The sequence below is a fragment of the Bacillus tuaregi genome (assembly GCF_900104575.1).
Classification (GTDB): Bacteria; Bacillota; Bacilli; order Bacillales; family Cytobacillaceae; genus Bacillus_BD; species Bacillus_BD tuaregi.
In genome coordinates, this window is the sequence record NZ_LT629731.1 from 1,328,180 (window position 1) to 1,385,850 (window position 57,671).

General features: G+C 40.1%; 50 protein-coding genes and 1 riboswitch (2 of these 51 running past the window's edge). Of the genes, 44 read left to right on the forward strand and 6 right to left on the reverse strand.

What is annotated here, in order from left to right; all coding sequences use genetic code 11:
• From BQ5321_RS08595 to BQ5321_RS08715, 25 genes are all read left to right on the forward strand, one after another.
• Positions 1–684, forward strand: the 3' end of a protein-coding gene (locus BQ5321_RS08595; RefSeq protein ID WP_234978372.1) for a thiamine pyrophosphate-binding protein. 1,008 nt of this gene lie to the left of the window's left edge; the window shows 684 of its 1,692 coding nt (coding positions 1,009–1,692); its start codon lies off the left edge, out of view; the stop codon is at positions 682–684.
• A gap of 16 nt (positions 685–700) precedes the next feature.
• Positions 701–1,102, forward strand: a complete 402-nt coding sequence (locus BQ5321_RS08600) for a carboxymuconolactone decarboxylase family protein (RefSeq protein ID WP_071394106.1) — start codon at positions 701–703, stop codon at positions 1,100–1,102.
• 181 nt (positions 1,103–1,283) lie between these two features.
• Positions 1,284–2,375 (forward strand): tartrate dehydrogenase, encoded by a 1,092-nt coding sequence (locus BQ5321_RS08605; RefSeq protein WP_071394107.1) that lies wholly within the window; start codon positions 1,284–1,286, stop codon positions 2,373–2,375.
• 88 nt (positions 2,376–2,463) lie between these two features.
• Positions 2,464–3,024, forward strand: coding sequence for a DNA-3-methyladenine glycosylase I (locus BQ5321_RS08610; RefSeq protein ID WP_071394108.1), 561 nt, complete (start codon positions 2,464–2,466; stop codon positions 3,022–3,024).
• Between the two features lie 643 nt (positions 3,025–3,667).
• The gene (locus BQ5321_RS08615) at positions 3,668–5,836 is read left to right on the forward strand and encodes an MASE3 domain-containing protein (RefSeq protein ID WP_139187773.1); all 2,169 of its coding nucleotides are present in this window, start codon (positions 3,668–3,670) and stop codon (positions 5,834–5,836) included.
• Between the two features lie 392 nt (positions 5,837–6,228).
• Positions 6,229–7,350 (forward strand): ferritin family protein, encoded by a 1,122-nt coding sequence (locus tag BQ5321_RS08620; protein WP_071394110.1) that lies wholly within the window; start codon positions 6,229–6,231, stop codon positions 7,348–7,350.
• A gap of 18 nt (positions 7,351–7,368) precedes the next feature.
• Positions 7,369–7,665 (forward strand): MmoB/DmpM family protein, encoded by a 297-nt coding sequence (locus BQ5321_RS08625; RefSeq protein WP_071394111.1) that lies wholly within the window; start codon positions 7,369–7,371, stop codon positions 7,663–7,665.
• 14 nt (positions 7,666–7,679) lie between these two features.
• Positions 7,680–9,182 carry a YHS domain-containing protein gene (locus tag BQ5321_RS08630; protein WP_071394112.1) on the forward strand — a complete coding sequence of 501 codons (1,503 nt, stop codon included), beginning with the start codon at positions 7,680–7,682 and terminating at the stop codon, positions 9,180–9,182.
• A gap of 20 nt (positions 9,183–9,202) precedes the next feature.
• The gene (locus tag BQ5321_RS08635; RefSeq protein WP_071394113.1) at positions 9,203–9,481 is read left to right on the forward strand and encodes a hypothetical protein; all 279 of its coding nucleotides are present in this window, start codon (positions 9,203–9,205) and stop codon (positions 9,479–9,481) included.
• Between the two features lie 96 nt (positions 9,482–9,577).
• Positions 9,578–10,603, forward strand: a complete 1,026-nt coding sequence (locus BQ5321_RS08640; RefSeq protein ID WP_071394114.1) for an NADH:ubiquinone reductase (Na(+)-transporting) subunit F — start codon at positions 9,578–9,580, stop codon at positions 10,601–10,603.
• A gap of 215 nt (positions 10,604–10,818) precedes the next feature.
• Entirely contained in the window at positions 10,819–11,733 is a 915-nt protein-coding gene (locus BQ5321_RS08645) for a catechol 2,3-dioxygenase (RefSeq protein WP_071394115.1), read from the forward strand.
• A 48-nt stretch (positions 11,734–11,781) separates the two neighbouring features.
• Entirely contained in the window at positions 11,782–12,120 is a 339-nt protein-coding gene (locus BQ5321_RS08650; protein ID WP_071394116.1) for a 2Fe-2S iron-sulfur cluster-binding protein, read from the forward strand.
• A gap of 177 nt (positions 12,121–12,297) precedes the next feature.
• Positions 12,298–14,139 (forward strand): XylR N-terminal domain-containing protein, encoded by a 1,842-nt coding sequence (locus tag BQ5321_RS08655; protein ID WP_071394117.1) that lies wholly within the window; start codon positions 12,298–12,300, stop codon positions 14,137–14,139.
• Positions 14,140–14,391: 252 nt separating this feature from the next.
• The gene (locus BQ5321_RS08660) at positions 14,392–15,348 is read left to right on the forward strand and encodes a calcium/sodium antiporter (RefSeq protein ID WP_071394118.1); all 957 of its coding nucleotides are present in this window, start codon (positions 14,392–14,394) and stop codon (positions 15,346–15,348) included.
• A 375-nt stretch (positions 15,349–15,723) separates the two neighbouring features.
• Positions 15,724–16,707, forward strand: a complete 984-nt coding sequence (gene asnA, locus BQ5321_RS08665) for an aspartate--ammonia ligase (RefSeq protein ID WP_222705866.1) — start codon at positions 15,724–15,726, stop codon at positions 16,705–16,707.
• 145 nt (positions 16,708–16,852) lie between these two features.
• Positions 16,853–17,800 (forward strand): D-2-hydroxyacid dehydrogenase, encoded by a 948-nt coding sequence (locus BQ5321_RS08670; RefSeq protein WP_071394120.1) that lies wholly within the window; start codon positions 16,853–16,855, stop codon positions 17,798–17,800.
• Positions 17,801–18,109: 309 nt separating this feature from the next.
• Positions 18,110–20,047 (forward strand): TRAP transporter permease, encoded by a 1,938-nt coding sequence (locus tag BQ5321_RS08675; RefSeq protein ID WP_084786700.1) that lies wholly within the window; start codon positions 18,110–18,112, stop codon positions 20,045–20,047.
• 65 nt (positions 20,048–20,112) lie between these two features.
• Entirely contained in the window at positions 20,113–21,120 is a 1,008-nt protein-coding gene (locus BQ5321_RS08680) for a TAXI family TRAP transporter solute-binding subunit (RefSeq protein ID WP_071394121.1), read from the forward strand.
• Positions 21,121–21,292: 172 nt separating this feature from the next.
• Positions 21,293–22,231, forward strand: coding sequence for a DMT family transporter (locus BQ5321_RS08685; protein ID WP_071396830.1), 939 nt, complete (start codon positions 21,293–21,295; stop codon positions 22,229–22,231).
• A gap of 219 nt (positions 22,232–22,450) precedes the next feature.
• Positions 22,451–23,707 carry an aromatic ring-hydroxylating dioxygenase subunit alpha gene (locus BQ5321_RS08690; protein ID WP_071394122.1) on the forward strand — a complete coding sequence of 419 codons (1,257 nt, stop codon included), beginning with the start codon at positions 22,451–22,453 and terminating at the stop codon, positions 23,705–23,707.
• 137 nt (positions 23,708–23,844) lie between these two features.
• On the forward strand, positions 23,845–24,045 hold the full coding sequence (locus BQ5321_RS08695) for a hypothetical protein (protein ID WP_071394123.1): 201 nt from the start codon (positions 23,845–23,847) through the stop codon (positions 24,043–24,045).
• A gap of 15 nt (positions 24,046–24,060) precedes the next feature.
• Positions 24,061–24,789 (forward strand): 3,4-dihydroxyphthalate decarboxylase, encoded by a 729-nt coding sequence (locus BQ5321_RS08700; protein ID WP_071394124.1) that lies wholly within the window; start codon positions 24,061–24,063, stop codon positions 24,787–24,789.
• A 26-nt stretch (positions 24,790–24,815) separates the two neighbouring features.
• Positions 24,816–26,024 (forward strand): Gfo/Idh/MocA family protein, encoded by a 1,209-nt coding sequence (locus tag BQ5321_RS08705; protein ID WP_071394125.1) that lies wholly within the window; start codon positions 24,816–24,818, stop codon positions 26,022–26,024.
• A gap of 43 nt (positions 26,025–26,067) precedes the next feature.
• Positions 26,068–27,714, forward strand: a complete 1,647-nt coding sequence (locus BQ5321_RS08710) for a thiamine pyrophosphate-binding protein (RefSeq protein ID WP_071394126.1) — start codon at positions 26,068–26,070, stop codon at positions 27,712–27,714.
• A 16-nt stretch (positions 27,715–27,730) separates the two neighbouring features.
• The gene (locus BQ5321_RS08715) at positions 27,731–29,233 is read left to right on the forward strand and encodes an aldehyde dehydrogenase family protein (protein ID WP_071394127.1); all 1,503 of its coding nucleotides are present in this window, start codon (positions 27,731–27,733) and stop codon (positions 29,231–29,233) included.
• Positions 29,234–29,272: 39 nt separating this feature from the next.
• On the opposite strand, the gene BQ5321_RS08720 is transcribed toward BQ5321_RS08715, so the two are convergent.
• Positions 29,273–30,226 (reverse strand): LysR family transcriptional regulator, encoded by a 954-nt coding sequence (locus BQ5321_RS08720; RefSeq protein ID WP_071394128.1) that lies wholly within the window; start codon positions 30,224–30,226, stop codon positions 29,273–29,275.
• A gap of 286 nt (positions 30,227–30,512) precedes the next feature.
• Between BQ5321_RS08720 and BQ5321_RS08725 the strand changes: the two genes are divergently transcribed.
• Positions 30,513–31,148, forward strand: a complete 636-nt coding sequence (locus BQ5321_RS08725) for an HAD-IA family hydrolase (RefSeq protein ID WP_234978458.1) — start codon at positions 30,513–30,515, stop codon at positions 31,146–31,148.
• Between the two features lie 152 nt (positions 31,149–31,300).
• Here BQ5321_RS08725 and BQ5321_RS08730 read toward each other — a convergent pair whose 3' ends face one another.
• Positions 31,301–31,771 (reverse strand): V4R domain-containing protein, encoded by a 471-nt coding sequence (locus BQ5321_RS08730; protein ID WP_071394130.1) that lies wholly within the window; start codon positions 31,769–31,771, stop codon positions 31,301–31,303.
• 145 nt (positions 31,772–31,916) lie between these two features.
• On the opposite strand from BQ5321_RS08730, the gene BQ5321_RS08735 reads away from it, so the two are divergent.
• Both BQ5321_RS08735 and ftsH read left to right on the forward strand, forming a co-directional pair.
• On the forward strand, positions 31,917–33,554 hold the full coding sequence (locus BQ5321_RS08735) for a putative bifunctional diguanylate cyclase/phosphodiesterase (protein ID WP_071394131.1): 1,638 nt from the start codon (positions 31,917–31,919) through the stop codon (positions 33,552–33,554).
• Between the two features lie 287 nt (positions 33,555–33,841).
• Complete coding sequence (ftsH, locus tag BQ5321_RS08740; RefSeq protein WP_071394132.1) at positions 33,842–35,671, forward strand: ATP-dependent zinc metalloprotease FtsH; 1,830 nt, start codon at positions 33,842–33,844, stop codon at positions 35,669–35,671.
• A 108-nt stretch (positions 35,672–35,779) separates the two neighbouring features.
• Here the strand turns inward: ftsH and BQ5321_RS08745 are convergent, their stop codons facing one another.
• The 3 genes from BQ5321_RS08745 to BQ5321_RS08760 form a co-directional block, all read right to left on the reverse strand.
• Positions 35,780–37,198, reverse strand: a complete 1,419-nt coding sequence (locus tag BQ5321_RS08745; RefSeq protein WP_187143730.1) for an alanine/glycine:cation symporter family protein — start codon at positions 37,196–37,198, stop codon at positions 35,780–35,782.
• Between the two features lie 316 nt (positions 37,199–37,514).
• A complete protein-coding gene (locus tag BQ5321_RS08755; RefSeq protein WP_071394134.1) occupies positions 37,515–39,158 on the reverse strand; it encodes a hypothetical protein in 1,644 nt (547 codons plus the stop codon).
• A gap of 2 nt (positions 39,159–39,160) precedes the next feature.
• Positions 39,161–39,940, reverse strand: a complete 780-nt coding sequence (locus BQ5321_RS08760) for an ABC transporter ATP-binding protein (RefSeq protein WP_071394135.1) — start codon at positions 39,938–39,940, stop codon at positions 39,161–39,163.
• A 274-nt stretch (positions 39,941–40,214) separates the two neighbouring features.
• Between BQ5321_RS08760 and BQ5321_RS24805 the strand changes: the two genes are divergently transcribed.
• The 13 genes from BQ5321_RS24805 (at position 40,215) to BQ5321_RS08820 (ending at position 51,821) form a co-directional block, all read left to right on the forward strand.
• Complete coding sequence (locus tag BQ5321_RS24805; RefSeq protein ID WP_261798738.1) at positions 40,215–40,346, forward strand: hypothetical protein; 132 nt, start codon at positions 40,215–40,217, stop codon at positions 40,344–40,346.
• Between the two features lie 64 nt (positions 40,347–40,410).
• A complete protein-coding gene (locus BQ5321_RS08765; protein WP_071394136.1) occupies positions 40,411–40,866 on the forward strand; it encodes a flavodoxin in 456 nt (151 codons plus the stop codon).
• 57 nt (positions 40,867–40,923) lie between these two features.
• Complete coding sequence (locus BQ5321_RS08770) at positions 40,924–41,793, forward strand: hypothetical protein (RefSeq protein WP_084786703.1); 870 nt, start codon at positions 40,924–40,926, stop codon at positions 41,791–41,793.
• Positions 41,794–41,825: 32 nt separating this feature from the next.
• Positions 41,826–42,629: an ATP-binding protein gene (locus BQ5321_RS08775; RefSeq protein WP_071394137.1), complete on the forward strand. Its 804-nt coding sequence runs from the start codon at positions 41,826–41,828 to the stop codon at positions 42,627–42,629.
• Between the two features lie 222 nt (positions 42,630–42,851).
• Complete coding sequence (locus BQ5321_RS08780; RefSeq protein ID WP_071394138.1) at positions 42,852–43,112, forward strand: hypothetical protein; 261 nt, start codon at positions 42,852–42,854, stop codon at positions 43,110–43,112.
• Positions 43,113–43,114: 2 nt separating this feature from the next.
• Positions 43,115–44,476 (forward strand): tripartite tricarboxylate transporter permease, encoded by a 1,362-nt coding sequence (locus tag BQ5321_RS08785; RefSeq protein ID WP_139187774.1) that lies wholly within the window; start codon positions 43,115–43,117, stop codon positions 44,474–44,476.
• 25 nt (positions 44,477–44,501) lie between these two features.
• On the forward strand, positions 44,502–45,455 hold the full coding sequence (gene mvk, locus BQ5321_RS08790) for a mevalonate kinase (protein WP_071394139.1): 954 nt from the start codon (positions 44,502–44,504) through the stop codon (positions 45,453–45,455).
• Positions 45,456–45,497: 42 nt separating this feature from the next.
• Positions 45,498–46,544, forward strand: a complete 1,047-nt coding sequence (gene mvaD, locus BQ5321_RS08795; protein ID WP_071394140.1) for a diphosphomevalonate decarboxylase — start codon at positions 45,498–45,500, stop codon at positions 46,542–46,544.
• Between the two features lie 7 nt (positions 46,545–46,551).
• On the forward strand, positions 46,552–47,658 hold the full coding sequence (locus BQ5321_RS08800) for a phosphomevalonate kinase (RefSeq protein ID WP_071394141.1): 1,107 nt from the start codon (positions 46,552–46,554) through the stop codon (positions 47,656–47,658).
• Between the two features lie 74 nt (positions 47,659–47,732).
• Entirely contained in the window at positions 47,733–50,102 is a 2,370-nt protein-coding gene (locus BQ5321_RS08805) for a nitric-oxide reductase large subunit (RefSeq protein WP_071394142.1), read from the forward strand.
• 27 nt (positions 50,103–50,129) lie between these two features.
• Positions 50,130–50,636 (forward strand): DinB family protein, encoded by a 507-nt coding sequence (locus tag BQ5321_RS08810; RefSeq protein ID WP_261798739.1) that lies wholly within the window; start codon positions 50,130–50,132, stop codon positions 50,634–50,636.
• A gap of 157 nt (positions 50,637–50,793) precedes the next feature.
• Positions 50,794–51,114, forward strand: coding sequence for a cupin domain-containing protein (locus BQ5321_RS08815; RefSeq protein ID WP_071394143.1), 321 nt, complete (start codon positions 50,794–50,796; stop codon positions 51,112–51,114).
• 134 nt (positions 51,115–51,248) lie between these two features.
• Positions 51,249–51,364, forward strand: a riboswitch (SAM riboswitch).
• Positions 51,365–51,455: 91 nt separating this feature from the next.
• Complete coding sequence (locus tag BQ5321_RS08820; protein ID WP_139187775.1) at positions 51,456–51,821, forward strand: peptide-methionine (S)-S-oxide reductase; 366 nt, start codon at positions 51,456–51,458, stop codon at positions 51,819–51,821.
• 104 nt (positions 51,822–51,925) lie between these two features.
• On the opposite strand, the gene BQ5321_RS08825 is transcribed toward BQ5321_RS08820, so the two are convergent.
• Complete coding sequence (locus tag BQ5321_RS08825; RefSeq protein ID WP_071394145.1) at positions 51,926–54,424, reverse strand: EAL domain-containing protein; 2,499 nt, start codon at positions 54,422–54,424, stop codon at positions 51,926–51,928.
• A 272-nt stretch (positions 54,425–54,696) separates the two neighbouring features.
• Between BQ5321_RS08825 and BQ5321_RS08830 the strand changes: the two genes are divergently transcribed.
• The 3 genes from BQ5321_RS08830 to BQ5321_RS08840 form a co-directional block, all read left to right on the forward strand.
• Positions 54,697–56,955: an ATP-dependent DNA helicase gene (locus tag BQ5321_RS08830; protein WP_071394146.1), complete on the forward strand. Its 2,259-nt coding sequence runs from the start codon at positions 54,697–54,699 to the stop codon at positions 56,953–56,955.
• A gap of 134 nt (positions 56,956–57,089) precedes the next feature.
• The gene (locus BQ5321_RS08835) at positions 57,090–57,506 is read left to right on the forward strand and encodes a BsuPI-related putative proteinase inhibitor (RefSeq protein WP_139187776.1); all 417 of its coding nucleotides are present in this window, start codon (positions 57,090–57,092) and stop codon (positions 57,504–57,506) included.
• Between the two features lie 152 nt (positions 57,507–57,658).
• On the forward strand, positions 57,659–57,671 hold the beginning of the coding sequence (locus BQ5321_RS08840) for an MFS transporter (protein WP_071394148.1). It continues 1,262 nt past the right edge of the window; the window shows 13 of its 1,275 coding nt (coding positions 1–13); it begins with the start codon at positions 57,659–57,661; its stop codon lies off the right edge, out of view.

Sequence of the window (57,671 nt, forward strand, 5' to 3'; positions counted from 1 at the left end):
CCGGTTCTAGGAGATTTGAAGGCAAATATAAAAAAAATATTAGAAACATCAGATGGTCGGGTAGTAAGAAAAGCTTTATGGATTAATAGACTACAGATCAATCAGCAACAATACTATGAAAAGCCTGTTCTTTCAGCAGGACTGGCTGTAAAGACGTTTCAATCGAGAATACCAAGGGAGTCATTGGTCATCAGTGATTGCGGAAGTCATTCATTTTTTGCCATTCGTGATTTGGAAATCTATCAGCCTGGAAGCTTTATTTTTGACAGCTACTTTGGTGCTATGGGACACGGAATCGGCTATGCAGTTGGAGCGAAGGCCGCTTGTCCCGAACTGCCCATTGTTTGCTTAACAGGTGATGGCTGCTTATTAATGCATGGGACGGAAATTTCAACAGCAGTAAACTATCATTTAGATGTTATCTTTGTTGTGTTAAATAATGGGAGATTGGATATGGTGAATAAAGGAATGGCTGCCCATTTAGGAAAAGCGGTTGGGACCACCTATGAAGTGCCAGTAAATGGGGCATTATTTGCGGCTTCACTTGGAGCACATGGATTTCGCTGTCACACTGTAGAGGAAATTCAACAGGCAATGGATGCTGCACTGCAAAATGATGGACCAACGGTTGTAGAAATTATGGTCGATCCAGAGGAAATACCACCAACAATGAAGCGCGGTTAAAGAAAGGGATGTCCGAATGAAAGAAAAAAACAAGGGTGAACGGTATGATCACGGGCGTAAAACGATGATGGAAATGATGGGGGCGAGCGGCTCAGACATTATCGAACATTTGCAGCAGCTGCATCCTGATATCGCTGACTTAGTTATATCGGGTTATTCTGATATTTATGCCCGTCCCGGTTTGGAGAAAAAGCAAAGAGCGATTGTAACGCTAACATCGCTCATCACGCAAGGGGCCCATGAACAGCTGCATGCTCATACCATGACAGCATTACACGTGGGGTTAACACCAAACGAAATATTAGAAATCATTATCCAATGCACGGCATACGTTGGGTTTCCCCGTGCCTTATCCTCCTTACGAGTTGTACAGGAGGTATTAAAGGATAAGGGGCTGGAATTTGAAATAAGTGAATGATATATTCTCATGTTGATTATATAGCAGGTGGTTGGTTCTGTCGGTAATTGGGCAATAGAATCAACCACCTGCTTTTGTTTTGCTGTCATGTTGAATATATTTTCAGAATTGATAGAATAAACGAGAGAATAAGGTGGGAAGTTTGTGTAAGCCTAATTATTACATGAAGAGGAGAATAAAGATGAAAACATTGAAAATTGCTGTCATTCCGGGTGACGGAATTGGACCTGAAGTGATTTCAGAAGGAATGAAAATCCTTAATAGAATAGCTGAGCTGGATTCAGGCTTTCAATTTGAATTTAATGAGTTTCCATGGGGCTGTGAATATTACTCAAAGCATGGTGTCATGATGGATGAGAATGGAATGGATAAATTAAAAGAATTCAATGCGATATATTTAGGGGCAGTCGGGTATCCGGGTGTTCCGGATCATATCTCATTATGGGATTTACTGTTAAAGATTAGAAAGGACTTTGACCAATACGTCAATATAAGACCTATCCGTTTACTAGAAGCGGCGCCGTGCCCTTTAAAGGATATAAGCCGTGAGGATGTCAACATGCTATTTATTAGGGAGAATAGTGAAGGGGAATACGCTGGTGCTGGTGATTGGCTGTTTAAGGGACAGGAAAATGAAGTCGTTCTGCAAAATGGTGTTTTTTCCCGTAAAGGAACGGAACGGATCATTCGCTATGCCTTTGAAACAGCGAGAAAAGAAGGCAAAACATTGACAAGTATTAGTAAAGGCAATGCCTTGAATTATTCGATGGTCTTCTGGGACCAAGTGTTTGAGGAAGTCAGCAGGGAGTACCAGGATGTAGAGACAGCTTCTTATCTTGTTGACGCAGCAGCGATGCTCATGATCAAGGATCCAAAACGATTTGAAGTAGTTGTGACCTCGAATTTATTTGGAGATATTTTGACCGATTTAGGGGCAGCGATTGCAGGTGGAATCGGTTTGGCAGCAGGTGCAAATATTAATCCGGAGCGCAAATACCCATCGATGTTCGAACCGATTCATGGTTCTGCACCAGATATTGCTGGGCAAGGAATAGCCAATCCGCTTGCAGCTATTTGGTCAGCAAGCCAAATGATGGACTTTTTCGGCTATGAAAACTACGGTGAAAACATCCTCCAGGCGATAGAAAAGGTATTGCTTGACGGAAAAGTATTGACATCTGATATGGGTGGTACGGCCACAACGGAGCAGGTTGGGAATCATGTGGTAAACTATTTAGAGGAAATTCTAAACGCCCAGAAAACAAAAAGTTAAAGCTATAGATTTTTATATGAAGGAAACTCAATTTCGTATCGTTTTTCCCTACTCTATAGCTACTCTTATAAAGGAAGGATAGTTGTTAATGAAAAGGTGTGCGTGGGTAACAAAGGAGCCGTTATATATTCAGTACCACGATGAAGAATGGGGAGTCCCGAAATACGATGATCAGCAATTATTTGAAAAGCTATGTCTTGAAGGGGCACAGGCCGGGCTGAGTTGGTGGACCATTCTACAAAAAAGGGAAAATTACCGGAAAGCCTTTGATTATTTTGATGCGAAAAAAATTGTCCAATATAGTGATGAAAAATTAGCCTCATTAAGGGAAGATAAGGGAATCGTGCGAAATAAGTTAAAAATTCAAAGCGTTGTAACGAATGCGAAAGCGTTTCTAAAAATTCAGGAGGAATATGGTTCATTTTCTGACTATATTTGGAGCTTTGTCAATCATCAACCGATTGTGAATCATTGGAAAACGATGGATGAGGTTCCAACGACAAACGAGGTTAGTGACAGAATGAGTAAGCAGTTGAAGAAAGACGGCTTTAAATTTGTCGGTAGCACCATCTGTTACTCCTATATGCAGGCAGTCGGAATGTACAACGATCACACACTCGATTGCTTTTGCCATCCAAGTAATCAATAAGTAGAGGGGTTAAGTGTCAGGCATACATGAAATGGTTCCAATTTATGGATGTTGCCTGGCACCTTTCTTTTTTTGCGGTATTAGGAAGGATTGTTGAAGCTTTTGTCGAAGTAACATGGACAACTAAATTTTTTAGACATACTAGAGGTGGATTGATTTTTTAATGGATTATGCTTATCAGAATAAGAAAACCTTCGCGTCCTTTTATCATTTTCCGACAGAAGACTCCCTCTTCAATTTTGTGTAGGGCTGTAAGCCCAGAAATAAGGGGGAGATGAATGTCGGTTGGCGTTAGCCAAAGTTATTGAATAATTCGAACAAATGTGCTATATTATACTTGTAAGTTGTTCTTTGAAAACTGAAGATATGAGGTTGTGACAGGAAAAGCGTCTGTCACGTAAAATCTTCAACGTTCTAATCGTCCCCACACGTACCGAAGCAGCGAAAAACAAGCAAAGCAGGGCGTGTGGCGAGCACAACGTACAAGATAATAAAGCAATCACCGTCGGGACGACGGGTTGAGCCTGCTCAATAACTAGTGGATGCACTGGTCTTCGCAGGAATCTCCCACTTCAAATTCGTAAGAATTAAGTGGTGAGTAGTTCAATTTTCTATACTTTTGCTAATTCTTTCCTTTTTTTTAATGCCCTATATTGAATCTATTTTTATATCAGAAAGTCGTATCATTATCCATTCTGTTTTCGAAATATTCGGCATTTTTGTCGCGTACTCGATTTTCCTATATGGATGGTATGCTTATCCTTATATACAAACCAAAACATCCCTTTGGCTTCCGATTATTTTTTTCTCAATCGGTACATTTGGCTTATTGCATATGATTACATTTCCGGGGATGCCTACTTTTATTACCGAAAGCTCTGAAATAAAAACTGGGTGGTTCGAAATTTTAGTAAGAATCACACAGTCAGCTGGTATTTTTCTTTTAGTCATCTTTATGCTTAATGATAAAGAAGAAAAATTAATCAAGAAGTATGGGTATATTTTAGCAACCATATGTATTTTGTTGGTATCAGCATCGATTATTTTCTTATTTGAAGACTATCTACCGATGATTTCTAATAATGGGGAATCTACCTTATTAAGGGTTACGATTTACCTTACGATTTGTTTTATTTATACATTATCAATCCTTCTCATCATTAAAATTAGGAAGAAAACGAAGGATTACATTTATATTTATTTGATTATGGGGATATTCTTCCTATTGTCTCTTAATTTATTAACATTAGTTTATGGCGGCAGCCAAGGATATTATAATTTTTTAGTCCACTTTTTAAAGGTTCTAGGGAATATGTATATTTTTATTGGCTTCTATTCTTCCAAGCTTCAGTTAACCTTTCTAAAAAAGGAAAAAATGGAGGAGGATTTAAATACGACGCAAGGGTTACTGGAATCCTTTTTTGAGAATACACCGGAAGGCTTGCTCATCCTTGATAATCAAGGATCTATACTCCGTGCAAACAAGGGGTTTGAAAAAATCATCGGTGTAAAAGAATCCGATGTGATTGGGCAGGATTTCCGATCGATTATGAATCATGGGGATGACCTGTCAGATGTATTGGAGCAAGCTCTAAATGGCTCCAATATTAATGATTTTGAAATCAAACAGCAACGAGAAAATGGGGATACCATATACCTTATGATCTCATTGTCAAATATTCAAGGGACACATACAGGTAATATTTCTGCAATCATTCGGGATATTACAGAGCAAAAAGAGTATGAGTGTAATCTTCACGCTGCCAAGCAAGAATTAACCGATACGATTCGCCAGCAGCAAGGGATTATTTTTAAATATCATAAAGTAGATGCTTCCTTTATTCACACCCTTTTTGACGGAGAGTTATATTACAAATTATGGGGTGCTCCGGTGCAAATGATAGGCCATCGCTTCAGCTATCCAACCGGACATGAAGCGTTCGATCAGCTTCTTTACCATTACCAAATCGCATGGGACGGTCGTGATGTAAGCTTTGAATTGGAATGGGATCATATCTCCTTAGCCGTTTCATTAAAACCAATTATTAAAGCGGCACAAGTAGTAGAAGTTGTCGGATCAATTGTTGACATTACACAATTAAAAAAGACGGAAGAGCTACTAAGGAAATCAGAAAAGCTTGCGGTGGTTGGTGAAATGGCTGCAGGTGTTGCACATGAAATACGAAATCCGCTGACGACCTTGAAGGGCTTTACCCAGCTGCTTAAGATGGAGGTTGACGATAATCGTCTGCCCATGCTAGAGCTTATGTCGTCAGAATTGAATCGAATTGAAATGATTACAAATGAATTTATGGTGATTGCAAAGCCCCAGGCGATAGAATATAAAACACATAACATCAAGGATATTATGAATCAAGTTCTATCCTTTATGGAACCACAGGCGTTGTTGCAAAATGTAACGATGAATAAATTGTTTATTGAGACTGAGCCATATGTGCAATGCGATGAAAACCAGTTAAAACAAGTATTTATTAATATCATCAAAAACGCTTTCGAGGCAATGCCTAATGGTGGAAGTCTGACCGTTGAAATAAAGGAATCAAATCAACAAACGATTGACATTTCAATAAAGGATACAGGTGTAGGAATTCCAAAAGAAATCATTCCAAAGCTCTGTGAACCTTTTTATACATTAAAGGAAAAAGGGACAGGGTTAGGGTTAATGATAAGCTACCGTATCATTGAGGCCCATAAAGGAACCATTGCCTTTTCAAGTAATCTTGATAAAGGAACTATTGTGACGGTAGAATTACCGCTTCAAGCTGTTGAAGTACCGTCTTCTAGTCTATAGGAGTAAAATAATCGAATAAAAATGTGAAGGGACGGAAGCTCTGTCAGTTTGTGTATAGAGCTTCCGTTCCTTTTTTATCCTCTAACAAGAGCTAGCCACCTACTGCAATGAGTAGTAACAATTCATAAATGGAAAAAGTGAAAAGATTTTATGCTACTTAAAACCGATGTATTTCAACTGTTTTAACAGTGACAACATTTAAAATTAGTATGATTCGTACCAAAACTAGAAAAAAATTGGGCAACATCATCCGTATACTGATTTTTCTAACTATTTTAAAATTAGAATACGCTTACAAAATAAAGAACATATAGTTAACTACACATAAATTGATCCAAGTTATCACATGCATGGAAATCAAAAAATCTGCCATTTAAAAAGGAGGAGTAGAAATGACAGAAAAACCAGCATTCAAAAAGACCATCCGAGATACAGCCTGGGACTATAAAACGAAAAATGAATATGAAGATGTGACAGTTAAACAGCAGCCGTATGTTCATATGCATTACCGTCATATTTTCGATGAAAGGGATTACGACATCTATGATCCACGTTATACACGCTTGAAATCTTCCGATTGGGAGGCCTTCCGTGATCCAAAGAAATTTTGGTATACAACCTACGTCAATAACCGCAAAAAATTAGCTGAAGAAATTGAAAACGCCTTCAATCAGACGAACGAGCTTGGGATTGTTGAAAACCTTTCCGCGGAGTGGGTGGATGCAGTAAGAGATATCTATACACCGCTTCGTCACTTAGAATATGGCGAGAATGTCCAAATGCAGCATGTCATTCGTTATGCACTAGGTTCTGCGATTGAGCAGTGTGCAACCTATCAGGCGTATGACAAAACAGGTAGAGCCCAATGGATTTCTCAATGGGCAATGAATATGCAGGAGCATCATGGCGATTTTCTAGCACATGGTAAGGAAGTTCTTTTGAACGATCCAGCCTATCAGCCGCTGCGTCGTTATGTGGAAGAAATTCTGGTAACGGACGATTGGGCGGAGGTTTTAGTTGCTGAGAACTTAACCTTGGATCTTTTGCTCGGGAACCTGATGTACCGTGAGTTTAGTAAAGAAGCGATGAAGCATGGAGATACGCATCTAGCCGTGATGAACCTTGTGATTGGTAAGCAGTTAGATTGGCATCGGGATTGGGCATTCTCTTTATTTAAGCTTTTAGCACAGGATACAGCTGAAAGCCGTTGGGATTATTTGAAGGCACTTGGCTATGAAGATTGGGGCGGCGATTACCGTTGGGGTAAAGTGTTAAGCGATCCAAGAGAAACGCCAGAGGAAACCTTATCAAATGTAGAAATCATTCAGGAATGGGTAGAAAAATGGTATCCAAAGGCCTTTGAAGCAGTGCTGGCCTTAGCTCCGTTATTTGAAAAGTATGGTATTGAGATTAATCTTCCAGAAGCACTGAAAAAGATTGAGGAAGAAAATATTATCCCAATCTATAAAAAATATAAGCTTCCATTTAAACAATACGAAATAGCACTTAGTTAATAGAAGGGGACGATAGCTATGACAGTCAAACAAGCCTATGTCGGCATGGATTTAGATACAAGCGGAGGCAGCATTGTAACGGCCATTATCGCAGCGATTGAGGAAGATAATGAGGGCGTCATTGTCGAGGATTTTCACGTATATAAAAAGGTAAAAGCTCCAGGGAAAATGGTTTTGAAAAGAGAAAGTGTTGAAGAGCATTTAGGTGCAGATTTTGAAATGGATCAAGTACATCTTGTTATGTCTTCAGCTTTCGGATTCATTACAGATTGGGATGAAGAACAGTTAATCATTGAGTGGGAAGATTCAGAATAAGGAGGGATCATCACATGGCTAAAATGGGTATTAAAGAAAAGTATCATGCAATGACAAGGGACTTGATGTGGGAACCAAAGGACTTTGATATGAATCGGGTTTATCCTTTAATTGAGAAAGAGGGCATCATCCTTAAGGACCCAAGCAGATGGGAAGATCCATTCCGGATGGCCTATAACCAATATGTTAAAATTCAATCTGAAAAAGATGGAATCTATCATTCTGTCCGAAATGCCTTTGAGGCAAATGACGGCTATGCAAAGGTAGTAGACTCTCGCTGGTATGAAGGTGTAAAGGTATTTGCGAATGCCGTTCAGCCGGCAGAATATTCTGCTCACCGCTTGATGGCCTATGTCGGCCGTAACATTCCGATTGAAGCGATCCGCTTTGCAACCTTCAACCAGGCCATTGATGAGCTACGCCATGCGCAGATTGAAATTAAGCACTATGCACATATGAGTAAAGAAATTGATGGATTGCATGCTTTTGCCAATACATCGCAAAACCTATGGTTTAACACGGTACCAAAATCGTTCTTCGATGATGCGATGACAGCAGGACCGTTTGAAGCATTAATGGCGATTTCCTTCTCCTTTGAGTATGTATTTACAAACATTCTCTTCCTGCCATTTGCTTCATCTGCCGGTGCAGTTGGAGATGAAAACTTCGCCGCGGTTGGGAAAACGGTTCAATCGGATGAGTCTCGCCATATGGCACTTGGCATGTCTGCCTTGAAAATGCTGCTAGAGGAAGATGATCGCAATGTGCCGATTATTCAAGGCTGGCTTGATAAGTGGTACTGGAGAGCCTACCGTATGTTCTCAGTTGTTGCCACACTTGTAGACTATTATCCACGTATTCGTCCAATCTCTTGGAAGAAAGCGTTTGAAATGTATGTAGAAGAGCAGGTATTTAACGGATTGTTTAAAGATTTACGTAAATATGGCATTCGTCTGCCGAAGCACGCTGAGGACAGCATTAAAGAAAAAGAGCACTATTCACACTCTGTTATGCGTATTCTAGATCAATTTAAACATGCGAACATGTTTAGAGGCTTCCAACTGCAGCCGGATGATTATGAGTGGTTATCGAATGAATATCCATTGTTCGATGAGTATTATGCACCATTCTTCCGCCGCAATGATCATAACATTTTCTCTAATGCAAGCCCTGGAATTCCAGCGATTTGTTCGGTATGTCAAATCCCAGCAGAGTTTCCGGACCCTGATAATCCAACAAAGCTGTGGACTCAATATAGTGAATATAATGGTAAAACCTATATGACCTGCTCACCTGGATGTAAGCATATCTTTGAACAGGAGCCATTGAAATATATGCAAATTTGGTGGCCAGCAGAAGCCTATTTTAACGGAGAATTTGGTGAGGATCCGGTTGCAGGATTATTCAAATATATTGGTTTATCACCAGAGGAAGCGGGAGAGCACTATTCATCGAGAGAGCATGCACGTTGGCTCCAATATCGTGAGCATTTGGGTCTAGATAAGAAGTTTTTCTAAGTGAATGGGAGGGCAGAGGAATGGACTATTTAAAGGATCAAAATCATCTCATTGTCTGGTTCGTATTAGAGCCGGAAACAGATACATTATCAACCAGTTATCTTGGTAAGAGAGCCCGTTTGGATATGACAACAATGGAATTATTACAAGAAATTTTAGATGACTATAAAGCAGATAAAGAGAAGAACTATCGCTTTGTCTTAAAACGAGGTACCGAAGATGTGGAGCTTTCTTTAGAGAAGACGCTTCAAGATGTTGGGATGCGGAACGGAGATTATTTACAGGTCATTCCAGTTTAGACATTAAACAAAATGTTTCATTGAATGAAGGATGAGCATCTGCTTATTCTCTACTAAACGGATATATTTACTTTTATAGAGAGAGGAGAATGAAACATGAGCAAAGCGACAACAGCAGTAGAAACCTATGAAGTGACATTAGAGCCAAGCGGGAAAGTCATCACAGTAAAAGAAGGTCAAACCATACTGGATGCAGCGATCCGCAACGGTGTTCAGGTAGCATACGGATGCCGTCACGGCAGTTGTTCTGCTTGTAAGTGCCAGGTACTTGAAGGGGATTACGAGATTATGGACCGAGTATCAGAATACTCCTTGATGAGCTTTGAAAGAGACGAAGGCTTTACCCTTATGTGTAGCACACTTGTAGAAGGTGACCTTGTCATTGAAGTGGAGGAAGAAGAGTCAGACCTGCCATTCTTTGCGGTTCATGACTTTGAAGCAGAGGTAGTCGAAAATCATGCTGCTACACATGATATTCATATGATTAAGTTAAAGCTTCAGGATCCGGACGCTATACCATATGGCTCAGGTCAGTTCTTTGAATTTGAAATTCCTGATTTGGAGGACTCCCGTGCTTATTCGGTAGCGAATAAATATCAGGATGGCAGCGTGGTTGAGTTCCATGTTAAACGGGTACCTGACGGGAAAGGCTCCAATTATATGTGTGATTTGGCTATCGGGGATGTTATAACAGGCTCAGGGCCTTATGGAACGATGCAGCTCCGTAACCGTGACAAGGATATCATCTTTATTGCCGGTGGGTCTGGTATGGCACCTATCAAGTCGTTAGTGGAAGAATTATTCTCTGAGTCATTTGACAAAGAAGCATATTTCTTCTATGGTGCTCGTTCGAAGAAGGACCTTTATTTAGTAGAGGAGTGGGAAGAGCTAGCAAAGCAGCATGGAAACTTCCACTTTATCCCTGCCCTGTCACAGCCGGATGATACTGACGAGTGGGCTGGAGAAACAGGCTTTATCGCTGATGTCATTTCGAAGAAGCTTGAGAATATGTCGGGTATGGATGCCTATCTATGCGGACCGCCTATTATGATCGAAACATCCTGTGATGCACTCGCTAAAGGCGGCGTAAAAGGAACAGACATTTCATACGATGAGTTTTAACTTCATTCAGCAGAAGTCCTCCACTTCTATAAGTGAGGGTGAATGCTAATGGTTCTTCGATTCAGTGGGGGTTCAAACCCCGGCTGAATGAAGTTAAGCCTCCGGCGGATGTCACGGATTTTTTAAAGGTAGTTTATCGAGCGAGCTCAGGTAATCCGGACGCAAATTCGACGGGCGAATTTGATTAAATAATAGAATGCTAGGAGGAGAAAAGAATGGCTAGAGTAATGCGTATCGGTAGAATTGAACTGAAAGTATTGGATCTTGAAAAATCAGTAGAATACTATACAAAAGTGATTGGTTTAGAAGAAACGGGTCGTATGGGTGACAGTGTGTACTTAAAGGCATGGGATGAATACGATCATCACAGCGTTATTTTAACCAAATCGAACAGCGCGGGAATGGCTCATTTCGCCTTTAAAGTGGAAACATTGGATGATCTTGCTTACTACGAGAAAAAGGTAGAAGAATTCGGCTGTAAAACAACAAGAATTTCTAAGGGTACGAGATTAGCTGAAGGTGAAGCGGTTCACTTTATTTTACCAACAGGACATCACTGTGAGCTGTACCATGAAATCGATGTACTTGGAACAGCGGTTGGGAATCTTAACCCACATCCATGGCCACTTGGAAAAGTAGGCATTGCACCGCATCGCTTTGACCACTGCCTATTAACAGGGGACGATTTAAAAACAGTTACTAGATTCTTTATTGAGGCTCTTAACTTTAGACAAAGTGAAAAAATTACGACCGTTGACGGTGAGGAATTATTAGGAAGCTTCCTGTTCACAACGAATAAAGCTCATGATTTAGCGTTTGTTAAAGGTCCTGATGCGAAATTTCACCATGCTGGCTTCCATGTTGATTCTGTACATGATGTATTTAAAGCAGCTGATATTTTATCCATGTATGAGGTGCCATTTGATGTAACACCGACACGTCACGGGATTACAAGAGGTGAAACGATTTACTTCTTTGACCCATCCGGTAACCGTAATGAAGCATTTGCAGGCGGATACATCACATATCCGGATATGCCGACTATTACATGGACTGAAGACAAAATAGGACAAGGTATTTTCTACCACCGCAGAGAATTAACTGAATCCTTCATGAAAGCATTAACATGATCTGATACTAGCAACACTCACTTATCCATATAAAAAGGAGGGGTTAGCATGAATAAAATAACACTTAAAGCAAGAGGGCAGCAGTTTGAGTATTCCTGTCCAACTAATACTACGCCTTTAAGAGCGGCACGTGATCAATTCATTCCGATTCCAACCGGTTGTATTAGAGGCGGCTGTGGAATGTGTAAAGTAAAGGTGCTTGATGGTGATTATGAACAGGAAATCATTCGCTCCCATGATGCTTTATCAGATGAGGAACTAGCGAGCGGTTATGCTTTAGCCTGCTGTATGACAGCTAAAGGTGATCTTGAGATCATTACCGTTGAAGATTATCAGAAGCTTCAAGAAGAAAAAACAGAAAAAGTCAGTGGAACAAACAAATGTTAGTAACGAATTTTTATCCCATCTTCTGTAAGAGATGGGATAAATTCGTTATTTTTTGATTTTTTTGATAAAATATAATCAATAGATGTAATTAGTACTTATATGAAATTAATTTCAATGGACTCTATCAAATCAAATCTTTCTCTGGTGGTGAAGTGATTGTTACAAGGAGAAATGCCTATGCATCATACAAGTAATCAACCGATGATTAACATCCCTAGTTCAGCATTTGGGGAACTTCGTAGAGAGCTGATTGATATGTTAGGTTCCAAACGATCAAAAGGCTTTCTGCTTCGTTATGGCTGGAATTGCGGTGTAACGGATTGCAGACAGATGCTGGAATTGAATTGGGAAGATAAAAGAGAACTCATTCTAGCAGGCCCAAAGATGCACATGGAAAATGGTCATGTAGTCGTTGAAACACATAAGCTGGAAGTTGATTTTGAAAACGGAACCTTACATTTTGAAGGAGATTGGATTGATTCTCAGGAAGCACTCCAGCATATTAAGCTTTTCGGTTATGGTGAAGAATCTGTCTGCCATTCCTTAGTAGGCTACGCTAGCGGATATCTGTCTGAATTAATTGAAAAACAGGTCATTGTAAGAGAAACGAGCTGTATTGCTAAGGGTGATGAAAAGTGTCATTGGATTTGTAAGACAGTTGAGGAATGGGACGGGGACCCAGAGGTGGAGAAGGAGCGCTTATTTTTTGAAAGGGACCGAATCAGCGCTGAGCTTGAGGAAACCTATGAGAAGCTGAGACTGGAAAGAGACAATTTAAGTAAAACCTATGATGTTCACCAAAAATTATTTAAAGAGATTGTGTTTGAAACAGGCGTTCAGCCGATTGTGGATGTATTATATGAAACCTTGAAAATACCAGTGGTGATTGAGAGCTATAATTGTGAGGCGCGAGCCTTTGCTGGAATCTCTCAGCAGCAGGCAAACGAATATGCAGGTGAATTAAAAGCGTGGCTAGCTCTTCAGCAGCGGAAGAAGGGGAAAGAAAAGCAGGAGATTCAGGCTACAATCCTGCTGGAGCTTTCACCAGAGCATAGGAGAGTGATAACCCCCATCTATTTTCGCAAAAAAATCCATGGCTATTGTTCCTTTTTCACACAGGAGGATCAAGTGGCAGAAGTGGATAAAATGGTGTTAGGACAGGCTGCGTTGGCTTGTTCCCTACATTTGTTGAATGAGCAGACTCGGTTTAATACAGAGCAAACCATTCGAGGCAGTTTTCTAGATGACATTCTAAAAAAACGGCTGACGATGACAGAAATTGTGAGAAGAATCCACTATCTTGATTTTGAGTTAAACTCACCCTACTTTATGGCAGCTGTGCGACGCCGCTTTGAGAAAACGTCGCTTCAGGAAGAAATTGAATTTAATGATGAATTTATGAATGATCTTTTTAAATATTTTCAGAAGAAGAAAGTGAAGGCTTTATTAGGGAAAAAAGATGGGAATGTGATTATCCTCTTTTCGGGTTCATCTTATTTGCATGACCAGGAGAAAATAGATAGCTTTTGCCGACAGCTGCTTTCCTATTGCTATGATCGCTACCCAGCTTGTTCCTTTGCGATGGGGGTTAGCTCCAGGCTTCCATCTATTGATAGCGCGCCCCAATTATACAATGAATGTATTGCGTCATTAAAAGTAGCGAATACAAATCATAATCCGATTTATTTCGATACATTAGGAGTTGTTGGCATGCTGCTACAAACGAATAACCGTGAAGCGCTCGAGCAGTATGCTTATAAAATCGTAGGTCCTTTAATGGATGAGGATAAAAACAAAGGGATGGAATTATTGATCACCCTATATTATTATCTGGAAAATGGCTCCAATGTTCATAAGACCGCTCGGGCCATGAATTTCTCGGTTAATGGTCTGCGCTATCGATTGGGGAAAATCAATGAACTATTACAGGTGGATTTGAACCAAGCCTATAACCGTAATGAAATCTATGTCGCACTTCAATGCTTAACAGCTTTGGGAGAGTTAAATTTGCCTTCATAGTCGTAAGGGAGAAGAATCGATCTTGAGCTTAAGAGACAATCGTTCCCGTGTTTTTTTCTTGTCCGGAATAAATAGGAAGCAAAAGGTATAGACTTTTTAGGACAGTATAATGTACGGGATTGAAGCAAATAGTAAGGTGTCTGCACTATCCTCTAGGAGAGAATCCGTTTGCATAAGGACCGAAGTGGATAATAAATAAGTCTGACACCTTATGGGACAGCCTTAACTCATCTTCGTGAAAGGCGGCTAGTTATGACATATGTATTATTAATTGTCGGCTTTGCTTTGTTGATTAAAGGAGCTGATTATTTTGTTGAGGGTGCTTCAAGTATTGCAAGGGCTTTGAAGGTGTCACCATTGTTAATTGGTTTAACGATTGTGGCCTTCGGAACAAGCTCACCGGAAGCTACAGTCAGTATTGTGGCTGCTTTAGAGGAAAATGCGGGAGTGGCGGTTGGAAATGTAGTAGGGAGTAATATATTTAATATTACTCTAGTAGTTGGCTTAACGGCTCTCATCAATCCACTAACAGTTGAAAATGAAACGATTCGAAAGGAAATTCCTTTTACTTTTCTTGCAAGTGCCGTTTTGTTGGTCTTAATTAGTGATGCAGCCCTTCATGGCTTCAACGAGAACTTTATTACAAGAAGCGACGGATTGATATTCTTGTTATTTTTCTCCATTTTCCTCTATTATATTTTTGAGGTAGCACGAAAAAGTCGGGAGGCAGTGAAGGAAGAAAAAGAAACGAGAGAGACTGTTTCATGGAGCAAGAACGGTTTGCTTACAATAGGTGGTCTGGCTGCCATTATTTTTGGCGGGGAGTTAGTGGTCAATCATGCAACAGAAATTGCCTATTCCTTTGGGATGAGTGAAACATTAGTCGGCTTAACGATTGTTGCTGTGGGGACATCCTTACCGGAATTAATCACATCTATTACAGCCGCAATGAAAAGGGAAAGTGAAATTGCTCTCGGTAATATTGTTGGGAGCAATATTTTTAATATCTTTTTCGTTTTAGGTTCAGCATCCGTTATTTCCCCGCTTGCGGTTGACAGCAAAATCTATATCGATGTACTGTTATTGATGATGATCACGGTTGTTCTTTTTATTTTTTCAAGAACACATTTCACTATTGGAAAGCGGGAAGGGTTCATACTGTCAGTTGCTTATATTCTTTATATGGTGTACATCTTAATGAGGAATTGATAACTAGAAGCTATTCCGTTTTTAAGGACCAAAGCTGATTTGGTCTTTTTTTTTGTCGATTTTCGTGATAAGGAATGGACTTGGATCGATTAAATAACGAAAGGTTGAGAGAACCATGTTATTACAGAAATATGACAAAAGATGGCCAGTGCTTTTTGCTTTTCTAACCTTGGTGTTCTTTATCGCTGCAATTTCGATTACCACTTTTAAGTGAATTCAGAATGCTCTCTCCAATAAATAAATCTGGGCATTTGTGGATGCCAATTTTAGCCTTTCATCATACAGTATCAAAGTTGAATGACTAATTTGTTCCGCATTTACACCAGCAATTGGAGGTATTACTGAAGGATGACGAAGTCTCTTTATATTCCCACGATTTATAAGCCTGCCTTATCGATATTCGAGACAGAAAAAGCGATTAAAACCATAAAGGATCATTTCGAAAGTAGTTTGTCAGATATATTAAACTTAATGAGAGTGTCAGCTCCGATGCTTCTCAAGTCAGGAAATGGCTTTAACGATGATTTAAACGGTATTGAGCGAAAGGTAACCTTTCAAGCAAAGGATATTCCCGCATCATTAGACATAGTTCAATCACTTGCAAAATGGAAAAGAGCTGTGCTATCTAGATATGGCCTGTCAGTGGGCGAAGGAATTTATGCTGATATGAAGGCCATCAGAAGGGACGAAGCGTTAGACAACCTTCACTCCCTCTATGTAGAACAATGGGACTGGGAGAGGATCCTGTCTAAAAGACAAAAAAATCTTGATACTTTAAAATATCATGTTAAAGTCATTTACCATGCGATAAAGGAAACAGAGTATCATCTGTATAAGCTTTATCCAGAGCTTGTACCGGTATTACCAGAGGAAATAAGCTTTATTACCACTCAGGAACTGGAGGATCGGTATCCTGATTTAACACCTAAGGAGCGGGAGGATAGGATTGCAAAGAAATATGGTGCAGTGTTTATTATGCAAATAGGCGGGAGGTTATGTTCTGGTAAGGAGCATGATACTCGAGCCCCGGATTATGATGATTGGTCGCTAAATGGTGATATTCTATTCTGGTACCCGGTTTTAGAAAAAGCAATTGAGATATCCTCTATGGGGATTCGGGTGGATGAACAAGCATTGCAAAAGCAATTGGTGCTTTCAAAACAAGAGGACCGTAAAGCGCTAGAATATCATCAATCCATTCTCAAGGGCCAGCTTCCACTTACTATTGGAGGTGGTATTGGTCAGTCGAGATTATTTCTTTTTTTTCTAAAGAAAGCTCATATTGGTGAGGTTCAAGCTTCTGTATGGAATGAGCAAATGATTGCAGAATGTAGAAAGGCTAATATCCCTCTTCTCTAAATGGGAAAAGGTGCCAGCCAGTTGCCTTTAGGGAGGAGCAGCTGGCTGGCCTCTTTTCTTAATTCTGAAAGTTGAGTGTCTTTTCTGTGAAAATTGTTCAAATAGAATGTATAGTAGAAATATGACTGAAAGAGGAGGAAATTGGATGGCGAAAAGAAAAATGGTAGTAACAAAGGAACTGGCTCCTGATTTATTAGAACAGATAAAAAGCTGTGTACCTGATTGGGAGATTATTGTAAGCAAAGATAAAGAGGTATGGAGACCACATGTGAATGAAGCAGAGGTAACCCTCGGCTATAAACTGGAGCTCGACGATTTCTCTAATCTGAAGTGGGTCCAATCCACAAGTGCAGGCATCAATCATTTTCCGACAAAGCAATTTGAAGCGAATGGGATCCTATTGAATAGTGCTAACGGAGTACATGCCTATCCAATTTCAGAAACGATTTTTGCCTATATGCTTGGATTAACACGCAAAATTCATACATATGTAAAAAATCAGCAGAAGAAAATTTGGCATCATAGCGATATGAAGCTAGAAATTCATGAAAAAACAATCGGGATTATCGGTGTCGGTGCGATTGGAAAAGAAACAGCGAAAATCGCAAAGGCTTTTGGCATGACGGTATTAGGTCTCCGTCATTCAGGCAAGCCAGTCGAGAATGTAGATGAAATGTACACACCTGATCAATTAAATCAGCTTTTACCAAGATGTGATTATGTTGTTGTCACGTTGCCGCTAACGAATGAAACCTATCAGATGTTTACAGCCCGTCAATTTCAGTTAATGAAGCCGACCGCCTTTTTTATCAATATCGGCCGCGGGCAGCTTATCAAAGAAGATGATTTGATTGACGCCTTACAGAAGGGCGAGATTGCCGGAGCAGGTCTTGATGTGTTTGATAAGGAACCGTTAGGTGAGGACAATCCGCTTTGGACCATGGACAATGTCATCGTCACACCGCATACAGCAGGATCTACAGAGTATTATGACAAGCGGATTGTGGAGGATATCTTTATTCCTAATCTAAAAGCCTACTTGAAAGGTCAAAAACCATCAATTAATTTGGTAGATTATTCAAAAGGGTATTAACAGCAAAAAAAGTGCTAGGAGCAGGTGCCTGGCACTTTTTTTAGAAGAATAGAAGATTGAAGCAGGTCCACCCAATATTGCACCAGTCACCAAATACCACCTTTTTACCTATGTATCTTATCTAGAATCCCAAAACAAAATGATTGGTCATATATAATACTATATAGATAGTGTTAAATTCGTTATTTGTAATAGGTAAAACTATAGCATATAATTTAAATAAATTAAGAATTTTCTCAATATTACGTCAAATATAACGGGCTAATATTAAGAAAACATCCTATTATCTATTTTATAAGGAGGCTAAAAATGAAGGGAATTGTTGGATCACTATTTAGTACAGGTTCTATAAGGGAGCCAGAGGGATGGATTAGGAAGTTTTTACTATTGTTGATTATTGGAATTACTATTTTTCAATTCTATGTAATATTATTCTCGGCAATGGATCCATTCCTACATAACTCCATTTTCATCACTTTTATGCTAGCAATCACGTTCCTTGTATTTTCTTTTAATGGATCAAAAAAAGGGAATAAAATTCCGATTTACGATATGGCTATATCATTTGTGCTCATCGGAATCGGAATATTTATGGTCGCTTATTCCGAACGATTCCTTACTCGTTGGCCGTTGGCAGATCCATTAACCATGCTGGAAATCATTTTTGGTTCGATTTTGCTTCTCATTGTCTTTGAAGTTACCAGAAGAACATTGGGATTAGGAATGTTAGTCATTGTAAGCGTTTTAGTCCTTTATGCATTTTTTGGACATTTAATTCCTGGCACGTTTGGACACGAACAGTATAGCCTTATGCAATTTGTTGATCAAATGGTTTATACCGTTAATGGAGTTTACGGTTCAATCGCGAGCGTAGCTGCCACCTATGTTTTCTTCTTTGTTCTTTTTGGAAATTTATTTAATGCATCAGGCGGAGGAAACTTCTTCTATGCTTTGTCCAAGGCCGTAACTGGACGTGTTGCTGGAGGTCCGGCAAAGGTTGCCGTTATTTCCAGCGGTTTGTATGGTTCGATCTCAGGGAGTCCGACAGCAGACGTTGCGACAACAGGCTCTTTTACGATTCCCTCAATGAAAAAAGTGGGTTATTCCCCGGTTTATTCGGGTGCGATTGAGGCAACTGCCGCAACAGGAGGAAGCATTTTACCACCTGTAATGGGTTCTGCTGCTTTCCTAATGGCTGAAATGACTGGGATTTCTTATTCCACAATCGCCCTTTCTGCTTTAATCCCAGGATTGTTATACTACTTAGCTATTTTTAGTCAGGTGCATTTCCAAGCGAAAAAGCTGAAAATGGCTGGCTATGAAGATGAAAATTTACCAACTGTTAGAGGCGTTATGAAGGAAATGGGACAATTTACGATTCCGATTCTTGTCCTCGTCATCGCATTAGAGCAAGGGTTAACCCCGGTTTTAGGAGCAATTCTTGCAACTGTTGCAACCATAATTGTTAGTTATTTTAAAAAAGAAACAAGATTAACACCGAAAAAGTTATTCCAAACCATGATTGATACAACAACAAGAATCTCTCCGTTAGTGGCTGTATGTGCTGCAGCAGGTGTTGTAGCAGGGATTATTCAAGTAACGGGTCTTGGTGGAAAATTCTCTAGTCTTATTCATGCAGCATCAGGCGGTAGTGTCTTATTGACCATGCTTGTGACAATGGTTGTTTGTATTATTTTCGGTATGGGTATGCCTACTCCAGCTGCATATGTTCTAACAGCAGTATTAGCTGCACCTATTATGATTGAAGTGGGAATTGACTTATTGCAAGCGCATCTCTTTATTCTATATTATGCTTGTTTATCTGCTATCACACCACCAGTTGCTGTTGCTGCTTATGCGGCGGCTGCCATTGCAGATGCAAATCCAATGAAAATAGGCTTCCTGGCCTGTCGATTAGGATTAGTTGCGTTCATCATTCCATTTATGTTCGTGTACGATCCATCATTATTGTTAATTGGTTCGACTACCTCCATTATCATCGCAATCGTAACAGCGATCATTGGGGTTATTACATTAGCCGCAGGTTTAGAGGGCTGGTTTGGTGTAACAATGAAGAAATGGGAGCAAGTAGTGGTAGTCATTAGCGGAATTCTATTAATCTATCCAAATATTCTATTCAGTATTGCTGGATTAGTAGGAGTTGGTTTACTTTTAGTCCCTAAAATTCCGGCTTTTGTAAGAGATTTTAAAGGACAAAATATTCAACTAGAGCAGGCAGCAGAGTAAACGACCCATTTGCATCAATTAGGATGGGATGGATCGCATCATCAAAAAAACTAGGGGGAAATTTAATGAAGAAACTCGTAAAAGGCTTAGCCATTTTATCAACATCACTCATGCTTCTAGCAGGCTGTGGCGGAGAAAAAACAGAAGAAAGCTCGGCGAAGGCAACTGACAATACAATGAAAGTAACGATTGCCGGCGGTTCAGCAGGGGGATTGTGGAGTACAGTTGGGGAAGGAATTGGAGAAACCATTAAGAGAGAGCATCCAGGTACTACCTTTACGTATCAGCCAGGACAGGATGGGGCAAATATCTTAACCGTAACATCTGGACAAGCTAATTTTGGGATTGTTAGTGCTGCTGCAGCAAAATGGGCATATAACGGGGAGAATCCTTATCCAAATAAAATTGAAAAGGTGAGGACCGTTGCTTTTCTGCATCCAATGCCCTATCATTTCACCGTTAGTGAGGATTCAGGAATTGAGTCAATCGAGCAAATCGTAAATGAAAAATTACCTACGGTTTTATCTGTTAACACGAAGGATTCACCAATGGAAATATCCAATCGCGTAGTGTTTGACGCTTATGGGACAAGCTATGAGGAAATCGAAAAAAATGGGGGAAAAATCCAGTATACAGCCATTTCAAAAGCAAATGACCAAATTAAAGATAATAAAATGGATGGTACCATCTCTCCGCTTCCAACACCGGCAGGCAGTTTAATGGAGCTAAATTCAAGTAAGCCAATTAAAGTGCTTCCGCTTTCGGATAAAGCAATCAAACAATTGGAAGAGGAATTAGAAGCAAAGCCATATACGATTGAAGCAGGTACGTATCCATTTGCAGAAGAAGATATTCCAACCGTGTCCATTGATACAATCCTAATAACAAGTGCGGATACATCTGAAGAAATGGTGTATAACTTAACGAAAGCAATGTATGAGAACTTAGATTATCTGTATACCGTTCACAAATCCTTTGAAGCAATGACAGCTGAAACGATTGCGGATGTAACAGGGGCTCCTTTGCACCCAGGTGCGGAAAAGTTTTATAAAGAAGCAGGTATTTTGAAGTAATATTTTTTGATATTGGTAAAGGGAGTTAATAGGATGGCAAACCAATAATAGGAGCTGTCATCCTCTCCTTTTATTTCATAAATAAAACGAATAGGTTTTCCTAATCTTAACGTATGAAAGGAGGAGCATAAGCCGAATAAAGAAGTGAATAGGAGGAACAGCAGTGGGTGAAATGTTAGCCATCTTTGCTTTGGTTTTGTTTTCAAGCAATATTATCATTACAAAAATAGCTTCATCAAGAGCAAATATGAATCTAGGATTTCTCATTTCTGTTGGAATGAATATATTATTTGGCTCTATATTGCTTACAGTTCAGCTCTTATTTTTCAGTGAAGAGCCTATTGAATGGAATACGAAGGGATTTTTCCTCTTTTTGCTGGGTGGAGTTTTTAGTACTTATTTGGGACGATGGTTCTTCTTTGAAACGATCGACAAGCTTGGGCCGACAAGGGCAAGTGCTTTTCAAACCAGCAACCCATTATTTACGGCTGTCATTGCCTGGCTATTTCTCGGTGAAATCTTGCACTGGACCGATGTAGCGGCTATTGTTTTAATTCTTTTCGGATTATTTTTAGTTTCCTTTGTCCCGCAGGTGGCTGCCAAGCAGGAAGCAGCAGCAGGGAGAGAGCAACAATCACCTAATCATCAACTGAAACAGTTTGTATCGATTAAGTGGCTCATACAATCTGGAATATTGCTGGCATTTCTTAGTTCACTATCCTATGCACTAGGAAACATAGTCAGAGGGGTGGCGATTCAAAGCTGGCAGGAGCCTATTTTAGGCGGCGTTCTAGGGGCGTTCGCAGGTTTTGTATTACATACGGTTACGAACAAGCACACTAGACATTTTTTCTTAGAGCTTAAAAAGTCAGATTCCATTGGCATTATTTTGTTCGCTATAAGCGGCTGTATAACAATTACGGCACAAATACTAGTGATTGCGTCGATGCATTATATACCGATTTCAATCGCTAATCTTATTACCCTTTCGACGCCGGTGTTGGTTACACCTGTGAGTTATTTTCTTTTTAAAAATCAGGAAAATGTTACAGCCGTAACCATTCTAGGAATTATTCTTGTATTAAGTGGTATTACGCTTGTCATTTTATAATCAATATTAACCCCTTCCTAAGATTATAAATAAATCTATATAACTACCTATTAAAATACTGATTAGAATTATGACAATATATATTTTATACTATAAGCAAGTTAATAAGGCGCTTTATTTTTTTAACAAGATCCCTTTTATGTAGCCATGGTAGAAGAAAAAATAACTGAACATTTTATATTTTAAAAAAATAAGTAAATATTATTGAGGAGGATTTCTATGTTAACTCAAGAACAAAACAAAACTTTGACACAGGTTGGTGCTGATACACCAATGGGAGAATTATTAAGAAGATATTGGCATCCGATTGCCGCAAGTACAGAGGTTGAAAAAATTGGCACAACAAAAAAAGTAAAGCTTCTTGGCGAAGAATTAGTTTTATTCCGTGACAAATCAAACAACTTAGGATTAGTTGGTGATAGATGTGCTCACAGGGGTGTATCACTTGAATATGGTTTTCCAACTGAGTGTGGAATTCGCTGTCAATATCACGGCTGGTTATATGATCGATTAGGTCAATGTACAGAACAACCGAATGAACCGGAAACCAGTAATTTCAAAAATAAAATCAAAATTGCCGGTTATGAAGTAAAGGAATTGGGGGGCTTAGTGTTTGCTTATATGGGCCCTGCCCCTGCACCAGAGCTACCAAAATGGGATTTATTTGTAAAGGATAATGTGGTTCGTACAATTGGTTTCGCCGTTATTCCTTGTAACTGGCTTCAAATCATGGAAAACTCCCTAGATCCAACACACTTAGAATGGCTGCACGGACATTATTTCGAGCATGTGTTTGAGCAGCAGGGTAGACCACAGGAGGAATGGAAAATTACGAAGCACCACTTAAAAATCGGATTTGATGAATTTGACTGGGGAATTATTAAAAGGCGTGTGCTAGAAGGCCAAACGGAAGAAAATGAAGATTGGGCGATTGGACATCCAATTGTATTTCCATCGATGCTTCGTGTAGGGGATAGCGGTGCACATTCATTCCAAATCCGTGTTCCAATGGATGATGAAAATACTTTGCATTTCTGGTATACATGCTTTGTTCCAAAGGATGGCGTAGAGGTGCCTGACGATTATCCAATTTCATTTTATGAATGTCCAATTACTGATGAAAATGGAAAGTATGTCGTTGATTACATTGACGGACAGGATATGATGGCATGGATTACCCAAGGAACAATTGCTGATAGGACAACAGAAAGATTAGGCACTTCTGATAAGGGCATTATTATGTATCGACGGATGCTGCAGCGAGAATTAAAGAAGATGGAAAATGGTGAAGATCCAAAATGTGTGATTCGCGATCCAGAATTAAATGATTATATTGAGCTTCCGCAAGAGGAAAACAAGTTTAGTGAAGGCGGTTTATTATCTGGAGTAGCAAAGGAATGGAATACACGATATGCCCCCAATTTGGATGAAATCATAGAGATTTGTAAAGGTGGAAAAGTTACTTCCAATCTGTAAGCCTAAATGAAGAGGCAGTTATATGGGGAGATGTCTGGCAGAACCATTCCATAGAGCAAGTGCTTATTATGGAATGGCAGCTGTCAGATACAGCTTATCGTGCTGCTTCTTTTGATCTACTAAAGGAGTGAATGACCATGGCTTTGAATGAACCATATACGATTAAACCAAAGTTTTGTCCAAATTGCGGTGAATCCTTGATGAATCCTAGGAGTCTATTAAATGAGTACTGGGTGTCAGATGATATTGCTTATTTTTGCTATTGCAGTGAATGTTCTTGGTCGGGAGAGATTGTTGAGATAAGCCGCGTGACTGCACCAGAGCTGGCAAGTAGTTAACTAGGAGGGGTTTAAATGACGGAAACATTAGAAGAACTTAGGGAAAAGGTAGCGTTATCTTGCCGCATATTAGCGATGGAAGGTCTTGTTGATGAGACTTTAGGCCATGTAAGTGCCAGAATTCCCGGCGAAAATGAAATGTTGATTCGCTGTAGGGGGGAAGAGGAAAACGGGGTAAGATATACAACTGTGGATGCGATTAGAAGGGTGGATTTCGATGGGAACGGGGAAGACCTTCAAGGAATCTATCAGGTTCCAAAGGAATTATCGATACATGGTGAAATTATGAAAAACAGGCCGGAGGTAGGCTGTGTCATTCATGCTCATCCACCGGCAGCGTTAATAAGCGGCATTACCAATCTTCCGCTCCGTCCGATCTTTGGAGCCTTTAATATCCCTGCAATGAGAATGGCTTTAGAGGGTGTTCCTATTTTTCAAAGGTCGTACCTTGTTACAAGACCTGAATTGGCAGCACCTTTGCTAGAAGAAATGGGAGATAAGCATATTTGTTTAATGAAGGGTCATGGTATCACGGCTACAGGAGCAACCATTGAAGAAGCGACCATCAATGCTTTGAATTTTAATACATTGGCGAAGATTACTTTGGAAGTGGCAAAGACAGGAAGGGAAGCCGAATCTATTTCTGAAGAGGATATCAGAGAGCTCCCTGACCTTGGGACAAAGTTTAATGCGAAATGGGTTTGGCGTTATTATGTGAAGAAGTTACAAGAGGCAGAAAAATAATACATGTGAAAAGGGGGCTAGGAGAGATGCCTGAACAAGATGGGGTTATTAATTTAGGTATAGTAGGACTTGGTATTGCCGGTACCTCGATGATACCAGCTATTTTGGAGCATCCGCATATTAGATTGGCAGGAGTGGCTACACGTAACAAAGAAAGATTGGAAAAGTTTGCCCGGGATTATCAGGCTGAAACATTTTTTACGATAAATGAATTGTGTCAGAGTAACACGATTGATGCCATCTATATAGCGACACCTACTGAATTCCACAAGGATCATGTAAAAATTGCTGCTGAAGCGAAGAAGCATATTATTGTTGAAAAACCATTAGCGGTGACGCTTGAAGAAGCAGAGGAAATGATTAGGGTGGCAGAAGAAAACGGTGTCCAGCTGATAGTGGGCCATTCACATAGTTTTGAACCGCCCATCCAAAAAATGCAGGAAATTATTGATAGCGGCGAGCTTGGTAAGGTGACGATGATACATAATTGGTATTACAATGATTGGCTGTATCGTCCGAGAACTCCAGAAGAGCTTAAGACAGAGCTTGGTGGAGGTGTCACCTACCGGCAGGGAGCCCATCAATTTGATATTATTCGTCTATTAGGCGGTGGACAGGTAAGAAGCGTCCGTGCGGTAACAGGTGTATGTGATCCAGCACGGCCAACGGAAGGGAATCATACCATCTTTTTAGAATTTGAAAATGGCATTGCTGCAACGGCGGTTTATAATGGCTATGATCATTTTCATACAACAGAATTAACCTATGATATCGGAGAAGGTGGACCGCTGCAAAAAGCTACCCAATATGGTGCATCCCGTAGAGCCATCAAAGAAGCTGGGTCACAAAATCAGGAGGCTGCCTTAAAGACTGAGGCCGGCTATGGAGGTAAGCGGGCTAAAAATTATGATGGAGCGGAAAAACATCATCCTTTCTTTGGCTTAACCATTGTTAGCTGTGAAAAGGGAGTAATCCGTCAGCATCCAGACGGTCTGCTTGTTTATGGAGAGGATAAGAAATATATTGTACCGATTTCAAAAAAAGAAACAGGACGCTTGAATGTTTTGCAGGAGCTTTATCTGGCAGTTGTCAAACAAGAAAAGCCTATCCATGATGGTCATTGGGCTAGAGCCAATTTAGAAGTATGCATAAAAGCGCTTCAATCCTCGAAGGAAAGAAGAGAGTTACTGTTACAGTATCAGGTGCCTGTTGTTGATGAAGTAGGTGTTAAGTAAAGTCGTTTCTGAATTTCATTTTACACAAGGGGGAGGGGAAAGGATGAATGGTGCTCAAGCAGTTATTGAGACATTAAAGCGTGAAGGCGTAAAATATATCTTTGGTTTGCCCGGCACCACCATAATGCATCTACTCGATGCATTATATGACGAACAGGAGATACGCTACATTTCCGTAAGGCATGAACAGATTGCAGCCTTTATGGCTGATGGTTATGCAAGAGCAACAGGTGAGATTGGAGTGTGCATGGCATCACGGGGGCCTGGTGCAGCTAATTTAACGATTGGGGTACATAATGCCCATGCGGAATCGGTACCTATCTTGGCTTTACTAGGACAAGTTTCTGATAGTGTGTATTACAAGGACGCTTTTGAAGAAATGGATTTGGTGAAGTTTTTTGAACCGATTACGAAATGGTCCATGGAGATTCACCAAACAGAAAGAATTCCAGAATTATTACAAAGAGGAGTGAAAACCGCTCTTTCTGGAAGACCAAGACCTGTTGCTGTCTCTTTACCGCTAGATGTTCAGATAAAAGAGGTGGAAGAATTTACGTATCGTCCTATTTATCGCACCGATTCAAGGGTGGTTGATCTTCAGGGAATTCCAGCTGCTGTTGATTTGCTCAAAGAAGCAAAAAATCCAGTCATATTAGCAGGCGGGGGAATTGCGATTTCAAACGCAACAGATGTCCTGGTACAATTAGCAGAGCAACAATCTGTCCCTGTCCTAACTACCTGGAGAAAGCCAAATGTGTTTCCAAATGATCATGAGCTTTATTTCGGAAATGTTGGACCGGGTTGTCCTCCAGTCTGCTGGGAAATGCTTGAACAGGCAGATTTGGTACTTGCGGTAGGTGTTCATTTTTCGGAATTTTCAACAAAAAGGTGGACAGCCATCTCTGAGGATGCGAAATTGATTCATATTGACGTGGACGAGGAGGAATTAGGGAAGATTTATGTTCCTGATGTAGGTCTTTTAGGGGATGCGCGTGAAACAATCCGAAATATCATTGAGCAAATGGGTCCAGTGAATGAAAGGCTTCAAAATCGGGAATTGTATCAAGCTCTACGTCCAAAATACTCGAACGAAACGACTTTACCAAAGATATTGAACCATACACCAGTGGAATCATCAGCTGTTATGTCTGTCATTAATGAGATTGTGGAGGAAAAGAATCCTATTATTGTCGAAGATGCGGCAACATTTGGACCGTGGTTGACTCGCTTCGGAAAATTTCAGCCTGGTGGATTCTATGCAGCTGCAGGCGGTTCGATGGGATGGGGATTCCCGGCAGCAATGGGGATTCAATTGGCAAACCCGGACAAAGTCGTGATCAATGTAACAGGTGATGGCGCATTCTGGATGGTTGCTCAGGATCTAGAGACAGCAGTACGGGAAAATATTCCGGTCATCAATCTTGTATTAAATAACTTTTGCTACGGAAACACTCGTGATCGTCAAAAGACCGGTCATAATGAAAGATATGTCGGCATTCACTATAACAATATCGATTTTGCTGCCTATGCTAAGTTACTAGGGGCATATGGTGAAAGAGTCGAGTCGTCTGAACAGCTTTATGGGGCGATACATAGAGCGATTGAATCAGGTAAGCCTGCTATCATTGACGTTATTCAAGATCCATTTGAAGGCCTCCCGCCGGGTGCGGTTCCGGCCATATCTAAATAATAGGGAGGTCGAATGAATGAGTAGTGTTGTACAATCAACTAAAGATTGGGCCGCATTAAAAGAAAAGCTATTACATCGAGAGTGGAAGATGCTGATAGGCGGAAATCTAGTTGGTTCTGTTAGTGGGACGACTTATATAACCTATAGTCCCTCAACGGGCGAGTTTCTTGCTGATATTCCATTCGCCCAAAAGGAAGATGTTGAATTAGCTGTTGAAGCAGCTAAGCAGGCTTTCGAGGTTTGGAAAAAGGTTCCTCCGTTAGAGCGGGCAAAGAAGTTAAAAGTGTTAATAGAAGAGTTCAAAAAGCATGCAGATGAGTATGCAGTCCTGGATGCAGTAGACGGTGGAAATCCGGTTTCTGCCATGGTATCAGATGTTCAGCTTGCAGCAGATATGATGGAATATACCGTAGGATTAGCAACTGAAATCAAAGGGGAAACGATTCCTTCAACAGGTTCTAATTGGCATCTGACAAAAAGAGAACCCTATGGAGTGATTGGGAGAATCATTCCCTATAATCATCCAATTATGTTTGCAGCGTCTAAGATTGTTGCCCCGCTTATTGCTGGAAATACAGTAGTCCTAAAAGCTCCTGATCAGTGTCCGCTATCATCACTTTTATTTGCAGAGCTATGCCAAGAGCTTTTACCAGCAGGGGTCGTGAATATCATAACAGGTGATGGAAGAACAACTGGTGATGCTTTGGTACGGAACAAAGAAATTAAACGGATTGCGTTAATCGGCAGTGTAGAAACTGGAAAGACGGTTTTAAAGTCGTCTGCAGAGGTGGGTATTAAGCACCTATCTTTGGAGTTGGGCGGAAAAAATGCGATGATTGTTTTTCCAGATGCAGATCTTTCAAAAGCAGTGGAGGGAGCTGTTCGTGGGATGAACTTTATGTGGTGTCAAGGTCAATCCTGTGGAAGCACGTCCCGGTTATTCTTACATGAAGATATTCAAGATGAATTCATTCTGCGATTGATAAATAGAATAAACGAATTGAACATAGGTCTTCCAATTGACCCTGATACAGAGATGGGGTGCCTTGTTTCACAAGCTCAATATGACAAAGTAATGCATTATATTGAAACTGCTAAAGAAGAAGGGGCCGATTTGATTTATGGCGGTGGGAAACCTAAAGGGGATCAATTTAAAGATGGGTTCTTTGTCGAGCCGACAGTGTTCAAGGATGTAACAGAAAATATGAAAATTTTTACGGATGAGATTTTTGGCCCGGTATTATCGATAATCAGCTGGGAAAATAAAGAAGATGTCTTCCGTCAAGCCAATAAACTACCATATGGCTTAACCGCTTCTGTTTGGACCAATCATTTTCCCACAGCGATTGAAACCGTTGATAGGATAGAAGCGGGATTCGTCTGGGTGAATGGAAGCTCAAGACATTTTATTGGTGTTCCTTACCAAGGATATAAGAATAGCGGTATTGGCTCTGAAGAAGGGCTGGAAGAAATCTTAAGCTATACACAGGTGAAAACGGTCAATTTTATGGTAGAGTGATTGTTTAGAACGTCAATCTAACGAACTGAGGATATTCAGTTAAGTTAGATTGACTTTTTTAGTTAACTGTAGATTTTCAGCTGCATTTTCTAAAATAAAGTTCTTAAAGGTGTTGATGGTAGGCGGCAAATATACATCTTCTTTCATAATCATATAATTATTGATTTCAGCTTTGTACGTATTCGTAATGGGAACTTCCGTTAATTCTCCGTTCTTTAGCTCTCGTTCAATGGTCATACGTGGAAGAAAACCAATTCCCAGCTGTGAGATAACAGCCATTTTAATGGATTCGATTTCATCCAACCGTAAAGATATATTACACTCGCTGAGGTTTAATCCAAGTTTTTGCAGTTCAATTTCAATAATTTCACCATGAGCTGTTTTAGGCAGTGAACCAATTAGCGGCGCTTTTTTCAAAATTTCTTGAATTGATCCATTCCAGGCTGCCCATTCAGAGCCAGCGGCACATACAAGCACCCAGTGATCTTTTTGGATTAAATAGGTTACGAGTCCCGGAGGGGGAGCTTGTTCGTTGGAGAACATGACGAAACCAGCATTGATTTTCTCTTCTAATACGTACTGACAGATTTGTTTGGTATTATCATAGTGAGTCGTTAATTCTAACTTTGGATATTGTTTCATGAAGTTAAGGATATATTGAGGTAACAAAAAGCGACCAATGGGACGGTTGCTTCCGATGGAGATTTCACCAGCTTCACCTGAAATTAACTCTTTCAGTGTTGAACGCAATTGTTTATCTAAGCTGAGTAATTGTGAAGCATATTGATGAACTAGAGTCCCGACTTCTGTTAGTTCAATATTATTTCCTTTTCGGACAAATAGCTTAGCACCAAATTTATTTTCTAGCGATTTTATTTGCATGCTTAGAGCAGGCTGTGTCATATGCAGACTTTGTGCTGCCTGAGTATAACTGCCATATTCGACCACATAATTGAAAAGCTGTATCTGATGAAGATTTACAGGTGTATCCATTAATAATCACCACTTTTTGATATGATGTAATAGGCTAAAGTATATATATTAGTCTATATAATATCGATATAGATATTATAATTATATAAGAAGCACTTGATATGTTTCAATAAATTAAGAATTTTTAGATAAAAGTGAAGTGAAGTTTGTTTACGAAGTCTATTTTCATTAATTTTGAACGAAGAAGTCTGCCTATTACTTCCTAGAAAAAATAGAATACCCAGGAAGAAAACTGTTAAAATAGAAGGAAAAGTAGAGGAAAGTGTGGGAGTAGCCTTTGAAATATGTGATGTTTGATTTTGATGGTACATTAGCCGATTCAAGCGATGTTTTTATGAAGGCCTGGAATACATATGCGGAGCAATACGATTTTCTTCCTGTTGTGAAGGAGGATTTGATCTTAACAAGAAATATGACCATTCAGCAGAGAGCGAAGCAATTTCGCTTTCCTATGCGTAAGTTACCGATGATATTACCTAAAATTTATCGCTATTTTAAAGAAAATATGAATGATGTAAAGCTGTTTGACGGGATAAAAGAAATGCTTGATACACTCGCAGAAAAGGGCTATCACATTACGATCCTGTCGTCCAACGCAAAGGAAAATATTGAGTTACTGTTAGAGCGGGAGCAAATAGATTCTGTTTCACAGGTGCTGAGCTCTAGTAAATTATTTGGCAAGGATACGGTCATCAAGAGGTTTTTGAAGCAGCAGCAGCTTCAGTCTGAACAGCTATTGTATGTGGGGGATGAAGTGCGGGACATTATAGCCTGCAACAAAGTCAGCGTTCCGTTTACGTGGGTCAGCTGGGGCTTAGATGGCTTGGAATTGGTCGCGAAGGAAGAACCCAAATATATTGTACATACACGGGAGGAGTTACTAGAAACCTTACTGCAGCATTCCGTTGTAATTGAAAATTAAGAATGGTGGGGAGGGAATATCGATTGATGAATCAGATAATTCCTCAAGCAAAAATAATGAAATAAAACGAAACATCTGCAATTCTATTTAAAGAAGGATCAGTCACCGCATACAATGAATGCTGGTACTGATCCTTTCGTTTTCGAAGATAATTAGATAGTTGTACATCTATTCTGTTCAAATCGAACCCAGTATTCACAATGCTCATCACCATTAACATTGCATTTTACCTCTCGTACGCTTACAGCCCCGTCGTATGTCATAGAGATAGCACCTTCTAAAATAGCACCTTCTAAATCACAAACTAAATGACCTTCATGAAAAGGAAGTCCTTTACAGAAGCAATCTTCAATAACAATATGTAAATCGTGTTCGGTTTGATGGAGAATATGTGGCACACCAATCTTTAATTCTTGAAAAACAGATAATACGTCATCCAATGACTGAACGGGAAGGCTTTTTCCAATTTCTCTGCCAACCGTAATGGTCGTGTTTTTTCCTTTGAGCGGTAGTCCTTGGTACATGCCAATTAAGCGGACAGAGCGAAATAACTCAAGTGGAACAGATGGCCCTAGTTTTTTTCGGTCTATTTTCTTCATATCTTCAAATGTGAAAATTCGCATCTCTTATTCCTCCATAGAGCCTATTGTGGGTATAATCTGCTACCATTATAGATTATTTTCATTTAGGAAAGTTTGATTTAAATCAATTTCTCTCTATATAAATATCGTTATAATGATAAGAATGATAATTTTGGAGGAAAACTGTATGAAACCACCCGCCCTTTCAGTAACCAGCGATCTGTTCGATCAGATAGCAGCAAATGTATTCATCACGAATCAGAACGGATGTATTCTAACTGTAAATTCATTCTATTTAAATAGGAGCGGTTATACTCTTGAGGAGGTTATCGGTCATACCATTCAAGACTTTATAGAGGGGCTGGATCATCCAAATGGGGATTTGCAAGAAGAGGTGAGGCTGAAAATAAAAGGGAAACGTGCGGTACTCCAACAACTTCTAGTTAATCCAAGAAACCGGACTGTGACAGCAGAACCCTATACCATTTGGCTCTTGAAGGACTTTCAAGTATGCGGATACGATTCCTTAACCAATCTGCCCAATCGTCACCTGATGAATCAAGAGATACAGAGAGCAATCGTTCAAGCACAGAAAAACAAATCAATTTTTGCTGTATTATTTTTGGATTTGGATCGCTTTAAATTTGTCAATGATACATTGGGGCATTCATATGGTGATGATTTACTGCAGGAGGTCTCGGTGCGGATTAGAAAGGCCATTGGGACAAATCATACAATTTCCCGTATGGGTGGTGATGAATTTGTGTGCCTGCTGGAAGAAATTGAGAATGGACGTGAGGCAGAGGAAGTAGCGAGAAGAATCATTGATCAATTTTCCTTGCCGTTTCTTTTAAAAGAAACAGACCTTTATATGACCACAAGTATTGGAATCAGTTTGTACCCATTTGATGGTGACGAAGCGGATGTTCTGATTACCAATGCTGATTCTGCGATGTACGGTGCGAAGAAAAAGGGCAGGAATCAATATTCTAAAGCAAAGGTTGAATGGAATGCCGGGGGCTATGAAAAACTACTACTTGAAAACAGTTTGCGACAAGCAATAAAGGAGAATCAATTTGTCCTACACTTTCAGCCGCAAATACAGGTAAAGAAGAACCAAATTATGTCTATGGAGGCATTAATCCGTTGGAATCATCCAGATTTAGGACTCCTGATGCCCGGAGAATTTATTCCAATCGCAGAGGAAAGTGGATTAATCCTGCAAATCGGTGACTGGGTATTACGAACTGCTTGCGAAAAAATGAAACAGTGGCTTTATCATGGAAATCCGCCGATTCGAGTGGCAGTTAATTTAGCAGCCGGACAGTTTCTCCAAAGAAATTTTGTGGAAAAAGTAAGACAAATCCTGGTGGATACGTCTTTGGATGCCTCTTATCTGGAGCTTGAGATAACAGAAAATATGGTCATGAACGATGTTAAGACAGGGATTCAAGTCCTTCGCCAATTAAAGCAGCTAGGTGTCTATATTTCGATTGATGACTTTGGTACAGGTTATTCCTCACTTAATTATTTAAAGGAATTGACGGTCGATACATTAAAAATTGACCGTTCATTTATCTTTGATATTGAAAAAAATCCTAACAGTGTGGTTTTAACAAAGGCCATTACCGCTCTCGCACATGATTTAAAATTGAACGTCGTTGCAGAAGGAGTTGAAACCTACAAACAACTATCACTCGTAAAACAATGCTCTTGTGATACTATACAAGGCTATTATTTCACAAAGCCCCTTAGCTATGAAGAAACGGTATCGTATATACAAAGCTATGAAAAAAGTGGAGGGCGACTCCAACACCTTCTTTGACAAGACGGGATAAAGGAAATGCTTGATACACTGGAGAAAGGGGCTATCACATTACTATCCTGTCATCCAATGTAAAGGAACATATTGAGTTACTGTAAGAGAGGGAGCAAATCAAAAAACGCTTGGAATTTATTCAAGCGTTTTTCAATCTTTCTATTTTTATTGACCAAATCTGACACTCCAAAAACTGAAGAGAAATAATTAAAATAAGGTTTTTCGATAATACTAAGCACTGTAAAAAGTAACAGGAATACAGGATCGGCTATCAGCTATGTGGAGGAAAGAGTATGAAGGAAATAAAACCACCGAAAAAACCTCTTCTATATTATTATGGAATAACGCTTCTCATCATACTGCTGTTAAATTCGTTTATTTTTCCAGCTATTTTTGGGAATAAGGTAAACGAGATAGATTATGGCTCATTCCTAAATATGGTTGAGAATGGGAAGGTAGAAGAGGTTGAAATTGAAAATAACACGATTGTTTTTAAATCGAATGAAGGTGAAGAGGGGAAGCTCTACAAGACAGGAACCATTGAAGACCCTAAATTAGTCGATCGCTTACACGCAGCAGGTGTTGAATTCACGAGAGTCATTCCAAGGGAAACATCACCGATTCTTGGCTTCATGCTATCGTGGATTCTCCCTTTGATTATTTTCATTGCGATTGGCCAATGGGTTATGAAAAGAATGCAGAAAAAAATGGGAGGCGGGAATGCGCTTGCCTTTGGTAAAAGTAATGCAAAGGTCTTTGTCGAGGCCCAGACAGGGATTACCTTTGATGATGTAGCAGGGCAGGATGAAGCAAAGGAGGCTCTACAGGAAATTGTTGATTACTTACACAATCCTAATAAATATAAGGACATCGGGGCTAATATTCCTAAGGGTGCCCTTTTAGTTGGACCTCCAGGGACAGGTAAAACCCTGCTTGCCAAAGCGGTTGCGGGCGAATCGAAGGTTCCCTTCTTCTCCATTTCCGGCTCTGAATTTGTCGAGATGTTTGTTGGGATGGGGGCTTCGAGGGTAAGAGATTTATTTAAGCAAGCCCAGGAAAAGGCACCCTGTATTGTTTTTATTGATGAAATTGATGCAATTGGGAAGAGCCGAAATTCCGGGCCAATGGGTGGGAATGATGAACGAGAGCAAACATTAAACCAGCTATTAACGGAAATGGATGGCTTTGATGCGGATAAAGGCGTCGTGATTTTAGCAGCGAGTAACAGACCTGAAACGCTTGATAAAGCGCTGCTTCGACCAGGCCGCTTTGACCGCCGGGTTCCGGTTGAATTACCTGACCTAAAAGGTCGCGAGGCGATATTAAAGGTCCATGCAAAGGAAGTAAAGCTTGAGGATGGAATTGATTTAAATGTGATTGCAAGAGCAACATCAGGGGCTTCCGGTGCAGATTTAGCGAATATTATTAATGAAGGAGCGCTAAGAGCGGTGAGAATGGGGCGGAATAAAGTGTCTCAAAGCGATCTTGAGGAATCAGTTGAGGTTGTGATTGCCGGCTATCAAAGAAAAAATGCGGTTATTTCCATGAATGATAAATTAACGATTGCCTATCATGAGATTGGACATGCCTTAGTTGCAGCTAAGCAAAGTCATTCCGCACCTGTTCATAAAATAACGATAATTCCAAGAACCTCCGGTGCTTTAGGTTATACGATGCAAGTGGATGAGTCCGAGCAAATTCTCATGTCAAAGGAGCAGGCATTGGATAAAATTACAACCTTTATGGGCGGACGTGCTGCCGAAGAGGTGATTTTCCAGCGAATTACCTCTGGTGCCTCCAATGATATTGAACAGGCGACCAAAATTGCACGGTCCATGGTAACAAGGTTTGGTATGTCAGAGGAATTTGATATGATGGCCCTTGAAACCGTTAATAACCAGTATTTAGGCGGAGATACGACGCTGCTAGTATCAGCGGAAACAGCAGCTAAAATCGATCGTGTCGTCCTCGAAATCATTAGAACCTGTCATCAGAAAGCGATACAAATATTAGAGGAAAACAAAGAAATATTACATGAATTAACGAAGTATCTAGTTGAAAAAGAAACCATAACCGGTGAGGAATTTATGAATATCCTCGAATCGAAAATTTCCTTACAGTAAAGCTGATAGTCAATGGCTTTTCATACAGAATGGATAGAATAGAAGCAGAAACCTCCTTCTATAAAGAAAAGAACCGTTGTACTTATAAGTGCAACGGTTCTAATAATATTAACCGACTTTTCTCATGTTCTCCTTTTTAGCTAGCTTGTAATGATTCTCGAAGAAGTCATTTGTTTCATTAACGACCACCTTGCTTAGTAATACTAAGGCAACGAGGTTTGGAATCATCATCAAGGCGTTGGCCATATCGGCAAAGGCCCATACCGTTGTTAAGCTTGTAATGGCACCGATTCCTGTTGCAAGAATATATATGAGGCGGTAGCCTAAAATTCCTCTTGTTCCAGCTAAATACTCAAAGCATTTTTCTCCATATACATACCAACCAACGATAGTGGAGAAGCCGAAGAAGATGACCGAAATAGCCACAATATATTCACCAACAACCCCAAGGTTTGCTGCAAACGCAGCCGATGTCAATTCACCACCATCCAGTCCAAGTGGGTGTGGCACTCCAGAAATGGCGCCGCCTGTTGGATCCCAGAAGCCAGAGAAGATAAGGACAAGTCCAGTCATTGTGCAGACAACAATGGTTACGATAAAAGTACCAGTCATGGCCACTAATGCTTGTTTAACCGGGTGGTCAGCTTTGGCGTTTCCAGCGATAAGGGCTGCAGTACCTAAACCAGCTTCATTTGAGAAAATTCCGCGGGAAACCCCGTTACGTATGGCTTCAGAAACTAAAATACCGACAAATCCACCGGTTGCGGCAAGCGGGTTAAACGCATAGTAGAAAATTAATTTAAAAGCTGGAATAATTTGATCAATGTTCAAACCGATAATGATTAAGCAGCCACCAATGTATAGTACAGCCATAATAGGGACTATAAAGCTTGCTACATCACTAATTCTTTGAATGCCGCCGATGATAATCAAAGCAGCTAAACCTGCTAGAATAATACCAGTTATTAAATAGTCAACCCCAAAGGAAGATTTCATAACGGCTGCAATGGTATTGGATTGAACACTGTTCCCAATTCCTAGTGCTGCAAATGCACCGAAAAAGGCGAAGGCAACCGCTAACCATTTGAATTTTCGACCAAGACCTCTTTCGACATAGTACATCGGTCCACTTGAATACTCCCCATTTTTATTTTTGACACGGTATTTCATGGCAAGCAATGCTTCTGCATATTTAGTTGCCATACCAAATAAACCGACAACCCACATCCAGAAAATCGCACCAGGTCCACCGACCGTAATGGCTGTTGCTACCCCAGCGATATTACCATTACCAATTGTTCCAGCCAAGGCTGTCATCAATGCTTTGAAGTTACTCACGTCACCTTCTGCATTCTTGTCTTCTTCAGATTCCTTGGAAAAACCTAATTTAAAAGCATACCCTAATCTTCTAAATTGAAGCCCCTTAAGCATAATCGTTAAAAGAACCCCAGTACCGAATAGAAGTATTAAACTTGGTGTACCCCATAAGACACCATTCACTTTGTCTAACACGGCAAGTATATCCATTCGTGTCTCCCCCTTGATGATGATAATAAAATAGTAAGTGTTAACGCTTTCATTTAATCTAAAAAAATAATTCAACAAAATCATATACCTGGATGTCTGTTCATATCTGTACTAGTTGAAATAATTTGTTAGATTAAAAGGATAGTCTATTAATATTGGTCTATCTATCATTAACTCTATTTCTATAAATAATATATTAAAAAACAATTGTTTTTGCAAGAAAATTTTAATGGTATTTAAAATATTTTTTATAGAATAATAATTCGGGCGAAGGAAGCCTTCTAGATAATGGAAGGTTTCTTTCGCCCGAAGAGTCTTAATCTTGAATTTGTTCCCATGTAACATTAAATGCAAGCTTCCAAAGAATTCCTAGGCAAACGATAGCGATAACCCCATAAAGATAGACCCCGAAAGGAATTAGCGTGCTTAGAAAGTGGAGTAGGGCAAACGCGCCGACAAAGAGCATGAGTCCGAATACAATCGCGCCGTTATTGTTTTGATTATATTGATCAAAGGACTCTGAAAAGGGAAGCGATTTTTTTAGAATCATAAAACAAATGACAGCGTAGCTACAGGCATTGATAAAGACGACAAAAAGGTCCGGAAGTACTCTGATTCCAAATAGGACAATAAAAATCATACTTAGCAGCAGGTAAATCGGTAAATAAAGATTAAAGATAAACGCCTTTATCGTCCCGGTAAACATGGGCTTTAACCTTTCAATCGGGGCCACTCTGTACACCCAGGCTCCTTTATATTTGCCTGAAAACTTAAGGAGAATCATAATAGACGGTATGATAATTAAGCTGAAATAGATGGTTAAATACGATTTACTTGTCGATAGATGGCTAAGGTCTGTTTCAAAGCCGCTCATAATAAAGATAAAAGGTATCACAATAGAGAAACCTAAAGAAGGGTAGACCTTTAATTTGAAATCACGTTCATTCTTCATCATGGAGCTAGCAAACCGGAAAAACGCTTTTTCCTCATGTGAACGGCAGATGACATGAAGAATGGCTAGTCTGAGCTTACTGCGTTTCTTTTCCTTAGTTTTCCCGTGATAGGTAAGTTTTTGCAGGCTTTGCTCAAATATTGGGCTTAACTTCAGATAAATTAATATTGAAAGCAGCGGCACTATAATACTAAGTACTGAAAATCCAACATATATAGTTTGAAAATCACTCATCATTAGCATCTCTATATTGGCACCATACCACATTGGGAAAATGAAGACATGCCACCACTTCGGATCAAGCGTGACCGTTAAGTCAATAAATTCGAAGGAGCGAACAAGCAGTTGATAGCCAATCATAATCATAAGCGAGAGTCCGATTTGAACATAGTTAATAAGGTCCTTTAACCTTTCTCCATCAAAGAATCGAAGAATGAACAAATAGATGAGCGCTGTTAATACGATAATGAGCAGGTCTATTAGGACGAAATGGATAAAGGCTATAAGGAAAAATAAAAATCCATTTTTAATCAGACCTACCAGCAAAGGAATGCCTACCAGAGCAAGAGATAGAAAGGATAGATAAATAGCGACATGGACGATTTTGGCGGTGGCAATCGTTCTTCTGTCAACCGGCTTTGGATATAGTATGTTCCGATCACGGACATCTAGTAAGACCGAAGAAAAGTCTGATATCATCGATGTCATGACAAAAAAAGTAAAAATTCCATAGGTAAAGCTCATTTGAAACAGATAATTATCTCCAATCAGCATAAAAGGAATCATAAACAAGCCAAACAGCACATAAATCCACAGTGATTTAATATATTGATTCGAAGTTTCCTTTCCTTTCTTATTAGCATTCTGTGAAAAAATTGTCGGAACCCGTCTTCCATCCATGGTTAGCTTTAACTGGAGAATTCTTCTCATGACAGGATAATCTACGCCAAAACGGATAAACCCCTTCTCAAACCGATCCAATAGCTTCAAAGTACGAAAATCCTGCATGATTACATCTCCTCTACAACCGAAACAAATCGTTCACTCAGCTCTTGGTGCTGATGGAAGCCGGTAAGCTGGTTAAAGATTTGCTCGAGTGAGCCTTCAGTATTTTGCTGCTTTAATTGTTCAAAGGTACCATCGGCAGCAATTTTTCCGGCATGGAGAAGAATAATCCGGCTGCTAATCTTCTCCACGACATCCATGATATGGGAGGAATAGAAGATGGTCTTTCCTTGGGCAGCAAGCTGGGCCATGATTTCCTTGAAAACCATCACGCTGTTCGCATCTAATCCGTTAATCGGTTCATCAAAAAATAACAGCTCAGGATTATGTAATAGACTGGAGATGATTAATAGCTTTTGCCGCATACCCTTGGAATAGGAGGCAATACGAGAATGATAGACCTCGCCGATTCCGAATAATTCCATTAAAGTCTTTGCCTTATAATCAGCAAGCTCAAAATCAAGGCCGTATAATTCACCAATAAAGGTTAAATATTCATGGCCGGTTAAATTATCGTATACCTCGGCTATTTCAGGTACATAGCCAATTTTTCGTTTGTACTCGATATCCCCGTCGGAAATATCACGGCCGAAAATGTTAATACTCCCTGAATAATCTCCTTCAATCCCAAGCATCATTTTGACTGTCGTACTTTTACCAGCTCCATTTGGACCAATATAACCAATAATTTCTCCTCTTGTTACTTGAAAAGTAACCCCATCTAAAACCGTTTTTGAACCATAGTTTTTTCTTAAATCTTTTATGGCTAAAATAACTTCCCCCATATAAAAACCTCCATTTCGTGAACGATTACACAAATATCTGTAACAAGTGTAACATGAACCCCCTAGACGCTAAAGGGAAGATACTCATTATTTAGTCGGGAATTTCAAAAATGTTTTGATAATGATTATCAATTAATAGATGAAGAATTGATTCAAATCAATTCATTTAAAAGGATAGTAGTCTATGATGTGTTTGTAATATAAACAATGTGAATGGATTACAAAACATATAAGTGATTTCTATGTAACACGACTGAACAGGAGGGATTTCCCCATGTGGAATATAACAGTCTTTATCAATCAAGAAGTGAAGATGTATGAATTTGACACGGAGGCTGAAGCAAGGGAAGCTTTCAAAAAAATAGAAGGAAACAACAAAATCTTGTCTGAGATTTTAGTATATTAAGCACCACTTAAATGCGAGTATGGAAGAGAAATCATAAATGAAAATTGGGATAGGAGAAGATAGGATGAAGACGATAGTAGTTTACACAAGTATGACGGGAACGACCGAAAGAATGGCTCAAGTGATTACAGATGAATTAACGAAAGCGGGCGATCAAGTCACGATGAAGGATGTATTTGAAGCGGATGCTTGGGAGCTAACATCCTATGAAAGAATTCTGCTTGGGTGTTATACATGGGGGGATGGAGAGCTGGCAGATGAAATCTTGGACTTTCATGATCAGCTAGAAAATATCGATTTAACCGGTAAATATGCTGCAGCATTTGGTCCCGGAAGCTCCTCTTATGACCAGTTTGCTCGGGCGGTTGATATTTTAGATGAGACTTTATCACGGAAAGGCTGCGAAATCATCACAAAAGGCTTAAAAGTCGATACATGGTCAGATGATGAGGAGAAAATCAAAGCGGACTGTGTAAATTTTGCTCAAAAAATAGTACATCTGACACCGCAAAGGGTATGAACAGCGTAGGAATCAACATTTTAGGTTAGAACAGCAGAAAGAGAGAAAACAAGTTTAATGGATGGACAAAGAGTTGATGAAAACGATATTCGGGCGGAGGCAACTTACCATGATGTTGTAGGAAAGCTTATGGAGAGTTTTATTGAAAATGGTTCCTATAAACTTATGAAGGAACTCACTTTCGAAAAGGAAATAATCCAAAAGAATATCCATGATCTTTTACGACATCATGAAGCGAAACGACATGAGATCGGGTATAATCTTGTCGCGAAATTTACGACGCGGAAGGTCTATCAATACGACTATACAGGCTTGAACGAATTTTTGTATGATCGCGGGCTTCTGCAGGAGATAACCAGACTTACTAGTCGTAACCTAAAGAAGGATCAGGGGCTACTTAAAGTATTTGCGCCTTATCGGCTACAACCCGAATTCTATATTAAACCATCATTCAATAAGGCGGGAAGAGAATTGCTGAAGGTGGAGAAATGTAGTGAATTGGATGTAAGCCTGGAGGAAGCTGCGAAGCTGAAAAGGGAAAACCATGAGTCTTTAAGAAAGGTACGTTTGGAGTATAAACGAGTCATAACACAAATAGAAAGCTACAATAAACTTCTACCTGAACAGAAGGTAAAGCATAAATACGGATCACTATCTCGATTGCAAAAGCCTTTCACATATGATGTGAAAAGAATTACAGAACCTCACGCTATTCAGCTGTTAATGGAATTTGGTAAACCCAATATGGAAAAATTAGAATTGTATATAGCGAAAGGATTTATTTCAAATAGTGAGATAGAATCCTTTAGAGCGTTAAAGGATATAAAGTTAGAATTTGTCATACTGGATATAGATGAAGAAAGGGCTATATTAAGCTCTTTTCATCAAAGGAAGATGAGTAATCTGTCCAGTTATCTATCGCTTTAGTATATAGATCCACAGCAAAGTCAGGTGTTAGAATGAAAAAAGTATCGAATCTATTAGCGCAGAAGGGAATGAACCTAGAACGAGAATTAATCAAGGTTGAAGGCTGTGTGAATTGCGGTAAAGAACTTAAAACCTACCGAATGCAAATCATTGGCGGTTCGAAAAAAGGTCAATGGCGGACAATTACACAAGAGTGTGATTGTTATCTATCACAGGAAGCTTTAGCCGCAGAATCTAAAATAAAGATAAAGCATTTTAGCAAGCTTTCAACCATTAATCAATCTTTAAGGCAGGCTACCTTAGAAAACTATGTCCCTCATCATGATTCCCAATTTTCAGCTATGCAAAAGGCGATCGAATTTATAGAAAAGCTATCTCAAAATAAACAGGCACGATTGATCTATTATGGGGAACCCGGGCTTGGCAAATCTCACATAGCCGTTGGGATTGGGAAAATCGTTGAAGCTAGATTTCGTAAAACCTGTATGTTCTTAGAATTGCCAGCTTTAAAACAAATGATAAAATCCTCTTGGTCAAAGGAGAGTACTTATTCTGAACGGGACCTAATGAGGTCTATCGCTGAGGCTGATTTAGTCATACTTGATGATGTAGGTGCTGAAGGAATCACGCCTTGGACCAAGGAATTCATGTTTGCTATTTTAAATTCTAGATTATCAAAGAGTTTAATAGTGACGACCAATATGTCTCTGCCAGATCTATATATGGAATATGGAGCAAAAATAATCGATCGGTTTCTCGAAAATATGACTAAACAAGATCTTATCAAAATAGAGGGAGAACACAGCTATCGATTAAAACACTTTATTGAAGACTAGGCGTGATTAAGTGAATAGTCAAAAAAAAGCTCAGCCATTGGTTGAGCTTTTTTTCGTGCTAAGAAGGGTGATGAAAAAAATATTCCTATATTTATAGTAAAAATGATAAAAATTGATTTCAATCAATTAATAATGATAATCATTCTCATATAATGAGAGAGAAATCAATAGTCCATTCCATTATATAAAAAGATAAATAAGGAGTTGAAATAGAACATTCATATGGATACGAAAAACATTCACTCAGGTGATAAAAAATCAAAAGAAAACATTGAGGTTTGGGAGGATCTTGTTTCTATTAAGGATTTGGTGAGAGCCCTGCTCATCATGAGTCTCACAACGATGGGGGCCTATTTCCTTGCGCCAAATGATCCCCCTAAGCCATTATTCTTCGGTTTAGTGGGAGCCCTCATTGGGTTCATATTAACAAGTTTCATCATTAAACCTAAACGAATTTTACAAGAAGTTGAGAGTGAGGAATAAGTGTGGATACTGCTTTAATTTTTCAAATGGTGGCAGCTGCTGCGATTGGAGCGGTGGTTTATACCATAATTGGAATTGCACCAGGAACAGATGAGACAGCAGTTATTGCACCGGTTACATTAGTTCTCGTGGTATCAGGGCTGCATCCTGTTGTCGTACTGGCCTTTTTCATTTCTGCGATTGTCGCCCATAAGTTAACCGATTCGATTCCTGTTGCGACAGCCGGGATTCCTGGAGGAGTTATGGCTACCCCCATGGTGGAGCATGCATTAGTCTTGAAAAAACATGGATTGTCGGATGTTAGTATCCGTAAAATGGCCTCCGGCTCTGTGATTGGAACGATTATTGCGTTGCCTGTCAGCTTATTGCTGGCGCAAGCATTGATTCCGGTTGCTGAGATCATAAAGGATTATGGGGAGCTTTTATTTGTTTTTGGCGCGGTATTTTTAGCACTTATGAGTAAAAATAGGTGGCTTGCACTTGCCGCCATTATCCCTTTCGCTTTATTGATTCAAGGAATGCGATCCTTGTACTGGGAGGTTGGAGCCGTACCAGAAGGAACCAATGTATTTACTTCCTTTTTCTTAGGAATTACGATTGGACCCGTAATTTTAATTTTATTTGAATTACTCAATAAAGAGAATCGGAATCGTCTGCAGCGGTTTGATAAAAAGACGATTCAGTATAAAAGGACAAATGGAGAAAAAGGGTTTCCTAACCCGTTCAAAATTTTGACCAAAAAAGAATTAGCCGTAAGTTCTCTTTCATCCTTAATTGGAACCTTTACGTTTATTATGAGTGCTGTCGGGACTACTATCTTTGTCGGTGAAATGGTGTCCAGTCGAACGAAGGATCCTGTGGAAAAGGCATCCCTTTCAATTGCTAGTATGGAAGCACTGGCGAATGCCACCTATCTTTCCGGTACGCTGGTGCCTTTAATTGCATTAGGCATCCCCCTATCATCGGTTGCCATGGGGCCGGCGAATCCATTATTTAATGCGCCTCCAGTCTTTAACTTAGAGCATAATCTGCATCATGTTTTATCGATGACTGACTTTGTTTGGGCAGCGGTGATTGGTGCGGTGATGGCTCTCATCTTTACGTATTTTATGACGATTAAATATTCACAGCAGATCTGTGCCTTTGTCTTTAAAAGAATCCCGCATGAGGCGATATTGGGACTGTTCTTTAGCTTAGTATTATTGCTGGCTTTCATGGATGCCGGATGGATCAATGTCGGTGGTGTACTGTTAATCTCCATTGTTGCAGGAGTGCTCCATAGATGGGGAATTAACTATGGGGTTCAGTTTATGGTTTTATACTCAGCTCCATGGATTGTCTCCCAGTTAGCTGGGCTTTTGTAACAAAACATAATAAAAAGGAGGGCTTATGATGGTCATCGCGACACCGCCTAAGGTTGGCATTGGACATGCACATAGTAAATTAATTCTAGTAGGTGAACATGCAGTTGTATACGGCAAGCCCGCCATTGCGATTCCCTTTCCGCTGGAAGTAACCTCTACCGTTGAAAGCAGAGAGGGTGAGGCGATGTTGGCATGCACTCACTATGTTGGCCTCTTGAATCAAGTACCGCAGCCTTTAAAAGGAATCGCTCTCTGTATCAATCATACATTAATATACCTGGGAAAACCCTTGAGCGGCCTACTGATTCGTCTTCAATCTGAAATTCCAATGGGACGCGGTTTAGGCTCAAGTGCAGCTATCGCAGTTGCAATCGTCCGAAGTCTATTTTCCTTTTATGGAAGGCCCTTAACGCAGCATAAATTGATGGAGCTTGTTCACAAAGCAGAGGAGTATGCACATGGAAATCCAAGTGGAATTGATATGGCGGCTACCTCCAGTCATATGCCTATTTGGTTTCAAAGGGATAGAAAGGTGGATCCATTAACTGTTGGGAAAGCGCTGCATCTGGTTGTGGCTGACAGCGGAAAAATAGGAGATACCCTTTCAGCCGTAAAAAAGGTAAAAGAAAATTATCGATTAGAGCCTGCAAAAGTCAAAGGAGCCATCGAACAGGTGGAACAGATTGCTAAGCTGGCGAAAGTTGCCCTAGCAAAAGGTGATCTTCATATGCTAGGCAGCTTGTTAGATGCCAACCATGATGAATTAAGGACAATGGGTGTCAGCGATAAGGGTCTCAACCAGCTGGTTGAAACGGCAAAAAATGAAGGGGCACTGGGGGCAAAATTGACAGGCGGCGGCTGTGGAGGATGTATCATGGCTCTCGCCAATTCTCTTCATCATGCGGAGCAGTTAGCGAAAAGACTCTTGAGTGCAGGTGCTTATAAAACCTGGTATTTTACGATTGAAAATGATACTTAGACATGAGGACTTAAAGTTTGCAAAAGGATGGGGAGGATATCGATGCAAGCAACAGCAAGAGCCAATACAAATATTGCCCTGATAAAATATTGGGGAAAACGGGATGAGGACCTGTTTTTACCAATGAATAGTAGCATTTCCATCACATTGGATCAGTTTTATACCACAACAACGGTTCAATTTTGTGAATCGATTTCGGCTGACCTCTTTGTATTCAATCAACAGCTTGCGAATGAAGCAGAAACCCTTAAAGTAACCCGGTTTCTAGATATAGTGAGGAAAATGGCAGGGAAAGAATGGTTTGCCCTTGTGCACTCAACGAATAAGGTTCCAACTGCAGCTGGTTTAGCCTCCTCTGCCTCAGGATTTGCGGCATTAGCGGCCGCTTCTGCAAAAGCGATAGGCCTGGATTTAGAGGAGAAGGAATTATCCAAGCTAGCCCGTCAAGGGTCGGGCTCTGCCAGTCGATCTATTTTTGGTGGTTTTGTTGAATGGCAGAAGGGTACGAGAACAGACGGAGACGATTCATATGCCAAGCCCATCCTACGAGAGCAGGATTGGAAATTGAGTATTCTTTCTGTGATTGTCGCATCGCGTGAAAAGAAAGTATCAAGCAGAGAGGGAATGAGGCGAACGGTTGAAACGTCTGCCTTTTATTCTGGGTGGCTGGAAACGGTAGAAAGAGATATGGAGATAGCAAGAGCGGCCATAAACGAGCGGGATTTTGAAAGGCTAGGCGAGGTAGTGGAAGCCAATGCATTAAAAATGCATGCCACGACATTAGGGGCGAAACCTCCGTTTACTTATTGGCAAAAGGGAACGATGGAAGTGATGACCCTCATTCAAAGCTTAAGAGCACAAGGAATGGCAGCCTATTTTACTATTGATGCTGGACCCAATGTTAAGGTTCTTTGTTTGCCAAAGGATGAACAGAGGGTTCGTGAAAAATTATTAATGCTTTCTACTGTTCAACATGTTTATACTTGCCATCCAGGTTCAGGAATTTCCTTTTTACCAACAAGTAAGAACAAAAAAATCCCATATGATTTAGAGAGTGATAGAAAAGATATTTGTTATTTAAGTAGGTGAATGAAACATGACTAACTCAGAATGGAAGCTTCGAGTGCCTGGAAAGCTCATGATTGCCGGTGAATATGCCATTCTTGAGCCAAGGCAGCATGCTGTTGTGATGGCAGTTGACCGGTATATAACGGTTGAATTAAAGGAGAGTAAAGAAAATATTCTCTCTTTACCTCAATTAGGGCTAAGAGAGGTGACCTGGATAAACGATGGAGTTACACCGATTTTTAATAGAGGCGATTCCCGACTAAAAGTGATTCAGCAAGCCTTGAAAACAATGAATCAATATTTTCGGGAACAGTCAATAGAAATTAGAAACTGCCGGTTAACGATAACGAGTGAATTGGTGGATATCGATGGACGGAAATATGGTCTAGGGTCAAGCGCTGCTATCACGGTGGCTGTTGTAGCATCGCTACTGGCATTCCATCGTATTCAGTTACCTTGTGAACAGCTATTTAAACTAGCAGCACTTTCTCATCTTCTAGCACAAGGGAATGGTTCTGGAGCTGATATTGCTGCTGCCACTTATGGTGGCTTGATAAATTACACGGCGTTTCGTCCGAATTGGCTTTTGGGCAAATGGAAGGAAGGAACAAAGCTTAATGAACTATTAGAAACATCATGGCCACAACTTTCCATTCGTCATATAACACTTCCGGCTGAGGTTGAAATAGGTACCGGGTGGACAAAAGTAACGGCAAGAACAGGTCCTATGGTGCAGAAAATTCAGAGATTCCGCCTAACCGAGCCGCATCAATATCATTCTTTTTTGCAGGAAAGCTCTAGAGCGGTTACCCAATTCGTAAAAGGCATTGAAACGTGTAACTTTGATCGAGCGATGGTTGGTATTTCACAAAACCGGCAAGCTTTAAGACGGCTAGGAGCGTTTACAAATGTGCTGATTGAAACCCCTAAATTAACGAGATTATGTGAGATTGGTGAGAAATTTGGGAGTGCTAAACCTTCAGGTGCGGGCGGCGGAGATTGTGGAATCGCTTTAATTCAAAAACAACAGAAATCATTATTACATGAAGCCTGGAGAAAAGAAGGGATTATACCATTACATGTATCTTGTTCCCAAAAAGGATTTGTCGTAATGGAAATGATTCGTAGGTCATAATCGTCGACATAAAAGGCTAGAATTTAAGCTCCGAATTTTGAAAATGAATTTACGATGAGAGAGGATTGTTGAAAATGAGTTTACCCTCATCTGCTCATAGCATGAATAATAGACCAAAGAAAGCAGCCAATAGTTTTTTAAAATCAGTATTGGTTGGTACTTTATTACTGGTATTTACGGTTTTATTAGTTGGAGGATATTGGATATTTAAAGACCAAGCACCAAGACCTCTTGTCACAACCACTGATGGTGAAGTATTGATGACAAAAGAGAGCATAATGGGAGGACAAGCCGTATTTCAAAAGTACGGACTAATGGACTATGGAAGTGTACTGGGAAATGGATCGTACATGGGTCCAGACTATACAGCGGAAGCGTTGAAAATCTATACCGAGGGAATGCAGGATTTTTATGCAGCTGACGTGGAAGGGGTCATTTTTGACGAACTGACGATAAAAGAACAAGAACAGATTCGGGAAAAAGTGAAGGCGGAGATGAGGGAAAATCGTTATCTTGAAGAGACGGATACCCTTATTTTAACGGAAGCACAGGTCTATGGTCTTGAACAGGTTCGGGAATTTTATCAAAAAGTATTTACTGAAGGTGATGGCTGGGGATTACAGGAAAACCTAATTAAAGAAGAACATATGCCGAAAGAGGGACGCTCCTGGGTACATGAAGGAGATCAAATCACGCAAATTGCTGACTTCTTCTTTTGGACAGCGTGGCTCTCAAGTACCAACCGCCTGAACGATACGATTTCGTATACGAATAACTGGCCTTATTACGAGGATGCCGGAAATGTCATGAGCTATTCAGCTATTTTATGGAGCGGTGGAAGTATTACGATTTTATCTCTTATTCTAGCCCTTATTCTTTTCCTATTCTTTAGGTATCAGTTAGAAATGAAAGAAGCTTTTTCACCAGGCAATTTTCCAAGAATTCATCTGGAGAAAATTCCAGTTACCTCTTCACAGGTTAAAGCAGGTAAGTATTTTGTTGTTGTGTCTATTCTTTTCTTCATTCAGGTTATGTTTGGTGCTTTATTGGCTCACTATTACACAGAGCCTGATTCTTTCTTCGGCATCAAGTGGATTGTCGAGCTATTACCGTTTAGTTTTTCAAAAGGGGCACATCTACAATTAGCTATTTTCTGGATTGCTACCGCCTGGTTAGGATTAGGAATTTATGTAGCCCCACTTGTTGGCGGGTATGAGCCGAAGCATCAGGGTAAGTTAGTTAATATTCTATTTTGGGCCCTTGTCGTATTAGTCTTTGGCAGCTTAGCTGGTGAATGGTTAGGGGTTAATGGCTATCTTGGCAATGCTTGGTTCATGTTTGGTCATCAAGGATGGGAATATTTGGAGTTAGGCCGATTCTGGCAATATCTATTAGCCGCCGGAATGATGATTTGGTTGTTTATCGTCTTTAGGGGGATTAGGAGTGCCTTAAAGCGGGAAACGGATCGAGGTGGTCTTGTCCATCTCTTATTCTATGCATCCATTGGTGTACCGTTATTCTATGTTTTTGCTTTCCTAATTCAGCCGGATACAAGCTACACAATGGCCGATTACTGGCGTTGGTGGATTGTTCATTTATGGGTAGAAGGTATATTTGAAGTCTTTGCCGTTGTCGTGATTGGTTTCCTATTAGTTCGCATGAAACTGGTAACGAAAAAATCAACGATTCGACAACTATACTTCCAAATTACGATTTTACTAGGAAGCGGAGTTCTTGGAATTGGTCATCACTATTATTATAACGGCTCATCAGAAGTCTGGATTGCCATTGGCTCGGTCTTCTCTGCTCTAGAAATTATCCCGTTAACTTTATTGATTTTAGAAGCGTATTCACAATATAAAATGCTTCGAGATGGAGGGATTGATTTCCCTTATAAATCGACCTTCTGGTTCTTAATATCAACCGCACTTTGGAATTTAGTCGGTGCTGGTGTACTAGGATTCTTAATCAATCTGCCAGTTGTGAACTATTTTGAACATGGTCAGCAATTAACACCGGCACATGCCCACGGGGCGATGATGGGGGTATATGGAATGTTTGCGATTGCGCTGCTTCTTTACTCCTTAAGAAATATCGTTAAGCCAAAGGCGTGGAGCGACAAATTCCTCAAATTCATCTGCTGGATGTTGAATATTGGATTAGCAGGAATGGTCTTTATTACTTTATTACCGATTGGGTTCATACAACTGAAGCTGGCTTACGATCAAGGCTATTGGGCATCCCGTGACCCAGAAACGTATTTTGGCATAGAAGCCGTTCAGAATTTGCTTTTAGTCAGATCAGTCCCGGATACCATTTTCTTAATTGGTGTCATTGGGCTTGTCATCTTCTGTATTAAAGCACTGTTTAATCTAAGGAAGCCTACACACGGGGAGAATGAACTTCTACCGGTGCAGGACTTAGCAGCAGATGAAGAAGAATGATAGTAGTAGGATTCGTTCAAATATGAAGTGATAAAAAGGCTAATAAAAAATTTTAGAGAAACACGCTTGAAACTGATAGCACTGATTAGTGATTTAATGGATGAGCAGCTGAATGTTACATTAAGTTCGGAATGGTGGTGGATTGCTCAAATACTCTATCATTTGTATTCAACGGAGAAGGAAATAGCCCAATTTGTCTTACAGTCTCTGAAAACAATTAGTAAAAAGGTAGAGGAGAGGGACGTATCTTTCATTGAAGCTTGTAATGTAATAGCTAAAGCTGCCGAAGTGCCGCCTGAGGCATTCTTCAGTAAAAAGGAAATCACTCAGTTATTAGAAGCATCGAGGTTTCAATATACACAAGCTATTTTTAATGAAACACATAAAAGATCTTTAACAGAAAAGTCAGTTGAGCATCCAGGCTTTGGAGAGATTAGTTTAAAGAATATGCTAGATGTGATTTGGTTACACGAAGAACAGCATCTTCAGCAACTGAAAGAAATAAAGCAGCAATTAGTTAAGTGCCCTAATTAGTTAGCAATCTATTATCCATCTAATCTCCGTTACTTGAAATGGCCTATGGTACTCCCTATAAAAAAATCCGTTATTTATTGATGCCATGGCAACAGCTGTCTTGAATAGGAGCGATTAACTTAATCAATCCTTATAGAATATTACAGGGGTGAACTATATGGAGAAACAATCGATTCCTTCTTATCAACTATTTAATGAAGGTCATTTTTCAAAAAATATAATATTTAAAAGTAACCATAGCCAGGTATTTCTGTTAAATTTACTGCCGGGTCAAGAGATGCCTTCTCATTATCACATCGGTGCTGAATTATACTTACATGTCCTTCAAGGCAGCGGAACATTTAGTATCGATGGACATGAGCTTATCGTAAGTCAAAATGAGGTGATACATTGTGATGGAACCCAGAGATTAGGCTTTGCTAATACAGGAAATGAAAATGTATCTATCTTTGTAACGCTTAGTAAAATGAATCGCTAAAAATGGATGGATGAAAGAGTGAAAAGAGATTCGGATATATGCATGATTCTGTTAATTTTTTACTTGAAAATGAGCTAAGGACATGTTAACATCATTAACAATATAATAATTCAAAAAAATAAAATAGCGATAACTTCTTATCCAGAGCGGTGGAGGGACAGGCCCTATGAAACCCGGCAACCATTAAGGCGAATTCTTGCCTTGAACGGTGCTAATTCCTGCAAAGGCAGCAGCCTTTGAAAGATGAGAGGAATGTGTGTTAAACATACGAACCTCTCTTTTAAGCAAAGAGAGGTTTTTTGGATGTTAAGAAGCTATCGCTCGAAAAGGAGCGAACGAAAATGGAAAAAGCAGTATTTGGTGCAAGCGGGTTCTTTAGTCAACAAGCATTTCAGACAGCCTTACGAGGGGTTGAAAAGGTTTCAATCAATCACCCGAGCGGGACAAACTTAGACATAGTGGAAATATGGTTTAATCCATGGAAGGTATCCTACAAAGAGCTATTGGATTTATTTTTCGATCTACATGACCCTACGGCAAAAGAGGGACAGCCTGATGATAATCAATCATTGATTTTCTTCGCTGATCATCATCAGCTTGCATTGGCTAAACAAAAGAAATGTGAGCTGAAGCCGTTTTTTAAAGATCGTATTATTACACAAATTACTCCGTTTTGTGAACACACTCAATTCCATGCAGAGGCATAAAATAACAATTGTACGAAACCACAGAAAAAAACATCAGCTGAGAAATAGGAATTATTCATAATAAAACGGTGTGAAATTCAAGTTTCACACCGTTTTCGTTCGAATTAAAGAGTATTCACCTTTTGAATCAGCTGATCCCATTGTTGAAGGAAGTCCTCTGGTGTTAAGGGAGGACTGTAGAGATATCCCTGTATGTGCGTACACTGTTTCATTTGTAAAATATTCTTTTGTACCTGTGTTTCGACCCCTTCGGCAATGACCTCAAGCTGTAAATGCTGGGCCATCGAAATAATGGTTGAGACTATCGTATGATCCTGTTCATTCTCTGTGAGATCATGGATAAAGGATCGGTCAATTTTCAGACGGTCGATGGGGAGATGCTTTAAGTAATGCAACGAAGAATAACCTGTCCCAAAATCATCAATGGCAATTTTACAGCCTAAATTTTTTAGCTCCTGCATCGTTTTGGAGGCGTGCTCCATATTCATCATCATGCTTTCCGTAATTTCAAGCTCTAAAGCCTCTGGTGGTAATTCCGTTTCAAGCAGAATCCCCTTCACCGTATCGTTCAGGTCCTGTGAATAAAATTGACGTGAGGACAGGTTCACAGCGATGCTTAAGGAGGAGTACCCGAGATTATGCCACTCCTTTAATTGTCTACACGATGTTCGAAGCACCCATTCACCGATGGGAATAATCAGTCCGGTATTTTCTGCCATCGGGATAAATTGGTCAGGTGAAATGGGACCATAGCTTGGATGATCCCAGCGAAGCAATGCTTCCAACCCTTGTATCTTACCAGAAACAATATCTATCTGCGGCTGATAGACGAGACGAAGCTCTTGATTATGCAAGGCATAATACAAATCGTTCTCCAAAACAAGTCGGTCAAGTGCTTTACCATCCATACATGACTTATACATTTTAAACGGAACCTGTTGTTGAGCTGCTTCTGTGAGCGCCATGTTGGCGTGCTTCAAAAGCTCGTCGTTGTCATCCCCATGCTGTGGATACAGTGCACCGCCTATCGTTACGGAAACGTTGAGAAGGAGATGCTTGACCTGCATCGGCTCGTTTATTCTAGCTTGAATCTGACTGCAGGCTGCAGCCAAATCCTTCTCATCTAAAGCAGGGTATAGGAGGGCAAATTCATCACCCGTGAGCCGACCAACAAATACATGTCCTGGAACGTGTTCTTTCAGCCTGTTCGCAACATTTTGGAGAATTAAATCACCAAAGGCATGTCCAAGCGCTTCATTAATTTGCTTGAATCGATTGATATCAATCATTAAGATAGCGAAGGATGGATGCTTGAGCATGACCTGTGCGAGTTTTTCTTTTACATAACGAAGATTTGGCAGCTGGGTTAATTCATCGTGGTATGCCATGTGTTCAATTCTTTCTTTGTCCTCTTTCTGTTTAGAAATATCACGGAATACAATAATCGACCCTGCCACTTTGCCATTTTCAAAGATGGGGCTTGCAACATACGAGACAGGAAATAAACGGCCGTTTTTTCTCAAGAACCAATCCTCTGAAATTCTATATACCTCTCCATTTTGCAGGGGTTTGGTTACAGGACATTCTTCATTCGGAAAGGTGGACCCATCTTTCCGGCGATGAATTAAATCATGAAGGTTTTGATTGCGACAATCTTCCTCTGTCCAGCCAAGCAGCTGCTCGGCCTCTGGATTCATATAGGTCATCAGCCCATTTGTATCCATAACAATCATCCCTTCTCCCATATAAGTGGTTACAGACTGGAGAAAGGCTTCGTTTTGGCGGATTTGATCCTCTGCTTTTTTTTGATTTTCTTTCATTATATTGAAATTTGAAACCAGTTCACCTATTTCATCCTTGCTTGTGGCTTCAATCACATCTTCGGTATAGTCTCCGCGGGCAATGAGCTTTGCCTGATCGGCTACTTGTACAATAGGCTTTGTCAATCTTTTGGAAAACCATAGAATGACAATCACACCAGCAAATAGCGAGATCGCTAGGGTTATTAACAGAATATAAAGAACACGGTCCGCTCCTGCGTTAAAGTCGGGTAAATAGGCTCCAGCACAGACAATCCAATTCCAATGAGGCTCTTTTTCCGCATAAGTAATTTTGGGAACAATCTCATTAGGGTTATTGGGTAAAGGCCATTCATAGGTGGTAAAGCCTCCGCCATTGTTAGCAGCCTTCACAATCTCTCTTGTAGAATAAACACCGTCTGTTGTCTTTACATCCCAGACATTCTTCCCTTCGTAATCAGGGTGTGCGAGTTCAACACCAGTGGAATCTATTATAAAAATAAAGCTTTGCTCTCCCAAGTTCAGGCGTGTATTAATGGGACGCTTTCCGTTTGCAGCCTTATTACCTAATAGGGAAACCTTTACTTGTTCCTGTGCCTCTTCGATTGAAATCCTGCCTGCTTTTACCTGCTTATCCAACGCGCCAATCATTTCGATGGTTAATCGTACATTTGTCTTAAGCGATTGTGCACCTAGGTCATTTAAACTATCTGTGGAGGAATGATAGCCAATAAGTCCAATTAATAGACTTGGTACCGCAAGAAATAGCAGGGACATCACGATTAGTTTTAAGCGTATGGACATGGTCAAATAACCCCTTAATCTATGGTTCATAGTTACTTAAATGAAGCTCTTCCTAAATAGTACAATAGATGGATGAACAATGAAAGTAATTATCAGTTGGAAGAAAATTGTGATAATAGTAATTGCTTCTATACTTAGCAAATGCTTAGCTCTTCATCGCCCTATAGGAGAGGAAAGGGAGGTGGCAACAATGTGTCTATTCCCTTGTCATATTCCATGATATACTAAAAAAACAAACATATATTCTTATTATGCAGTAAGCTGGTGATAGCATGTCAATTGACGTTCATATAGCTGTTCGAACACTTGTGGAGTATGTGTTCAATGGAGGCAGCATTGATTCTCGTTTTCTATCTCAATCTACGTTAGTGGAAGGGACAAGAATCCATCAAAAAATACAAAAAACTTATCAGGATACAGATCAGAAGGAAGTCTATTTGCGGACAGAAATTCCATATGAACAGCTTACATTTGTTATTGATGGCCGATGCGACGGTCTTTTGTTTGATGATAATGAAGTCATAATAGACGAAATCAAGTCCTTTTCTCAGCCGTTAGAATCATTTACAGAGGAAGGCTATCCTGTTCACTGGGCCCAGGCAAAAATGTATGCTTATATGTATGCAAGAGACCATGAACTGGCAGAGATAAACGTTCAATTAACCTATGTTCAGGTGGAATCCGAAGCGAAAAAAGTTCTTAAACGGAGCTTTACTTTTTCAGAATTAGAGAGCTTTGCAGCCGAAATGGTGGAAGGGTATGCACCCTATGCGATACAGATGCAGAATCATCGCCAAAGCCGAAACGAAAGCATTCAAAAGCTGACATTTCCATTTAATAATTATCGAACAGGTCAGCGGAAATTAGCAGGGGCTGCCTATAAAACCATTGTCGAGGAGAAAAGTCTGTTTGCGATGGCGCCTACAGGAATCGGCAAGACCATCTCTACGCTTTTTCCAACTGTAAAGGCAATGGGAGAGGGGCATCTCAATCGACTATTTTATCTCACAGCCAAAACAATCACGCGGACAACCGCAGAGGAAGCCTTCACAAGAATGCGGGCAGATGGTCTTGATTTTCATTCCATTACTATTACGGCTAAGGACAAGATTTGTTTTAAAGAAGAAACAATCTGCCAAAAGGATTATTGTGAGTATGCGAATGGTTACTATGACCGAATTAATGAAGCGATTCTTGATATTTTAGCGAATGAAGACGGAATAACCCGTGATGTTCTGGAGGTTTATGCGCACAAGCATAAGGTTTGCCCGTTTGAGTTCTCGATTGATCTGGCCTATGAGGTAGATGCGATCATCTGTGATTACAATTATATATTCGACCCACGGGTATCGCTAAAACGGCTGATAGAGGATCAAAAGAAGTCTACGGCACTCCTAGTGGATGAGGCGCATAACCTGGTTGACCGAGGACGGGAGATGTTTTCTGCTTCATTAAATAAAAGGACCTTTCTTCAGTTAAAAAAGGAATACAAGGGTACGCCTGTATATCAGTCTGCTTCTGACGTGAACGCCTGGTTTATCCAATTAAGGAAAGAAAGGACAGAACCTACCTCTCTATTAGAAGAACTGGACAGTGATTTGCTGCAGCTGCTTATGGAATTTGTCGAAGCGGCAGCAGATGTTTTGAAAAAGAATAGCTCCCAGATACTCTTAGATGCGTATTTTGAAGTGAAAAACTTTCTTAAGATCGTCGAGCTTCTGGATGATCTTTATGTCATTTACTGTGAGATCGTGAAGTATGATGCTTATCTCAAGCTCTTTTGTATCAACCCTGCGAATTCGCTTCAGAAAATGGGGAAAGGATATCGCAGCAAGGTGTTTTTCTCCGCAACGCTTTCACCGCTCCCGTATTATCAGGATATTCTAGGCGGGAAAGAGGAGGATTATCATCTTATGCTGCCGTCGCCATTCTCAAGGGAGCAGATGGATGTTTTTATTAAACCCTTATCGACCCGTTATCGGGATCGAGAGCATACAAAGGAAGAAATTGTGGCAAACCTATTGTCTTTGCTTCAAAATCGTCCGGGGAATTATTTAGTGTTTTTTCCATCCTATCAGTATTTGCTGAACGTATATGAACAGTTTAAACAAATGGATACAGAGACAGCTACATTGCTGCAATCAATCGGGATGACTGAGGAGGAGAGAGAAGCGTTTTTGCTCAGGTTCCAGCCGAACCAACAGGAAGCCTTGCTGGGATTTGCAGTCCTCGGAGGCATTTTTTCAGAGGGAATCGATTTAATCGGCGACCGTTTAAATGGTGTGGTAGTCGTAGGCGTTGGTTTACCGCAGCTATGCTTTGAAAGAGACCTAATAAAGGATTTTTTTAACAAGCAAGGAAAAAATGGTTATCACTACGCCTATGTCTACCCAGGTATGAACAAGGTACTCCAGGCTGGAGGCCGCTTAATCCGTTCAGAAAATGACCATGGCACCATTGTCCTCATCGATGACCGGTTTCTGCAAAAGCCTTACTACCAGCTCCTTCCACGGGAATGGAGAGACGGGTAAGGGGTAGGCTAGTAATTGTTTTGGTTTTTATTAGGAAAAGTTCAGATTCTAGTCATGATGAACTAACATAAGCTAATAGTGATAGGCTTTGAGAGGTAATAGGAAATGAAACCAGTATAGAATGAGGTGTAGTCGTGAGGAAGGTATGGATGTTCTTACTGCTAGGATTATGGCTTGTCGGGTGTGGAAAGGGTGGAAGTGGGAGCTTGGAAAGTGAGATGAATGCTTCCTTACAGGAAACAAATCCGTTCGTTTTTCAATATGAAGTAAGCAATCGAACAGACAAGGATATCACGCTTGACTTTTCTAGCTCGCAGCGGTTTGATTACTCAGTGAAGAATGATCAAGGAGAACAAATCTATCTTTTTTCCAGTGTGACGATGTTCATGGCGGTACTAGGAGAGGAAACGATCAAGCAGGGAGAAACATTAAGCTACGAAATCAATCTACAGGAATTGGATTTGAAAGAGGGGAATTATTCATTATCGGTCTGGTTGACACCAACAGAGGGTGAAGCCTATCAAGTGACGAAGGAAGTAACTGTGAAATAGAAGGGTGGACATGGGGTGAATCCTGTGTCCTTTTTTGGTTTGATAGCTCTCTTAGAAACGAATGAATCATCGAACTGGAAAAATTTGTTTTCCAATCTATTCCTGTTAAGAAGTATAATAGGTTTGTAGCTTAATATAGGAGATATAAAAAATTGGAAAAACAAA

Bases quoted from the DNA above. Each gene is read 5' to 3' on its own strand.
- BQ5321_RS08600 (WP_071394106.1), top strand. From the start codon at position 701: ATGAAAGAAAAAAACAAGGGTGAACGGTATGATCACGGGCGTAAAACG.
- BQ5321_RS08605 (WP_071394107.1), top strand. From the start codon at position 1,284: ATGAAAACATTGAAAATTGCTGTCATTCCGGGTGACGGAATTGGACCT.
- BQ5321_RS08610 (WP_071394108.1), top strand. From the start codon at position 2,464: ATGAAAAGGTGTGCGTGGGTAACAAAGGAGCCGTTATATATTCAGTAC.
- BQ5321_RS08615 (WP_139187773.1), top strand. From the start codon at position 3,668: ATGCCCTATATTGAATCTATTTTTATATCAGAAAGTCGTATCATTATC.
- BQ5321_RS08620 (WP_071394110.1), top strand. From the start codon at position 6,229: ATGACAGAAAAACCAGCATTCAAAAAGACCATCCGAGATACAGCCTGG.
- BQ5321_RS08625 (WP_071394111.1), top strand. From the start codon at position 7,369: ATGACAGTCAAACAAGCCTATGTCGGCATGGATTTAGATACAAGCGGA.
- BQ5321_RS08630 (WP_071394112.1), top strand. From the start codon at position 7,680: ATGGCTAAAATGGGTATTAAAGAAAAGTATCATGCAATGACAAGGGAC.
- BQ5321_RS08635 (WP_071394113.1), top strand. From the start codon at position 9,203: ATGGACTATTTAAAGGATCAAAATCATCTCATTGTCTGGTTCGTATTA.
- BQ5321_RS08640 (WP_071394114.1), top strand. From the start codon at position 9,578: ATGAGCAAAGCGACAACAGCAGTAGAAACCTATGAAGTGACATTAGAG.
- BQ5321_RS08645 (WP_071394115.1), top strand. From the start codon at position 10,819: ATGGCTAGAGTAATGCGTATCGGTAGAATTGAACTGAAAGTATTGGAT.
- BQ5321_RS08650 (WP_071394116.1), top strand. From the start codon at position 11,782: ATGAATAAAATAACACTTAAAGCAAGAGGGCAGCAGTTTGAGTATTCC.
- BQ5321_RS08655 (WP_071394117.1), top strand. From the start codon at position 12,298: ATGCATCATACAAGTAATCAACCGATGATTAACATCCCTAGTTCAGCA.
- BQ5321_RS08660 (WP_071394118.1), top strand. From the start codon at position 14,392: ATGACATATGTATTATTAATTGTCGGCTTTGCTTTGTTGATTAAAGGA.
- BQ5321_RS08670 (WP_071394120.1), top strand. From the start codon at position 16,853: ATGGCGAAAAGAAAAATGGTAGTAACAAAGGAACTGGCTCCTGATTTA.
- BQ5321_RS08675 (WP_084786700.1), top strand. From the start codon at position 18,110: ATGAAGGGAATTGTTGGATCACTATTTAGTACAGGTTCTATAAGGGAG.
- BQ5321_RS08680 (WP_071394121.1), top strand. From the start codon at position 20,113: ATGAAGAAACTCGTAAAAGGCTTAGCCATTTTATCAACATCACTCATG.
- BQ5321_RS08685 (WP_071396830.1), top strand. From the start codon at position 21,293: ATGTTAGCCATCTTTGCTTTGGTTTTGTTTTCAAGCAATATTATCATT.
- BQ5321_RS08690 (WP_071394122.1), top strand. From the start codon at position 22,451: ATGTTAACTCAAGAACAAAACAAAACTTTGACACAGGTTGGTGCTGAT.
- BQ5321_RS08695 (WP_071394123.1), top strand. From the start codon at position 23,845: ATGGCTTTGAATGAACCATATACGATTAAACCAAAGTTTTGTCCAAAT.
- BQ5321_RS08700 (WP_071394124.1), top strand. From the start codon at position 24,061: ATGACGGAAACATTAGAAGAACTTAGGGAAAAGGTAGCGTTATCTTGC.
- BQ5321_RS08705 (WP_071394125.1), top strand. From the start codon at position 24,816: ATGCCTGAACAAGATGGGGTTATTAATTTAGGTATAGTAGGACTTGGT.
- BQ5321_RS08710 (WP_071394126.1), top strand. From the start codon at position 26,068: ATGAATGGTGCTCAAGCAGTTATTGAGACATTAAAGCGTGAAGGCGTA.
- BQ5321_RS08715 (WP_071394127.1), top strand. From the start codon at position 27,731: ATGAGTAGTGTTGTACAATCAACTAAAGATTGGGCCGCATTAAAAGAA.
- BQ5321_RS08720 (WP_071394128.1), bottom strand. From the start codon at position 30,226: ATGGATACACCTGTAAATCTTCATCAGATACAGCTTTTCAATTATGTG.
- BQ5321_RS08730 (WP_071394130.1), bottom strand. From the start codon at position 31,771: ATGCGAATTTTCACATTTGAAGATATGAAGAAAATAGACCGAAAAAAA.
- BQ5321_RS08735 (WP_071394131.1), top strand. From the start codon at position 31,917: ATGAAACCACCCGCCCTTTCAGTAACCAGCGATCTGTTCGATCAGATA.
- ftsH (WP_071394132.1), top strand. From the start codon at position 33,842: ATGAAGGAAATAAAACCACCGAAAAAACCTCTTCTATATTATTATGGA.
- BQ5321_RS08745 (WP_187143730.1), bottom strand. From the start codon at position 37,198: ATGGATATACTTGCCGTGTTAGACAAAGTGAATGGTGTCTTATGGGGT.
- BQ5321_RS08755 (WP_071394134.1), bottom strand. From the start codon at position 39,158: ATGCAGGATTTTCGTACTTTGAAGCTATTGGATCGGTTTGAGAAGGGG.
- BQ5321_RS08760 (WP_071394135.1), bottom strand. From the start codon at position 39,940: ATGGGGGAAGTTATTTTAGCCATAAAAGATTTAAGAAAAAACTATGGT.
- BQ5321_RS24805 (WP_261798738.1), top strand. From the start codon at position 40,215: ATGTGGAATATAACAGTCTTTATCAATCAAGAAGTGAAGATGTATGAA.
- BQ5321_RS08765 (WP_071394136.1), top strand. From the start codon at position 40,411: ATGAAGACGATAGTAGTTTACACAAGTATGACGGGAACGACCGAAAGA.
- BQ5321_RS08770 (WP_084786703.1), top strand. From the start codon at position 40,924: ATGGATGGACAAAGAGTTGATGAAAACGATATTCGGGCGGAGGCAACT.
- BQ5321_RS08775 (WP_071394137.1), top strand. From the start codon at position 41,826: ATGAAAAAAGTATCGAATCTATTAGCGCAGAAGGGAATGAACCTAGAA.
- BQ5321_RS08780 (WP_071394138.1), top strand. From the start codon at position 42,852: ATGGATACGAAAAACATTCACTCAGGTGATAAAAAATCAAAAGAAAAC.
- mvk (WP_071394139.1), top strand. From the start codon at position 44,502: ATGATGGTCATCGCGACACCGCCTAAGGTTGGCATTGGACATGCACAT.
- mvaD (WP_071394140.1), top strand. From the start codon at position 45,498: ATGCAAGCAACAGCAAGAGCCAATACAAATATTGCCCTGATAAAATAT.
- BQ5321_RS08800 (WP_071394141.1), top strand. From the start codon at position 46,552: ATGACTAACTCAGAATGGAAGCTTCGAGTGCCTGGAAAGCTCATGATT.
- BQ5321_RS08805 (WP_071394142.1), top strand. From the start codon at position 47,733: ATGAGTTTACCCTCATCTGCTCATAGCATGAATAATAGACCAAAGAAA.
- BQ5321_RS08815 (WP_071394143.1), top strand. From the start codon at position 50,794: ATGGAGAAACAATCGATTCCTTCTTATCAACTATTTAATGAAGGTCAT.
- BQ5321_RS08820 (WP_139187775.1), top strand. From the start codon at position 51,456: ATGGAAAAAGCAGTATTTGGTGCAAGCGGGTTCTTTAGTCAACAAGCA.
- BQ5321_RS08825 (WP_071394145.1), bottom strand. From the start codon at position 54,424: ATGTCCATACGCTTAAAACTAATCGTGATGTCCCTGCTATTTCTTGCG.
- BQ5321_RS08830 (WP_071394146.1), top strand. From the start codon at position 54,697: ATGTCAATTGACGTTCATATAGCTGTTCGAACACTTGTGGAGTATGTG.